Here is a 57,671-nt window from a genome sequence, read left to right as displayed (position 1 = left end):
TCGAGGGGTTGCCGGTGACGACCGAGAGCATCTCGGGCGGCAGCCCGGCCTCGTAGAGCACGTCGGCGAGCGCCAGCGCGGTCAGCGGCGTCAGCTCGGTCGGCTTCAGCACCAGCCGGTTATTGGTGGCGATCGCCGGCGCCAGCTTGTGGCTGACCATGTTGAGCGGATGGTTGAACGGCGTGATCGCCGAGATCACGCCGAGCAGGGGCTGGCGCGTCGTGAAGATCTTGCGCGCCTTGCCGTTCGGCGAGATGTCGCAGGAGAACATCTCGCCATCATCCTTGATGGTGAGCTGGGCCGCAAAGGACCATACGTCATAGGCCCGGCTCGCCTCGTAGAGCGAATCCTTCCAGCACAGCCCGGCTTCGGCCGTGATCAGCCGGGCGAACTGGTCCTTGCGGTCGCGCAGCAGCTCGGCCGTCTTCTGCAGGATCTGCTGGCGCTCATAGCGGGTCAGCGTCGGCTTGAAGGCGCGCGCCTTGGCGAAGGCCTCGCGGACATGCTCGGGCCGGGCCGCCGGGACGAGGCCGACGACGGAATTGTCATAGGGGTTGCGGACCTCGACCATGTCGTCGGTCGAGACGAGCTTGCCGGCGATCCGCATCGTCTCGCGGCGCACGGGCGGATTCACATTCGCGTTCATCTCAGCTCACCAGATTGAGGGCGACGTCGAAGACGTCGAAATTGCGGAGCGTGTGCCCCTCCGGCACGGAGATCGGCCGGTTGGCGATCATCGGCACGCGCTGCTCGGTGATGCCGCCATGCGAGCGCAGCGGCTCGGTCAGCCCCGAGAGATCGTGCCGATCCGGCGAGGTGCCGATCACCTTCGAGCGGGTCGAGACCACGACCACGTCGCCGATCCGGTCGGCGGGCAGCTCGAACCGCTCGCAGGCTTCGGCCGAGGTGACCGCGAGTGCGATGCCTTCGATGCCGGAGATGCGGGCCGCGACCTCGGTCTGATCTGCGCCCTCGGGCAGGTAGACTGTGGCGAAGGAGCCGAGCGCGCCGTGATGGACGACGTAAGGATCGGTGATCGGCAGGATCACGCGCATCGTGCCCCGGCCATACCATTCGTCCATCAGCGTTTGCAGATAGACCACGTCCGGCTTGCCATTTTGCAGGTGCTTGTCGTTCATGCCGTGGTCGGCGGTGATGACGAGCGTGCAGCCGAGCGCATCGAGCCTGCCGACATAGCCGTCGAACATGGCGTAGAACGCGTCCGCCATCTCGGAGCCCGGCGCCGCCTTGTGCTGCACATAGTCGGTCGTCGAGAGATACATCAGGTCCGGCTTGAAGCTCTCCAGCAGCTTGACGCCGGCCGCGAAGACGAACTCGGAGAGATCCGCCGAATAGACCGACGGGACCGGCATGCCGACGAAGTCGAGCACCTGATCGATGCCGTTCTCAGGGTTGTTGGCCTTGTCGGCCTTTTCCGAGGAGAAGGCGATCGCCGTGCCGCTGGTGAAATCGAGCCCCTTGCCGAGCAGGGTGCGCAGCTTGTCCTTGGCCGTCACCATCGCGACCTTGAAGCCGGCCTTCTGGAACTCGGCCAGGATGGTCGGCGCCCGCAGGAAACGGGCATCGTTCATCATCACCTCTTCCTTGGCCTCGCGGTCGTAGAAGAAGTTGCCGGCGATGCCATGGACCGCCGGCGGGCGGCCGGTGATGATCGAGAGATTGTTCGGGTTGGTGAAGCTCGGGATCACCGAATAGGCATGCGTGCTGGTGCCGGCCCGCATGATCCGGTCGAGGTTCGGGGTCAGGCCCTTGGCGCTGGCGGCCTCGATATAGGCCGGCTCCGAGCCGTCCATGCAGATCACGACCGTCGCACGCTGCGGCCGGGCATAGGCCCGCCCGTTCGCCACGACATCCGACCCGACCTTTGAATGCATGTTCATCATCTGCTCCTTCACGCCGCCGACTTCAGGCCGACGCCCATCTCGTCAAGCACGTCCGAGACCGTGGCGACGAAGGCCTTCATGTCCTGCGCCCCAAGCGCGCCGATGCAGCCGATACGGAAGCTGTCGGCGACGGTCAGCTTGCCCGGATAGATCACGTAGCCGGCGTCCTTCAGCGTGTCGTAGAAGCGCTGGAAGACGAAGTTCTTGTCCTGCGGCATGTGGAAGGTGACGATGATCGGCGCCTGTTGGTGCGCCGGCAGCAGCGTCCGGAAGCCGAGTTCCTGCATGCCCTCGATCAGGATGCGCGCATTGTCGGCATAGCGCTCGCCACGTCCGGCGACGCCGCCTTCCGTCCAGAATTCCTGCAGCGCCGCATGGAAGGCGACGATGACATGGATCGGCGGGGTGAAGCGGTACTGCCCGGTACGCTCGAAGGCGGCGTGCTGATCGTGGAGATCGAGCACCAGCGTGGTGGCATTGCCCTTCGTCTCCGCGAGCGCGCTGCGGCGGGCGATGACGAAGCCGAGGCCGGGCACGCCCTGGATGCACTTGTTCGAAGAGGCGGCGACCGCGTCGAAATAGACCTCGCGGCTGTCGAGCGGCAGCGCCCCGAAGGCGCTCATCGAGTCGATCAGCAGGCGCCTGCCATGGCGCTTGACCAGCGCGGCCACGGCCTCGATCGGGTTGCGGATGCCGCTGGTCGTTTCGCAATGGACGACGAAGACATGGCTGATCGCCGCATCGGCGACGAGCATGCGGTCGACCTCGGCGAGGTCGGGCGGCATGTCCTCGGCCGTCTCGTGGATGACGACATCGCGACCGGCGATCTCGAGGATGCGCTTGGCGCGCTGGCCATAGGCGCCGTTGATCAGGATCAGCGCCTTGCCGCCGCGCGGCACGAAGCTCGTCAGCATGGCTTCGACCGCGAAGGTGCCCGAGCCCTGCATCGGCACGGTGACGAAGCCGCCCTCGCCATGGATGACCTTCGGCAGCTCGTCCATCACGGCCTTGTTGATGCCGACGAAGGTGGCGTCCCGGGAGCCCCAATCATGCACCATGGCTTCCTTGATCGCCTTGCTGGTCGTCAGCGGTCCGGGCGTCAGGAGGAGGGGATCACCGGTCTCGGAAACGGCGGGGCGGCGGGCTTGGGCCATGTCGATCTCGCTTGTGTCGTTGCAGCCGATGGCGAAACGGTAGGGCGAGATTTGACATAGCTCCAATACATCCTATCCATGCGATCCATAGAAAGGATCTATGGCATGGCAATCAGCTATTCCGGGTTGTCGGCGTTCCACGCGGTGGCGGAGGCCGAGAGCTTCACCGGTGCGGCCAAGGCGCGCCATGTCAGCCAGCCGACGCTCTCGGCGCAGGTCCGCTCGCTCGAGGACGCCTATGGCGTGCGCCTATTCGATCGTGTCGGCCGAAAGACGAAACTCACCCCGCTGGGCCAGAGCCTCTTCGTCATCACGGCCCGGCTGTTTTCCGCCCAGGACGAAGCGCAATCGCTGCTTGCCGGCAGCCGGACGCTGCAGCGCGGCCATCTGCGCATCGCCGCCGACAGCGCCACCCATGTCATGGCCGCGCTCGCCCGGATGCGCGAAAGCTATCCCGGCCTGACATTCTCGCTGACGATCGGAAATTCCTCCGAAGTCGTCGACCAGCTCATGGATTTTGCCGCCGATGTGGCGATCACCGCGCGGCAGAGCTCGGATCCGCGCCTCCATACGGTGAAGCTGCGCGCGGACCGACTGGTTGCCTTTATCGCAAGCGAACACCGCCTGGCGCAGCATGACAGCATCCCGATCGAGGCCTTCGCGGGCCAGGACATCGTCTTGAGGGAACGCGGCTCGATCACGCGCGAGACCTTCGAGACCCGCCTGTCCGAGGCCGGAATCAAGCCGGCGAACCTGCTCGAGGTCCAGTCGCGCGAGGCGGTGCGCGAGGCCGTCGCCGCCGGCTTCGGCATCGGGGTGATCTTCGAGGCGGAGTTTCGGCCCGATCCCGCGCTGAAGCGGCTGGTGATCACCGGCGCCGATTTCGCGGTCGGCGAATATGCGGCCTGCCGGGCCGAGCGCCGGCGCATTCCGCTGGTGCGCGGCTTCTTCGAGACGGTCCAGGGCCTCGTCGAGGCCGAAGTCGCGATCGCGCGCTGAGCTCAGGCGAGCCGCATCAGCGCGAGTGCAGCGACGATGAAGCCGCAGCCGATCAGGCGCGAGGCCTGCAGCGGCTCCTTCAGCCAGACATAGGCGATCACGGCGGCAAACAGCACGGAGCTCTCGCGCACGGCCGCGACGAGCGGAATCGGCGCGACCGTCATCGCCCAGATCGCGATCCAGTAGGCGCCGAGCGACATGATGCCGCCGGCCGCGCCCTGCAGCCAGAACGGCCGCATCGCGGTCAGCGCGTCCCGTCCACCGCGCAAGGCGATATACGCGATCAGCGGCGTGCCATTGATCACGAAGAGCGCCGCCGAATAGGCATGAGGGTCCCCGGCGGCCCGTGCGCCGAGCCCGTCGACCAGGGTGTAGCCGCTGATCATGACGGCGGTCAGCGCTGCAAATCCGAGCGCACCGGGATCGAAGGCAGCGCCGCGCCGGCGTCCGAGGATCGAGATCAGCATGATGCCGGTGCCGAGCAGGCCGATGGCGGCGAGCTGTGGCAGGGCGAGGTGCTCGCCGAAGACGGTCATGGCGACCGCCGCGGTCAGGAGCGGCGCCCCGCCGCGCGCCATCGGATAGATCTGGCTCATATCGGCACGACGATAGGCTCCGGACAGGCCGACATAATAGCCGAGGTGCAGGATCAGCGAGGCGATGAGCCAGGGCCAGGCCTCGGGCCTCGGCCAGCCCGTGACGATGAGCGCGGGGAGGGCGAAAACCGCGGATGCGAGCGAAATCATCGCCATGGCGTGAAGCGGATCGAGCTTCACCTTGACGAAGGCGTTCCAGCCCGCATGCATCGCCGCTGCTGCGAGCACGGTGAGGAAGATCGCGAGGCTCACGGGCGCACGCTGCCCGTCGACAGGGCATGGGCCCAGTCGTCGCGCCCATTCCGCCGGGCCTGGGCCGAGGCTGCCTCCCAGTCATAGGCGATGGCGTGATGTTCGACCGTGATCGTGTCCGCGATCGTCACCAGCGCGAAGCGGGCATGCGGGCTTCCGCTCTCGCTGATATGGGCGGGCGGTGTCTCGTCCTCATAGGCGGGGTTCCCGACACTGCCGGGGTTGACGACGACCATCCCATTGGACAGCCGCAGGACCCGCGGCAGGTGGCTGTGTCCGCAAAGCAGGAGCGGCGCCGTTGTGCCGGCCAGCCGCGCCTCGACGGCGGCGGCCGTGTCGGGAAGGAGGCGGCCACCCGCGACGGCTTCCATCAGATAGGCTTCATCGTCGCCGGGCGAGGCATGGACGCAGTGCGCGCCGGCGGCGAAATGTTCTGCCGGCAGCGTCGACAACCAGGCGCGATCGGCGGCGTCGAGCCTCTCCCAGGCGAAGCGGTCGGAGCGACCGAGCCCGTCGGGCGAGGCTGCGCCTAGGGCACGGTCATGGTTGCCGCGGACATGAAGCATCCCGGCACCCTTGAGACGCGCGACCGTTTCCGCCGGCCATAACGGGCCGGACGCGCAGTCGCCGAGATTGACGATGATATCGGGTGCGGCGCGCTGAAGCTGGTCCAGCACCGCCTCGAGGGCCAGCAGATTGCCGTGTATGTCCGCGATGACGCCGATGCGCATGGCTCGCTCCGTGGCCGCTGAACCCCGGAGGCATCGAGGGTCGCGCCGCGCGCTTTACAGCAAGTTGGACGCTTTGCCAGCGAAATGTTTTCGCGGACGAGGGCAGGCGAGGCCCTGTTCGGGATGGTGGCCGCGTCGGCTCTGGGCGCTACCCCTCCAGCGCCTCGATCATCTCCACCCGCGTCGCGTGCCGGCCGCCTTCGAACTGGGCGGCGAGGAACGCATCGACGATATCGAGCGCCAGCCCGTCGCCGACCACGCGCGCGCCGATCGACAGCATGTTGGCATCGTTGTGCTGGCGGATCATGCGGGCTGAGAACGTATCGGCGCAGACGCCGCAACGGATGCCCTTGACCTTGTTCGCCGCCATCATGATGCCCTGGCCGGTGCCGCACAGGATGATGCCGAACCGGCAATCGCCGGAGGCGACGAGCCGCGCCGCAGCTTCGCCATGCCTGGGATAGGGCGTGCTCTCCGGCGTCGTCGGTCCGATATCGACCGCCACCCAGCCATGCGCCGCGATATGGGTGGCGATGGCCTGCCGGAGCGGAATGGCGGCGTGGTCGCTGGAGAGGACGATGCGATTGCTGGCTGTCATGGAGACGGTATAGGCGGCCTCCAACGAGCGCTTCAAGGCTCATGGCCAGGCAGGGCGCGACGCTCACTATCCGCGACAGCAAGCAGACCAGCGCGCTGATCCACGCGCAGGCCGACGCCCTCAAGGTCGTCGCCGATACCGTCGGCCTGCGCCGGAACTGATCTCGGACGGAACGATCGTAGCGGAGGCTGACGAGCCCTGCGATGCCTGCGGCCGGCCGCCGATGGCGTGAGGATCGACCGTGACCCGGCCCGCCATTGCCGCCAGCGCGAAGCGGGCAAGCGGGCTTGCGCTCTCTGAGGTGCGGCGGCATCCGGAACAACCGCTTGCGGCCGTCGTTGATGATGAGGCGTTGCCTTTGGGAACGTCGCCTGCGTCCGTTCACGGCAGCTGCCGCAGTTCGGCCGCGATTGGTTCACCCGCCATTCAAGCGGCCGGCGCGAACCTGCCCTCAGCTTCGGGAGGAGGAGAGCCCGAAAACAGGAGATACGAACATGATGTCTCTCAGGAAAACCGCCATCGTCGCCCTGGCGTCCGCAAGCGTGGTCACGGCGGGCTCGGCCATGCCGGCCTTCGCTGGGCAAGCCCGTCCGGCCGTGGACGCGTCGCGGCTGGACAAGGCAGCGGCGGAATATACGCAATACCGTTATCGCGGCGGCTATTACGGCGGATATCGTGGCTACCGTGGCGGCTGGTATGGCCCGAACCGTGGCGCGGTCGTGGCGGGCGCCGTCGGTCTCGGCCTTCTGGGAGCCGCAGCGGTGGCTGCGAACCGACGCGCCTACGCTGACCCCTATTATTACGACAATGGCTACTATGCCGCGCCGGTCTATGCGGCGCCGGTCTATGGCGGGCCCGTCTATGCCGCGCCGGTCTATGGCAGGCGCTATTACGCCCCGACCTACGACTACCGCGACGATCGCTGAACGCTCGTTTGCCTCTCCCGCGCGCTCGTCCGGGCGCGCGGGGCGTCCCGCCCCGATTCCGTTACGAGAGCCGCGCTTCTCTGCCCCTTAGGGGGCGGGACATGACGCTCGGTGGATGATTGTCTGCCGAGGCTGCTGCTGAGAGGCGGGCCTCGGCGTAGGCCGGTGCTTGCGCGGTTGCCGGGGGCTTTTCGTGCTCTTTCAGTAGCTTATCTCTGGGCCAAGGGGGACAATGCCGGTCGGATTGATCGTGCGATGGCTCTCGTAATAGTGGCCTTTGATGTGCTGCATATTCACCGTCTCGGCAACGCCGGGCAGGTGGTAGATGTCACGGGTGTAACGCCAGAGGTTCGGGTAATCGACGATGCGGCGGAGGTTGCACTTGAAGTGTCCGACATAGACCGGATCGAACCGAATGAGCGTGGTGAACAGGCGGATATCTGCCTCGGTCAGGTCGTCTCCCAGCAGATAGCGCCGTGCCTTCAGCCGATCCTCTAGCCGGTCCAGTGTTTCGAACAAGGGCCCGATCGCCTCTTCATAGGCCTCCTGGCTGGTCGCAAACCCGGCGCGATAGACACCGTTGTTGACGGTTTCATAGACCCGCGCATTGATCGCATCGATCTCCTCGTGCAGGGGCGCGGGATAGTAGGCCCCGGATATTGCGCCGAGATGGTCGAACGCCGTTCCCAGAATCCGAATGATCTCGGAAGATTCATTGTTGACGATGGTGCCGGTCTTCTTGTCCCACAGGATAGGAACCGTGACCCGGCCGGTATAGTGGGGATCGGCAGCAGTGTAGACCTGATGCAGATACTGCGCGTGATTGACCGCGTCTGGAACGACCCCGGGGCCTGCCTGGAAGGTCCAGCCGCTTTCGAGCATCAGCCAGTGCACGACCGAGATCGGAACAAGCGCTTCCAATCCCTTCAGGGCGCGCATGATCAGGGTCCGGTGTGCCCAAGGACAGGCCAGGCTTACGTAGAGGTGATAGCGATCAAGCTCCGCGGCAAAACCACCAATGCCGCTTGGGCCAGCCGAGCCGTCAGGTGTCACCCAGCTGCGAAATGCGCTGTCCTTCCGGATAAAACGGCCGCCGGTTGACGAGGTGTCGTACCATTGGTCGTGCCAGGCACCGTCTATCAGCAAACCCATCTCGGAATTCCCACAAGAATGGCGTGGCAGCGCCTGCCGGTTCAGCCATCATTGAAGGATTCTCCGGTTCGCGTCGCCCATGGAAGTGAGGTTGAGACTATATCGGCTGCGTTGGCTGTTTTATCGTGGGCGCCCCACGTCGAATGGATCCTGCATCCAGCTCCAGCCGGCGCCTGTGGGCCGAAATAGATGTCCGCGGCGCCATCCGCATTCCGTTGAAGACCGGGGCCGACAGTGAGCCGCGCCGTTCGATATCCGGCAATGTCCAGGTCTTGCTGAAGACATTCTCGGTCGGACCGTACCAGCGGAAATAGGCGAACCAGCCCCGGCCGGGGATCGTCTTGACCCAGTTGCCGCGCCCTTGTCGCGAGACCGGCCGCCAGAGCATCCGGCCAGGTTCAATGACCGGCTTGGCCGCCTTGACCAAGTGGCTTGCGAACCGGCTCCGGGCCATGAGCAAGGAGACGTGATCGGAGTTCATTCGTACACAGTAGACACCCTCGATAAATAGCTCTAGCATGAGGTGAGCTACAGTAATTATTCCCATTTTTAATTGGAATTAATAATATTGAATTACTGTTATTGATTACATTTGTGGGTTGTGTTGTCGTTTCCCTGTCATTCTCCTGTTGTTTAATTCGATATCGAAAAATTACCTTCAAGTAAGTGTCGCGATTGTCTCGTGTTGTCATTCTCTGACTCTAGAACAGAATTGCTCCAATTCTCCAAAGAGTGCCTGCCATGCGACATCTCGAAATCGCCGACGGACAGCCATCGGCCCCGCGCGATCAACCGCATGTTTCCCCCAATGCAGGAACAGCACCGCCACCGGGCATGATCTCCATCCCCGGCGGCACCTTTCGCATGGGCTCGGACCGGCACTACCCCGAGGAGGCTCCGGCGCATCGCGTCACCGTCGACGGCTTCTGGATGGACCGGACACCGGTGACCAATCGGCAGTTCAAGGAATTCGTCAGGGCAACGGGACATGTCACCTTTGCCGAACTCGTACCCGATCCGAAGGATTATCCCGGCACGCTGCCGCATATGCTCTTTGCCGGGTCGCTGGTCTTTGCGCCGCCGGCGAGGCCGGTCGACCTGCGCGACTGGAGCCAATGGTGGAGCCTGACGAAGGGCGCGAACTGGCGTCGCCCCTACGGCCCCGGGAGCAACATCAACGCCCTCGACAACCATCCGGTCGTCCATGTGACCTTCGCCGATGCGCAAGCCTATGCGCGCTGGACCGGCAAGGCCCTGCCGAGCGAGGCGGAATGGGAATTCGCAGCGCGCGGCGGGCTCGACGGCGCCGAATATGCCTGGGGGGAGGAACTCACGCCCGGCAACCAACATCTGGCGAACACCTGGCAGGGCAACTTCCCGCACGAGAACAGCGCCCAGGACGGTTTCGAGCGCACCTCACCGGTCTCCGCCTTTCCGCCGAACGGCTATGGCCTGCACGACATGATCGGCAATGTCTGGGAATGGACTGAGGATTGGTATTCGGCCCGCCATGAGGCCGACGCGGCGAAGGCCTGCTGTATCCCGGTGAACCCGCGGGGCGGGCGGGAGGGCGCAAGCTATGATCCGGCGCTGCCGGAGATCAGGATTCCACGCAAGGTGATCAAGGGCGGCTCGCACCTTTGCGCTCCCAATTATTGCCGCCGCTATCGCCCGGCCGCGCGCCATGCCGAGCCGGTCGACACCTCGACCAGCCATGTCGGTTTTCGATGTGTCTGGAGACCACCGTCCGATCCATTGCAGCCTGAGGAGTAAGGGTCATGCCTGATTGCCTGCAGCTTGATGAAAGAGACAGTTCAACGGCCAGGGCACTGGAGCGGTTCGGAGCCTGGCGCGAGCGCTACGGCGCGGCGCTTTTCGGCGCGACCGCACTGACATCGCTCGCCTTCGGCGGGATGGCGGCGGCCCAGACGCAACCAGCCCCGACACCGGCGCCGGCGGCACAGCAGCGCCCGAACATCATCATGATCGTCTCGGATGACACCGGTTATGGCGACCTTGGCCCCTATGGCGGCGGCATCGGCCGCGGCATGCCGACCCCCAATATCGACAAGCTGGCGGCGGAGGGCATGACGTTCTTCTCCTTCTACGCGCAGCCAAGCTGCACGCCCGGCCGCGCCGCCATGCAGACGGGCCGCATCCCGAACCGGAGCGGCATGACGACCGTCGCCTTCCAGGGCGAGGGCGGCGGGTTGCCGGCAGCCGAGTGGACGCTGGCCTCGGTGCTCAAGACCGGTGGCTACAAGACCTTCTTCACCGGCAAATGGCACCTGGGAGAGGCCGATTACGCGCTGCCCAATGCCCAGGGCTACGACGAGATGAAATATTGCGGCCTCTATCATCTCAACGCCTACACCTACGCGGACCCGACCTGGTTCCCGGACATGTCACCCGAGCTTCGGGCGATGTTCCAGCGGGTGACGAAGGGTGCCCTGTCGGGCAATGCCGGGCAGCCGGCGCGCGAGGAGTTCAAGATCAACGGCCAATATGTCGACACGCCCGTGATCAATGGCGCCGAGGGCGTCGTCGGCATCCCGTTCTTCGACGGCTATGTCGAGAAGGCGGCGCTCGACTATCTCGACCGCAACGCGAATTCGCCAGAGCCGATCTTCATGAGCATCAACTTCATGAAGGTGCACCAGCCCAACATGCCGCATCCCGACTACATCCATAAGTCGATGTCGAAGAGCAAATACGCGGATTCCGTCGTCGAGCTCGACGCGCGGATCGGGCGGATCATGGACAAGGTGCGCAGTTCCGGCCGCGCCAACAACACGCTGGTCTTCTACACCACCGACAATGGCGCCTGGCAGGACGTCTACCCCGATGCCGGCTATACCCCGTTCCGCGGCACCAAGGGCACGGTTCGCGAAGGCGGCAACCGCGTTCCTGCCATCGCCTGGATGCCGGGCAAGATCGCTCCCAACTCCAAGAACCATGAAATGACCGGCGGTCTCGATCTCATGGCGACCTTCGCTTCGGTCGGCGGGGTGCGGCTGCCGACGCAGGATCGCGCCAACCAGCCGATCATCTTCGACAGCTACGACCTGTCGCCCGTGCTGTTCGGAACCGGCCCTTCGCCACGCAACGAGTGGTTCTACTTCACCGAGAACGAGCTCTCTCCGGGCGCGGCACGCATCGGTAACTACAAGGCCGTCTTTAACCTGCGCGGCGACAATGGCGCACCGACGGGTGGCCTGGCGGTCGACAGCAATCTCGGCTGGAAGGGCGCGGAGAAATATGTCGCCACCGTGCCGCAGGTCTTCGACCTCTGGCAGGATCCCCAGGAGCGCTACGACATCTTCATGAACAACTATACCGAGCGCACCTGGACAATGGTGACCATCTCCGCGGCCATCAACAAGCTGATGAAGACCTATGTGCAGTACCCGCCGCGCAAGCTGCAGAGCGCAAGCTATGCCGGGCCGATGACGCTGTCCGACTATGAGAAATTCCAGAGTGTCCGCGACGTCCTGTCGAAGGAGGGGATCACCATCCCGCTGCCGTCGGGGAACTGAGCGCGGCCCCAGCACGGCTGGCCGGGCCAGACCAGGCCCGGCCGATTTCGTCGCAGCAACGCTCGATTCAGGGCCGGATTGTCCGACGCGCACGAGCTCAGATGTGCGTGAGGGGAGGGCGTCGGGGCATTGGAGGCGCGCTACCCCTCCTGCGCATCCCTGGCCCCATTTGCGGACGTTCGGAATGTCGCGGTTTTGCCGGAGGGTAGCCCGGCGTGGCTATGCCCCTCTGAGACACATCGAAACAACCATGTTATCATTCCGTTAAGGAATTCATCAAATTGCCTCGCGGGCAAGCCCAGCCGCGCGTCGGCGATCCAGTGGCGGGCTTTGACACAGGTGACGTCATGAATGCGCTCCTTGCACTCCCTGTTGTCGCTCTGGTCGGCATCGGCAGTCTTGCCTTCACCGCGAGTGATGCCGAAGCCCAGCACCGTGGTATCGGCGCAGGTGGATACCGAGGCACGGCCGTTGGCGGTGGCTATCGCGTTGGATACCGTGGCGCGTACCGTGCCGGATACCGTGGAGCGTACCGTGGGGCGGCATATCGTGGCGGTTACTACGGCAACCGTTACTACGGTGGCCGGGCGCTCGCAGCCGGTGTCGGTCTCGCAGCAGGAGCTGCCTATTACGGCCGCGGCTACGGTTCAGGCTATGGCTACGCCGCTCCCGCTGCATACGGCTATAATACAAATGGCGGCTATAGCGACGCTTCCTATGCCACCACCATATATTCCGGCAGCGGATATTGCGATCCGGGAATCGTGAGCGGCTATCCCCAAAACGTCTATTACAACACGCCGCCCTCAACTTACTATGCCGGTAGCGGCTATTATGGCGGCGGTTACTACGGTGGAAGTTACTATGGCGGCGGCTACTATGGCCGACCTGTCCTTGGTGCGGGCATTCGCCGCGCCGCATACTTCAATAACCGACCGGTTGTGGGGTACTACGGTCGGCGCTGGTAAACCTCCAACACTGTAGGGCATCAGCGCACGCGCCGCGGTCCTGGTTCGAAACAGCCGATCCGCCAATTCTGACCAAGGATCGCCGCAGCGAGGGCGCGCTGGTCCCAGTGCGTGCTCCCAACCATGTCTTGAAACGGGTTCTGACGCGAACCAGTTCGTTGATGAAGCGAGAACGGCGCGCCGGACGAAATGAAATTGGGCACACCTACACGATTGTAATCACTGTGTAATTTCTACGGTGACAGCCCGCCGTGCGCCCGAAGTCCCATGTGCATAGGACATAAACGCCAACTCGTCGATTGTCTGCCGTTGTTGGTTGGTATATATACCAAATACGGCTGCCGAACGATCCTATCCCCTGAGGAGCGCACCTATGACGATGACAATGCTGGCCTGGCTTGGCATGGCCGCCTACGCGGCCCACATCCTGGAGGAGTATACCCTTGACTGGCGCGGCTGGTCCCACGCCGTGCTCGGCCTGCCGACCGAATGGTCCGACTTCTACGTGACGAACGGTGTCGTCGTTGCCCTCGGCATCGCACAGGCCATGTTGGCCGCCACGCTCCCGCTCGCTCCGCTCGGCTGGGCCGGTCTGATGCTTATCAACGGCATCCTGATGCACATCATCCCATTCATTCGTACGCGCGGCCGGTTTTCGCCCGGTCTCGTTACCGCGGTCCTGTTCTTCCTGCCGCTCGGCGCGATCACGTTCTGGACCGCCTGGACCACCGGTATCGCGAGCGTTGGTGACATAGGTCTGGGGCTTCTCATCGGTGGGCTGACTCTCGCATTTCCGATCTGCATGCTTCTCGTCCGGTCACGGCCGTATTTTCGCCAGGACGCCCGAGTCCTGAAATGAAAAAGCCCGCCGAGGATCGTCGCAATCAAATCGTCGAGGCCGGCTTGGCGCTCCTTGCCGAGGAGGGGCTTCCCGGTCTCACCCAACCGAAGATCGCGGCGCGCACGGGCCTCCGCCAGAGCCATCTGACCTATTATTATCCGACGCGCACCAGCCTGGTCACCACCGTGGCGCGGGCTGCGTTCGACGCCCAGGCCGAGGCCGCTCGCGCCGTCATCGCCCGCATATCATCCGTGGGCGAAGCGGCGGCCGCGATTGCCGCAGTGACCGGCCGACATGAGAGAACGCGCGTGCTCGTCGCGCTGAATCAGGCTTCGGAGAGGGAGCCCGAGGTTCGGCAGCTCTTCAACGACCTGACGAAAATCCTGCATTCCGAATTTGCCGGCCTTCTGATGAAACTCGGCCTGCCGGCCACCGATACAGACGTCGAGATGTTGCACGCACTCTTCATCGGCCTGTCTGTGTTCGATCTTGCGACGTGCCGACCAGGTCAACAGGAACGGTCGAGGGCAATACTGGACCTCTTGTTCAGCCGTCCCACCTCTCAGGCATTGTTCAAGACAGCTGCGTCCCAGGGTCGGCCCGGCCGTCATCAAACGCAATCGGAGTTCTGACATGGGCTACACCTACGCCATCACGCCGGACAAGATGTTCGAAGACCGCTTAGAGCAGTTCGTGACGCTCGGAATTCCCGCGCCCGATACGATTCGAACCTGCGACATTGACCTCAAGGACAATGCCCGCAATGGCGACTGGCTAACGCCGGATTGTTCATGAACCAGGACGCCCGACAGCGGACGCTGTCAAAGTGCGGAATGGGCCATCTTTCACGGTCTGGCGCTTTGCCGCGAACGTCTCACTTGGTTCGGAAGCAGTCGCTCTTCGCCTTCCCGAAGGCTCATCGATATAACTCCATTTCGTATCGAAGTCCCGCGCGACTATCCTGCCGGCAGGGGCTGGGGTCCACGATTGCCCCGCCGCTCGACCCTTTCGGATGGGTTTTGAACTGAGGCGTCCAATGGCTGAACGTGTCGATTCCCTTGACGGGTGGCAACTGGCCCGGATCGAGCCCGGCGAGCGCCTCGTGGTCCTTGCCCGGACGATACAAGCGGATCCCGGAGCGGAGGCCGAACTCAGGGACGGCGTCGTCGACTGGGCGCGCTTTGGGGAAACCTGCCTCGGGCAGGCGCTCTATCGGCATCGCTCGGTCTTTCGGAACGCTTCGGAAGCGGCTGTCTGGAGCCATCTCGAACTGAGCTACTTCCAAGATATCGTTCCTGCCGACGCCATTGCCGAGCTCGTAGTCAAGCAGCAACCGCCGCAGATCCGGGTACTGCGCGCGGAGATTCTCCTGACCACCCCCTCGGCCTTCGTCCTGCCGCGAAACTGGCAGGGCTCAGCCGATCGGCCCGAGCGGCAGGCGTCGCTGGAATATATCGAGGTGCACGCTTCCTCTCTCGGCGAATACCGGGAGATCATGCGGACATATATCGGCCCGGCCGCCGCGAGGCTCGTCCAGGCGAACAGGATCGAGACGTTCAGGACCATGGAGACGGCGGCCGTGCTCTACCGCGATCCGGCGCTGGCGATCGACTGGAACCAGATCCATCTCTGCGAAGTGGGGGCCGACGGCTTCAACGGGTTCGGCCAGGCGTTCGATGCCGCTCTCCGCGAGGTTTCGCCGGATGGCGGCTTTGCGGCGGTCTTCGCCGGCCTCGACCGCATGCGCACGATCCCCCGCTGGACCTTCAACGATCCCGTGGTGGAGGCTGACGCCGCGCTCGGGCGGGTAGGCACGGCGGAACCATGAGCGGAGTCCGGCCCGGAACCTGCGCGTGGCCGCTCCGCCTCATCCCGCAAACCGCCGGCAAGGCAGGCGCCGTCCCCATGCCTCGAAAGGGACTTCATGCCTCGTCGCCGACATGTCCGCAACGGGGAGGTGCCGTTGGGGAAGCCGGTGCTGAGATCGCCTCTGGAGCGAAACGGATGTGACGGCGCGGTGCTGGCGCCGCGGTCAGGCGACCTGACCTGCGGCCCGTTTGGCCCGGCGCCTGGCGCGTGCCCTGAGTGTCCCGGCGGCAGTGCCGGGCTGGAACTCGCCCGTGGCGCCATTCTGTCCGCGCAATCGCAACCGGTCGAGCCGCAGGATCAAATGCAACGGCCACGACCGGGCGACCAGAGCATTCACGCGGTCGGGAAGCCCGCCGTGGCCAGGATCGTGGCGAGGCTCGCCGTCATGCCCGATATGCTCGCTGTCTTTTCGACATCGATCCACTCGCCGAGGGAATGGGCCCTGCCGCCGGTGCCGCCCGAACCGATCTTGATCGCCGGGATGCCGAGGCTCATCGGAATATTCGCGTCGGTGGAGGAGGCTTCGTGCCTGGGCGCAAAGCCTTGGGCCTGAAGCGCTGCGGTGGCGTATTGCACGATATCGGCGTCCACTGGCGTGTTGCCCGCAGGACGGTCGCCCAAGGTCCTGATTTCGACCGTGATCGCGCCCTCGCTGGTCGAGCGTGTCGCGTTCTCCTGGTCCGCCGCCGCGGCCACGATCTCGCGGCAGCGCGCGTCCAGCCTGGCAAGCTCCTCTGCCGATTCCGAGCGCAGGTCGATATCGACCCAGGCCTCCTCGGGGATGGCGTTGACCGATGAGCCGCCGCCGACGATGGAGGCACAGAATGTGGTGCGCGGCGTCGCCGGCACCTGGATGCGGCCAAGCTCCGCAATGGCCTGCGCCATGGCATACATCGGGTTGACGATGCCGAAGGCCTGGAAGCTGTGCCCGCCCGGCCCCTTGAACCTGACGGAATAGCGCTTCGAGCCGACGCCGCCGACGACGATCTTCTCCACCTGCGGACTGTCGACGGTGATGAAGGCTGCGATCTTGTCGCGATAGCGGCCCTTGCTGAAGAGATGGCGGACGCCACGCAGGTCGCCGAGCCCTTCCTCGCCGACATCCCCCACGAACAGGATATCGTTGCGGGTCCGGACCCCGGCGGCGTCCATCGCGCGCACGAAGGCCAGGAGCACGGCAAGGCTGCGGGTGTCGTCGCCGACGCCCGGGGCAAAGAGCTTCGTGCCCTCACGGCGCACGGTGACATCGGTTCCCTCCGGGAAAACCGTATCGAGATGGGCGGCGACCACGATCAATCCGCCGTTGCCGGTGCCGCGCCGGAGGCCCATCACATTCCCGATCTCGTCCTGCTCGACATCCTCCAGGCCATGCGCCTTCAGCATCTCCAGATAGGCGGCGGCGCGCTTCTCTTCCTTGAAGGGGGGCGCGGGAATCTCGGTCAGCGTGATGATGTCGGCAATGGTGCGGTCATGCTCGGCTTCGAGCACCCTGACGGCCTCCTTGAAGGCCGGATGGTGGGTGATCGCGGCAATTTCGGAGGCGTGATCGCGCTGCACTGGCATTTCCTCATCATGGGGTCTTCATGACCTTCGGCTCGGCGCCACCTGTGCCTCCGGCCCCGTCGCGGCGCAAGCGTTCTCCCCCTGGGCGGCACGCGTGGCGCCATTGCGCCGGGCTCACGGCGCGCACCAGCGTCTGGCGCCGACGCACGCCGAACAGTTCCAGCAAAATGGGCGCTGAACCAGCGAAAGTGTTGGAACGGGTCGCCTCGGTGGCCTGGGGACGCAGCACAATGCGCGTCCCGCTGCATATCAGCTATGGCGATCCGGCAAGCTGACGGCTGGACCGTTCGAAGACCGTGACCCCCGTCTGCGCGTCAACGCCTTCCAGGCTGACCTCATAGCCCCAAAGCTCATGGACATGGCGCAGCGTCGCATCGCAGCCGGCGCTTTCCAGCAGGATGCCGTCATTGACCTTGTGCTGCAGGCGCAGATGCCGCTGGCCGAGCAGGTCGACATCCACGACCTGGATGTCCGTATGGCTCGCTCCGATGTCGTATTTCTGGGCCAGGGCCGTGCGTATGGACGCGTAACCGCGCTCATTATGGATCGAAGCCACGCTGTAGAACGAGTCGTTCGCGGCGTCGGAGAGCAAGAACAGCCGCCACTTCCGGATCAGGGCCGGGCTGAGATACTGGCGAATGAAGGATTCGTCGCGGTGGTTGGCCCAGGCGTCGAGCAGGATCGTGCGCCAGTCGCCGGTTCCCGCGATCTCGGGAAACCAGTCGCGATCCTCCGCGGTCGGCTCGGTCACGATACGCTGGATGTCCTGCATCATGTCCAGCCCCAGGGCATAAGGGTTGATGCCGGAAAAGCGGGGATCGTCGAAGGCAGGCTGGAAGATGACGTTCGAGTGATTGCGCAGGATTTCCAGCATGGCGCCCTCGCTGATCCGGCCGCGGTCGAACAGCGAATTCATGATCGTGTAATGCACGAAGGTCGCGCAGCCTTCGTTCATCACCTGCGTCTGCCGCTGGGGATAGAAGTACTGCGCGATGACCCGGACGATCCTCAGGATCTCGCGCTGCCAAGGCTGGAGGATCAGGCTGTTCTTCTCCAGGAAATAGAGCAGGTTTTCCTCGGGGAGCTTGAGAGCGTTTTTCCGTTCGGCGATCGAGGCCCCGCTCTCGTCGGGCTTGGCGTCATCCACCAGGCGCGGGACGGTGCGCCATAGGTCGTTATAGGAACGCTCTTCGTATTCCAGCCGCTCGCGAAGCCCCTCGCGGTGCCTTTCGGAGGAGAGCCGGGGAGGGCGGCGATAGCGGAACACGCCCTGTTCCATCAGTGCATGGGCAGCGTCGAGAATGGCCTCGACGGCGGCAATGCCATGCCTTTCCTCGCAGCGAGCGATGAAGCCCTTGGCGAAATCGAGATAGCCGAGAATCGCGCTGGCATCGGCCCATTGCTGGAACAGGTAGTTGTTCTTGAAGAAATGGTTGTGGCCAAGAGCGGCATGCGCGGTCACCAGGGCCTGCAGGGCCATGGTGTTCTCTTCCATCAGATAGACGATGCAGGGATTGGAGTTGATCACCACTTCATAGGCGAGGCCGCGACCGGCCTTGCGATAGAGCAGTTCCTGGCGGAGGAAGTGCTTGCCGAACGACCAGTGTCGATACATCAGCGGCATGCCGATGGACGAATAGGCATCGAGCATCTGCTCCGAGGAGATGATCTCCATCTGCACCGGGTAGACATCGAGCCGGAGCTCCTCCTTCGCCACCGCCTCGATGACGTCGTAGGCATGCGACAAGGTGGCGAAGTTCCAGTCCGAGCCGGAGAACAGCAGATCGGATCGGGGCGCTTGCCTCGCCATCGTCGCTTCCTTCACTTGCGCTGCTGCGCCGGTTGGCGGGTGAAGAGATGCCGGAAGACCGGGTAGATGTCGGCGGCCCTGGCGATGCGGCTCATGCCAAAATTCGGCCATCGCTCCTTGACCGTGAGATAGGCGCGCCAGAGCGAGGTGCCGTTGTCCGTGGAGCCGAAGATCTCGCTCTCGCGTTCGTCGATGATCTCGACATAGGCAAAATACTGGCACAGGCGCATGATCTCGCCGTCCATCAGTCTGAGGCAGTGCCTGGAGTCGGTCGCGAGATTGTCGCCGTCCGACGCCTGGGCGGCGTAGATGTTCCACTCCCGGCTGGGATAGCGTTGCGCGATGATGCGCTGCATCTCCTCCAGAGCCGTGGAAACGACGGTGCCGCCGCTCTGCATGCTGAAGAAGAAGGTGTCCTCGTCCACCTCCTGCGCCATATGGGTATGGCGGATGAAGACGATGTCCGTGCGATCGTAGCGCCGCTTCAGGAACAGATGCAGCAGGACGAAGAAGCGCTTGGCCAGGTCCTTCTCGCGTTCGCCCATCGAGCCTGAGACGTCCATCAGGCAAAACATCACCGCGTTCGCGTTGGGCTGAGGCTGCGCGTCGAAACGGTTGAAGCGGATATCGACCGGGTCGACGAAGGAAATCACCCGGCGCCGGCGTTCCAGCCGGTCGAGTTCGGCGCGCAGGGCTGCGACGTCGGCCCGGGCGGCGCCTGGCTCGTCGGCCTCGATCCTGGCCAGTTCGCGCAGGATGGCCTCGATCTCCTCGCGCTTGGGCCGCTGGAGGGCGATGCGGCGGCCATAGCTGTTTCGCATGGTGCGCGCGATGTTGATGTTCGTCGGCGAGCCGCTCGCCGAGAAGCCGGCCCGCCGCGGCTTGAAGGCGACGATCTCCTTGAGATTGAGCTTGACCATGTCGGGAAGCGCGAGATCCTCGAAGAACAGATCGAGCACCTCCTCGCGCGAGAGCACGAAGCGGAAATCGTCCTCGGACGCGTCCAGGCCGGGTGACGAACCCGATCCGGATCCGCCGCCCCGGTCCGGCTTCGGCATCCGGTCCCCCGGCGCGAAATGCTTGTTTCCGGGCAGGACATGGTGCCGCCGGCCGCTGTCCCCCGCATCGCGGAAGCGTGGCTCGCTCGTTCTCTTCGCCGGGAGCGAAACGGCGTGCGCCCCGTCTGCATCGGCGATCTTGCCGGCCCGGATCTGTTCCTGGACGCTGCGCTTCAGGTCCGCGCGCACGCGGTGCAGAAAGCGCTGGCGATTGCCCAGGCTCTTGTCCTTCGGGTTCAGGCGGCGGTCGATGAAGATCGGCATGGCACGCTCCGGCCGCGTTCAACCTGCCTTGTTCACGCGCATGTACCAGTCTACCAGGCGCCGGACCTGGCGCTCGGTATAGCCACGCTCGACCATGCGCTGAACGAAACCCTGATGGCGCTTCTCGGTCACGCTGTCCTGCTTCGAGCCGAAGCTGATGACGGGCAGCAGATCCTCGACCTGCCCGAACATCCGCTTCTCGATCACCTGGCGCAGCTTCTCATAGCTGGTCCAGGACGGGTTGCGGCCATGGTTCCTGGCCCGGGCCCGCAAGGTGAACTTCACGACCTCGTTGCGGAAGTCCTTGGGATTGGCGATGCCCGCCGGCTTTTCGATCTGCGACAATTCATTGTCCAGGACCTGCCGGTTGAGGAGCTGGCCGGTATCGGGGTCCTTGTAGTCCTGATCCTCGACCCAGGCGTCGGCATAGGCGATGTAGCGGTCGAACAGGTTCTGGCCGTATTCGCCATAGGATTCCAGATAGGCCTTCTGGATCTCGTGGCCGATGAACTCGGCATAGCGCGTCGCGAGCTCCGACTTGATGAAGTCGAGATAGGCCGCTTCCGTCTCCTTGGGGAATTGCTCGCGCTTGATCGCGCCTTCCAGGATGTACATCAGGTGCACGGGGTCGGCGGCCAGTTCCCCGGTGTCGTAGTTGAAGGTCTGCGAGAGAATCTTGAAGGCAAAGCGCGTGCTGACGCCGGTCATGCCCTCGTCGACCCCGGCGGCGTCGCGATACTCCTGGATGGCCTTCGCCTTTGGCTCCACTTCCTTGAGGTTCTCGCCGTCATAGACGCGCATCTTGGTATAGAGCGGCGAGTTCTCGAACTCGGCCAGGCGGGTCGAGACCGTGAAGCGGCTGAGGATGTCGAGCACTTCCGGCGTGCAGGGGCTGCCGGCCAGTTCACTCTCGCGCAGCAGTTTCTCGTAGATCTGCCGCTCTTCGGTGACGCGCAGGCAATAGGGCACCTTGACCACCAGGATGCGGTCGAGGAACGCCTCGTTGTTCTTGTTGTTCTTGAACTGGAGCCATTCGGACTCGTTGGAGTGAGCCAGGACGATGCCCTGGTAAGGAAAGGCTCCGAAGTTCTCGGTGCCGTTGTAGCTGCCCTCCTGGGTCGCGGTCAGCAGGGGATGCAGCACCTTGATCGGCGCCTTGAACATCTCGACGAATTCGAGCAGGCCCTGCGTCGTCCGGTTCAGTCCGCCGCTGTAGGAATAGGCGTCCGGGTCCGACTGGCTGAAGTGTTCGAGCTGGCGGATATCGACCTTGCCGACGAGGGTCGAGACATCCTGATTGTTCTCGTCGCCCGGTTCGGTCTTCGCGATGCCGACCTGCCGCAAGCGCGAGGGATTCAGTTTGACGACGCTGAACCTGGAAATGTCGCCCGAGAGCTCGTCGAGCCGCTTCGCCGCCCAGGGCGAGATCAGGCCGGTCAGTCGGCGCCGCGCGATCCCGTACTTGTCCTCGAAGAGATCGCCCATCCGATCGGGACGGAACAGGCCCAGCGGGGATTCGAAGACGGGACTGATCCGGTCTCCGACCTTGAGCGTGTAGAAGGGACGCTCCTCCATCAGCTTCTTGAGCCGCTCCGCGAGGGAGGATTTTCCGCCGCCGACGGGGCCCAGCAGATAGAGGATCTGCTTGCGCTCCTCCAGGCCCTGCGATGCGTAGCGGAAATAGCCGGCGATTCGCTCGATCGTATCCTCCATGCCGAAGAAATCGGTAAAGGACGGGTAGAGCTTGACCGTCCGGTTGGAGAATATCCGGCCGAGGCGCTCGTCCTGGCTCGTATCGAAAAGCTTTGGCGCGCCGATCGCGTCGACCATCCGCTCAGGGGCGGAGGCATACATCGATTTGTCTTCGCGGCAGGCCAGGAGGTATTCCCGCAGGCTCATCTCCTCCTGTGAAAAGCTTAGGTAATCCTCTGAAAATAAACGGAATACATCGCCGTCTCTCTCGATCATGGCAACCATCCCACGTCGGCGGAGGTCGTCGACGACAGCCCCCGAACATTTAATCTATGACGGTCTCGCAAGTTCCTGCCCGTGGCACTTTGACGCCAGGCGGAGGGCCTCGAACGGCGAGCGCGCCGTGGGGCCTGGTGCGGGTCGAGACCTTGGTCCTTTCGTTCGTCCGCCTGTTCTTCGGGCATCTCCCATGACGTCGAAGCCAACAGGCTCCAGTATGCGGGCGAAGTACGTCCGGGTCAGCCCTCGCGCGCGAAATAGTGCATGAACCGGATCGCCTCCGGCGTGCCCCAGTCCGCGGCGCCGGCGAGATGGCCGGCCGTCCTGCCCCTGGCATCGACGACATAGCTCATCGGCATCCCGTAGAGCTGGAATGGCGTCTGCACCTGCGATTTCGGACCCGACGCGACGATGCCTTCGCGGTCGATGAAGCCTGCAAAGCCGCGCAGGCCCAACCGGTCGATGAGCCGTTGGGCCGCGGCCACATCGCGGTCGATCGAGACAGGGACCAAGGCGAAACCGAGATCGCGTTTCTGCTGCAGGCGATGCAGGATCGGCAGCTCGCGAAGACAGGGTGGGCACCAGCTCGCCCAGAAGGCCACGAGACAGGGACGGCCACGATAGCTCGCGAACGACCGGGGCCGGCCCTTGAAATCCGTGAGCGCGATGGCCGAGACATCCTCGCGCGGGTCGAGTTCGATGAATTGCCCGCCGGCTTCGGTCACGAAGGGGGGCGGAGCCGCCAGCGCCTGCGGCGGCAACAACGAGATCGCCCCGGCCGAGCCGCCCATGAGCAGGCTGCCCAGCAGGACCTGGCGGCGATCCAGAATCGGGCTCGCGGGCCTGCCGGCCTGCCGGATGTCGTCTTGCGTCATAACGATGCCTTGCTCTCTTGCGTGCGAAGCCCGAGAGGAAACTGAGCTTAAGCCTGGCTTAAGGCGCCTACCCGATGCCGCCGGAGCCGGCCCTCGGATCGGCTGGCCTTACAGCGCGAGAGCAGGAGCGCAACCGGATGAACGCGGTCAGCATCGGTCCTTTCGTCTTCGCCCCGGACCGCTTCGCCGCGATCCTCGCGATCGCGACCCTGCTGATGGCAGCCGCGCTCCTGTCCAGGCGCATTGACGCCCGTTTGAACGCATGGGCGTCGTCGGCGGTTCTTGCCGCGATCGCCGCTGCCCGCCTCGGCCATGTCGTCCTGCATTGGCCGGGCTTTGCCGAGGAGCCATGGCGCATGCTGGCGATCTGGCAAGGCGGATTCTCGACCCCCGCCGGGCTGCTCGGGATGGCGCTCGTCAGCGCGGCCTATGTCCGGTCGGTTCGCTTTGCCGCCGGCGCAGCCGGGGCGGTGCTGGTCGCCGGCCTCGTCGGACTGGTGACGCTGGAGCTGACGAAGGCGACCTATGGCCAGCAGGCGCCGGTCACCCGCATGGCGACCCTGGACGGCGACTTCCGCTCGATCCGCGACTTCGAGGGCAAGCCGCTCGTTCTCAATCTCTGGGCGACGTGGTGCCCACCCTGTCGCCGGGAGATGCCGATGTTGGCGCGGGAAGCGGCCGAGCGCGCGGATGTCGGCTTCATCTTCGTGAACCAGGGCGAGAGCGCCGAGAGGGTCCGGAGCTATCTCTTGGCCGACCGGCTGAAGCTCGACCATGTCCTGCTCGATGCCGCGATGGCGCTGTCGCGCCATTACGCTGCGCCTGGCCTGCCGGTGACGCTGTTCCTGCGCCGCGACGGCACGCTGGCCTCGCTCCATACCGGCGAGATCTCGCGGGAGGCCCTGGCAGCGGGTATCGACGGCATCATGGGCGAGTCGCACTGAGCAATCGCCCCCGGCCCAAGGCCGCCAACGGGAGCTCGAAACCCTGCGCCCGTCTTCACCTAACGAAGGGAATTTCCAAACATGTCGGTCTGACGAGCAGGCGAGCCAAGGCCTGGCTGCATGTAGGCCGGCCCATCCGCTCTTTTACTGGGAACGGTATCTTGTGTCATACAGCCGACTGGCCCGAGAAGAATGAACACCACGGCGACGCATCGTTTCAGCACGGCGAACTCCATCGTTATAATCTGGAACTAACCTCGGACGCCTTCTTGGGGCTGCTTCGCTTTTCGCTTGATATCCGCAGGAGTTTCAAGCTGGAAAACTGTCCCGTGGGACAGTCTGCGAACCGGTTTCCGTCGCGGGGTGCAGGCAGGTCACGAAGGTCCGCTCATTGGCGCAAGGACCGACATCTGTCAGGTCGGCTTTCGGCAGGTTGACCGGGCCGCGACGCGACGGGCGAACCTGCGCTGCCACTTGCGGTATCATAGTCCCCAACGAATCAGGCTTGCCTGCCCTGGCGATCGGCGGCTCAAGCCCTCCGGGCAAGCCGGAATTGGAATGGTCGATGACAAGCGTGCCCCCTGCCATCTCCCCTGTTGCCTCAGATGACCGGCATATGTTCGATCTCGCGCCGGTCTCGCTCTGGCTCGAGGATTACAGCGGCATCCAGGCGCTGTTCGCGGAATGGCGGGCGCAGGGCGTCAGCGATCTGCGCGGCTTCCTCGAAGCCGATATCGAGCGCGTCAAGGCCTGCTCCAGCCGCATTCGCCTGCTTAAGGTCAACCAGCAGACCCTGACCCTGTTCGGCGCCGACGACACCGCGCACCTGATGGCCAATCTCCACCAGGTCTTCCGGGCCGACATGCTGAAGAGCCATGTCGACGAATTGGTCCAGCTCTGGGAGGGCAAGCTCGATTTCAGCAGCCGCACCGTCAATTACACGCTGTCGGGCAGCCGCCTCGACGTCCAGATCAACGGGCGCATCCTGCCGGGGCATGAGACGAGCTGGGACCGGGTGCTGGTCGCCATCGACGACATCACCGAGCGCGAGCAGGCGCGGCGCGAGCTGGTGGCGAGCGAGGCCTATGCGCGCGGCCTGTTCGACCATTCGCCGGTCTCGCTCTGGGTCGAGGATTTCCGCCATGTCAAAGCCCTGCTCGACGATTTGCGCGAGCAGGGCATCGAGGATCTGCGCGTCTTCACCGAGGTGCATCCCGAATTCATCGATCGCTGCATGCACGAGATCAGGGTGATCGACGTCAACAGCCACACGCTCGAACTCTTCGCGGCGCGCGACAAGGCCCATCTGCTCGACAATCTCGACGATGTCTTCCGCGACGAGATGCGCGTCCCGTTCCGCGAGCAGCTCATCGATCTCTGGAACGGCAAGATCTTCCAGCAGCGCGAGGTGGTGAACTACAAGCTCGACGGCACCTTGCTCTACCTGCATCTGCAGTTCTCGGTGCTGCCGGGCCATGAACAGAGCTGGTCGCTGGTCCAGGTGGCGCTGACCGACATCACGGCAAGGCGCAAGGCCGAGGCCTATCTCGAATTCCTGGGCAAGCACGACGTGCTGACCAAGCTCTACAACCGCTCCTTCTATGTCGACGAGCTCAACCGCCTCGAACGCAAGCGCATGCAGCGCGTCTCGCTGATGCTGATCGATCTCAACGGCCTGAAACGCGTCAATGACGAATACGGCCACGGCGCCGGCGATGATCTGCTGCGCCGCGCCGGCGAGGTGCTGGCCAAGGCCGTGGACAAGCCGCTCTTCGCAGCGCGGATCGGTGGCGACGAATTCGCGGTGGTGCTGCCGGGCGCCGGCACGGGCGAGGCGGGCCTGGTTCTGGCCAATGTCCAGCAGCTGATCGAGCTCAACAACCAGTTTCATGGCGACACGGCGCTCAGCCTGTCGCTCGGCATGGCCACCTCCGAACCGGGGGAGACGATGGAGCAGCTGGTGAAACGGGCCGACCGGCTGATGTATGAGGACAAGCGCAGCTACTACGCCGACAACAGCCACGACCGTCGCCGGCCGGACCTGCCACCCAAGCCCTGAGGCGGGGCAGGGCCCTTGCGTTCTCGCGGACCTGATCCCCGGCAGCGCCGCTCGCGGCGGTGAGCCCGGACCGCCTCCGGGCTGCAATTGGATGGAATGGACGACGGGGGCAGGCAACATGCCGGCCCAACGGTTCAACGAAGGGTTGGGGCGGCGTGCGCTCGCCTCGCGCGCTGATCTTTGACGAGAGGGTTTTTTGCCGCGTCGCAACCGATACGACGGAGATGCCGGCAATCTGATCCTTCGACTGGAACGTGATGATCTCAGCCCAAACGGCCGGAATGACTCACATTTCGGCGCCAACCCTGGTGTTCGCGCCGATGACATGGATCACGATGATCGCCCCGAGCAGAGCTTTGGGCGGAGCCTATTCGCTCACCAGCTTGCGCGATTTCAGCAGCGCCAGCAGGCCCTCGTCCCGGCGCGCCTCCAGCTCTGCGATCGAGCGGCCGGCGCTCTCCTCTGCGACCCCCTCCACGATCCGGCGCTGTACCTCATCGCTGAGGGAGGGTTGGCCGAGCGATTCCCAGCGTCTGAGCTGGCTCGGCCCGAGATGGGCGAGATAGCCCTTGATGCCGCCATCGCCGCCGCCGAGATGATAGGTCATATGCGGGCCCATCAGGGCCCAGCGCAGACCCGGCCCATGGCAGAGCGCGGCATCGATATCGGCGACGCTGGCCACGCCCTGCTCGACCAGATGGACCGCCTCGCGATAGAGCGCAGACGCCAGCCGGTTGGCGATATGGCCCGGCATTTCCCGGTTCAGCACCACGGGCCTGCGCCCGAGCGCGCGATAGAAGGCGCTGGCGCGAGCAATGATGGCCTCATCGGCCCCGATGATCTCGACCAAGGGCACGAGATGCGGCGGGTTGAAGGGATGGGCGACGATGATGCGCTCGGGCCGGCTGCACTCGGCGACGATGGCGCTGCGCAGCAGGGCCGAGGTGCTGCTGGCGATGATCGCATCCGGCGCCGTCTGGGCGTCGATCTGGCTCAGCAACTGCCGTTTCACGGCCTCATTCTCGGGGCCGTTCTCCTGGATGAACTGTGCGCCGTCCAGCACCGCGCCGAGCCTGGTCGAAAAGCTGAGGGCACCCACGCCGGCAAGCCCCAGTTCGGCGAGCTGCGAACGCGCGCGCTCGACATAGGCGAAGAACTTCTCCTCGGCTGCAGGCGAGGGGTCGTAAGCCGCGACAGCGACGCCATGAGCCGAGGCGAGCGCCGCCCAGCTCGCGCCGATCATGCCGGCGCCGACAATGGCGATGCGCTCGATGGGGTTGGTCATGATGCTCTCGCTCTCAAGGGCAGCGTTGAGGGCCGCAAGCTCGCGCTGGCGCCACCGCTTCGGGCCTAGAGCATCGCATCGAAAAGGGGAATCCGGCTCTCCGCAAAAATCCGATGCCTGGACAAGGAGCTGGATCGCCGCCCCTCCGTCCGAACGGATAGAGGGGGATCTACAGTTCGGCGAAAGCTACAGCCAGCGAACGACTTGGATAGAGCAGTTCGAATCCCCGCGATCCGCAAAGCGCTGCCGGCAGTCGCGGTCGGCCAGCGCTTGGGTGATGCGCTTGGATGTTTGGGCTTAAGCCAGGACTGGCCGCTCAAATCGACGTGCCGAATACAAGCGGCGTAACGGCGACGATCACGACAAACTGCGTGGCGTTGAACGCCATGGCCCGCCAATGCAGTCCGCGCAGTCGATGGACCGCCTGCGCATCGCCGGCGTCGCGGGCGGACAGTTCGGCATCGATGTTCCGCAGGAACCAACTCCGTATCGCGAGCGCCAAGCTCGCTATCACCGCCAGGCCGAGAGCGAAAATCGGACGGCCGGCTATCATGAAGGCGACAATTCCAATGACCGAGCCAATGCAGATCAATCGGAAATGAACGCTGAACAGGCCCCGCAACAGCCAGGTGACAACCGGGTCGTCGAAATTTCCGAGAAGGAAGGTCGGCGACGCGATGAGAAAGTATAGGGTTGGAAGCAATACGGCCACGATACCGGCGACGGCAAAAGCATCGGCTGACATAACACAGTCCTCGCTTGCCACATGGGCCAACCTAGGCACAGGCAAATACGGCAACAATCGAACTTTGGTCGTAGCAAAACGATCATTGGCCGGCATCGCCGGGGCATCAGGACGCCCATCGTCGGTGACGATGCCGGAGGAGCCGTGACGCTAAGTCGATCACACCTGTCGCAGAACCCGATGGCGTTTTTCAGCAGTGGGCCCGCAGATGTTCAACTGCGTTTGCCTGGCCAACAGCATCGAACACAAGGTGACCAAGCCCTGCCGCCCTTGCGCCAATGGTCAGGCCGAGCAGCGAAATGGCCAATGGCGAAGCGATCCACGTGGGCGGAATGCGCATAGGTTTGCGGTCTGGGGCGTTGCAGTCACGCCCACATGAGAATTCCACAGAGTCGATCTATCCAGCGAAAGCGACAGGCAGCAAGCGACCTGGGCATGGCCGTTCGAATCCCACGCGATCCGCCACTTCAGTCCCTGAGTGGGCACTGAGTTTACGGCACCCCGGCTGCCCTTCTGCCGGAGCCGCCATGACCCCGAACGGAAGGGACGTGCGAACGGGTCGGCTAGGCCGAGCGCTGTTGGACCGCAGAAGAGACTTCGATGACAGCCTCGGCGGCTCGCTTCAGCGCGGCGCGGTCGATCTGCATCGCGCGCAATGCGCGCGCGGCGACACCGTGCTCGATCTCGGCAACGGCGACGATGACATGGGCTCCGAGCAAGGGCTTGTGCCTCGTCCTGTCGGCGGCCAGGGCCTGCATCACCTCCTGACCAGACGCGGCGGCGCTGTAGACGCCGTGACGTTCGCCGGTCGCGTTCTCCGGGGAGGGACGAGCGAGCGCTTGCGGATCAAGCCCGATACGGCCCAACGCATCTTCATATTGGCGCTGGATCGCTGCCCTGAAAGCCGAGGCGTCCGCTCCAAGCTTCGCGAAAGCCAGCTTCGCCGTGCCATCCGGCAGATCAATCGCGGCGAGCAGGAAATGCTCGGCGCCAGGCTTGGGGATGCCTTCGCGCAAGGCGTGCTTTTCCGCTTCCTCGCACAGGGTCTTGATCGTGCCCATGGTTGCGATGCGCTTCCTGATCTTATCGAGCACTGAAAACTCCTACGTGGAATCATCCGCCGCTGAGATGCTGGACAGCCGCTTGTGAGCGGCCTGTTTGGTAACGCCCAGCGCCTGGGCGATCTTCGCCCAGGACCAGCCTTGGCGCAGGGCCGACCTGACTGCCTGCCGCTCCAACTGGTCAGCCAAATGACGCAGGGCCACCACAGCGGCCAATGCCTCTTCAGGTTCATCCGGAGTCGGCAGTTTACCGAGGCCATCCATTCGTCAACTCTCGCTGACGGCAACGGTCATGTCAACCAAGGTTGACGAATAGACGGCCGCCGAGACATCGCACAGTCCCGCCAGATGCCGTTTTGGAGGGCCGTGACGTAGAGGTCACTGTTTGCGCTGTTCCGTCACGACTGCTTTGCTCAATATGTCGTCGTCGCTATTCGCGGCAGGATTTTTCGACGAACAGGTCTGATTGGTGGTTCCACCCATGGGAGTCGATCTTGCGCCCTAAGGTTTCGACGGTTCTTGCTGCCCTCGTCTTCGCGTCCGGGCTTGGCGTGACCGGCTATGCTGTCGCAAACCCCGGCGCCGCGCTCTGTGCCGCCTCCGGCATCATGCCGCTGAGCCGGCTGCATGACGGGACTTTGGTCGAGTACAGCGCGTCCGATCCAGATCACCCAGCGACGGTTCAGCGCCTACTGTCAGACGCCAAGGGCAGGATCGGAGAGATCTTTGGAGAACCTCGATCGGCCCCGATCGTCGTGTTCTTCAATGACGCGACAGGCTTTTGGCCGTTCCGGCTCAACGTCTACGGCAGCACCGAGTTCATCGGCGCAAGAACCTGTGTTCTGATCGGACCCAAAGGGCAGACCATCGACGTCGTCGCGCATGAATTGATGCATGCCGAAATCGCCGATCGGATCGGAATCTGGGCCAGATACACCGACCTCCCGACATGGTTCGACGAGGGCCTTGCGATGCAGGTTGATTTCAGGCCGGACTACGACATGCCGGGCGGGGCAAATGTCGAGACGAAATCCGTGCGGGCGCTGCGGTCGCCCCGTGAATTCTTCGTTCCGGACGACCGGCAATTGACCAGAAACTACGCGTTCGCAAAGGCTGAAACCGCGCTATGGGCCAGGCGGGTCGGATACGCGTCTGTCTATGCTGAGCTCGAGCGCGTGAGGCGCGGCGAGCCCTTTGAGATCATCGCCGGCACGAACTGACGCCCATGCCGGGGCTAAACATCCAGCGCCGCGCCGATTCTCATTCCATCATGGAGCGCCGGGCGCCGCGATGGATGTCGGGGTCGGCTGCCCCGGCGCGACGCGGGGGCAGGGCACGCGCCGCTATTCGGGCTTGAGCCCGGTCGCCTTGATCAGGTCGCTCCATTTCTGCATCTCGCTGTCGATCAGCGCGGCGGCCTCCGTCGGCGTGCCGGGCTTTGGCGTCACGCCCTGCAGCTTCATCGCTTCCAGCGCCTTGGGGCTCTTCAGCGCCTTGACGATCTCGGCGTTGAGCTTGTCGATGATCGGCTGCGGCGTGCCGGCCGGGGCGAGCACCCCGAACCAGGAGCCGATCTCGAAATCGGGCAGCCCCTGCGCGATCGCGGTCGGATAATCCGGCATGAAGGGCGAGGGCTCGCGGCCGGTGGTGGCGATCGCCTTCAGCGAGCCCGCATTCACATGCTGGAGCACGGAGGGAATCGTGTCGAACATCACCTTGACCTGGCCGCCGATCATGTCGGTCATCGCCGGGCCGCTGCCGCGATAGGGCACATGACCGAGCTTCGTCCCGGCGCGCGCATTGAACATCTCGCCGGCCAGATGCTGCGGCGAGCCATTGCCGGAGGAGGCGTAGTTGAAGTCCTCGGGCTTGGCCTTTGCGAGCGCGATCAGCTCGGGGACCGTCTTCGCCTGTACGGAGGGGTGGACGACGAGCGCGAGACCGACCGTGCCGGCGAGGGTGACCGGCGCGAAATCCTTCTTCAGGTCGAAGCCGGGCTTGGCCTGCAGCCCCATATTGATCGAGTGGCTGGTGAGCGCGCCCATCAGCAGCAGATAGCCATCGGGCTGGGAGCGGGCGACGGCAGCCGCGCCGACGCTGCCGGCTGCGCCGGCGCGGTTCTCGACGATGACGCGCTGGCCGATCGTCTGCGAGAGTTCCTCGGCGATGACGCGGCCGATGATGTCGGTCGCCCCGCCCGGCGCATAGGGCACGAGCAGCGTGACCGGCCGTTGCGGATAGGCCTGGGCGCCTGCGGGACCGGCAAGGGCAAGCGAGAGACCGGCAAGCGAGAGAGCGGCGAGCGTGCCGCCGAGAAAGGCGCGTTTCAGCATCGGGCAGTGTCCTCCGGGTTGGGCTGCGGGCCGGTTCGTCCGGCCCTGCATCGCTTGTCTTGAGCCGCGCTGCGGCCGGTCAGCAGAAGTCGAAATCGCAGCCTTCGTCGGCCTGGAGGACGCTTTTCAGATAGAGCCCGCGATAGCCGCGCGAGGGCTCGCTGAGATGGGCGGGCGCCTGCCATTCTGCCCTGCGGCGGTCGAGCTCGGCCGCCTCGACCAAGAGTTCGATCTGGCGGGCGGGCACGTTGAGCCTGATCAGGTCGCCGTCGCGGACGAGCCCGAGCGGGCCGCCCACCGCCGATTCCGGCGTGATGTGCAGCACGATCGTGCCGAAGGCGGTGCCGCTCATGCGGGCATCCGAAATCCGCACCATGTCCTTGACGCCGGCCTGGGCCAGCTTCTTCGGGATCGGCAGATAGCCGGCCTCGGGCATGCCGGGCGCGCCCTTGGGGCCGGCATTGCGCAGCACGAGCACGTCATCGGCGCTGACATCGAGCGCGGGATCATCCATGCGCGTCACCATGTCCTCGACGGAGTCGAAGACCACGGCCCGGCCGGTATGCTGGAGCAGGGCAGGAGAGGCGGCCGAATGCTTGATCACCGCGCCGCCCGGCGCCAGGTTGCCGCGCAGCACGGCCATGCCGCCGGTCTGCTTGAGCGGGTTTGCGGCGCTGCGGATGATCGTCTGGTTCGGCACCTCTTCGGCAGCCTCCGCGATCTCGCCGATGGTCTGGCCGCTGATGGTGATGGCGTCGAGCGCCAGATGCGCGCGCAGCTCCTTCATCAGCTTCGGCACGCCGCCGGCCCAGTGGAAATGCTCCATGTAATGATCGCCCGACGGCTTCAGATCGATCAGCACCGGCACGGCGCGGCCGATCGCGTCGAACTCCTCGAGATCGATGCTCAAGCCGGCGCGCCGCGCGATGGCCGCGAGATGGACGAGCCCGTTGGTCGAGCCGCCGATCGCCTGCAGCACCACCATGGCGTTGCGGAAGGCGGTCTCGGTCAGCAATTCGCTCGGCCGCAATCCACGTGAGCTCTCGCCGCCCTTGGCCAACGCGACGGCCTGCCTGCCGCTGGCTTCGGCGGCGCGGATGCGGTCGGCATGGGTCGCTGGGATCGTGCCGGTGCCGGGCAGCGCGATGCCGAGCGCCTCGACCAGGCAGCCCATGGTGCTGGCCGTGCCCATGACCATGCAGGTGCCTTGCGTCGGCGCGAGCCTGCCGCTCAGGACCTCGATCTCGGCCTCGTCGATCGTGCCGGCCCGGTGCTGGCCCCAGAGCCTGCGGCAATCCGTGCAGGCGCCGAGGATCTCGCCCTTGTGATGGCCGACCAGCATCGGGCCGGTGATGAGCTGGATCGCGGGGATATCGGCCGAGACCGCGCCCATCAGCTGCGCCGGCACGGTCTTGTCGCAGCCGCCGATCAGCACGACCGAATCCATCGGCTGGGCGCGGATCATCTCCTCGGTGTCGATCGCCATCAGGTTGCGCAGGAACATCGAGGTCGGGTTCGAGAACGACTCGTGGATCGAGACGGTCGGGAACTCCATCGGCAGGCCGCCGGCGAGCATGACGCCGCGCTTCACCGCCTCGATCAGGCGCGGAACATTGCCGTGACAGGGGTTGAAGTCGCTGAAGGTGTTGGTGATGCCGATGATCGGCCGGTCGAGCGCATCGTCGGAAAAGCCGGCCGCCTTGATGAAGGCCTTGCGCAGGAACAGCGAAAAACCCGGATCGCCATAGCTGGCGAGATTGCGGCGCATGCCGCGCGGGGCCAGTTTGGCGGGGGCCGTCTTGTCATTGGTGCTCGTCATGACATGATGAGGGGTCGTCGTTGACAGGATTGTCAACAATTATGTTGGAGTTGGAATAAGTCGCATGTCCGTCCTCGCGCTGAAGCCTGCCGCCGCCGATCGCACCCGCATGGTGGCGGATGCCCTCGAGGAGGAGATCGTGCTCGGCTGGCTGCTGCCGCGCGAGCGCCTGATCGAGGAGGACATCGCTGCTCGGCTCGAGGTGAAGCGCCATGTCGTGCGCGAGGCGCTGGCCGAGCTGGAGCGGGTCGGCCTGGTCGAGCGCGTGCCGAACAAGGGCGCAGCCGTCAGGCTGCTGGAGCCGCAAGAGGTGCGCCAGATCTATTCGGTGCGTGAGGCGCTGGAGACCTTGGCCGCGCAGCAGATTCCGCTGCCGGCCGGCTCCGAGATCGTCTCGCGGCTGAAAGCCATTCAGGGCGTCCATGCGGCCGCGGTCACCGATGCCGACGCGCGTGCGGCCTTCCGCGCCAATATGGCGTTTCACGAGGCGCTCTTTGCCGCCTGCGGCAATCCGCATCTCGTCGAGCTGATCCAGATGATGGCGCAGAAGGTTCATGGCGCCCGTTCGATCACGGCGGCAAACCCGGCGCATCTGGCGCTGGCCTGCGCCGAGCATTGGGCGATGATCGCCGCGCTCGAGGCCGGCGACCGGGCCGGGCTGGTCCAGCTCTGCCGCGACCATCTGCGCCCCTCGCGCGACGCCTATATCGCCTCAGTGGAGCAGCGGCAGGGCCGCGATCAGGCGCGATAGGGTGGCGTTGATGCGGTGAAGCATTGGGCGGCTATGCGCTGGCCCGTCCCTGACGCTGGGAACGTCTGCTTCCCGGCAAGTCGACAGAGACGGTCGCACGCGCAGGGTGGGCTCGCCTGGATGCTCACAACCTCCAGGCCGACAAATCCGGCACGGGCCGATCGTTGGCAAGGAGCGGCTCCAGGGCGGCGGCGCAGTCCAGAAGGGACGCATCGCGGCCCGCCGGCGCAATCAACTGCCCGGAGAGCGGCAGGCCTGCCTCATCGAACCCCGACGGCAAGGCGATTGCCGGTGCTCCGAGGAAATTGGCCGGGCGCAGAAGCGCCCCCAGGCCCGCGTGACGCATGTCCGCCTCGTCCATGGTCTGGGCCGCTTGATCACAGGCCGGCATAAGCAGGGCATCCCAGTGCTCCATCGCACGGGCGAATGCGGTCATGTCAGCACGGCGGCGCGCCAATGCGGCGTCGTAGGCAGAATCGGTAATCCGGCCGCCGGCAGCGATGCGAGCGCGCACCACGTCCCAAAGCGGCTGATCGGGGTCTTCGGCGAGGGCGCCGTAATGTCGATAGGCCTCGTAGGCGAGCACAAGGGAATTGTCCTCGGCCATGCGCCGGAAGGACAGGCCCGCCGGCGGCTGCCATGGCGTCGGTGTGAATCCGGCCTCCGACAGCCGCTCCATCGTTCTGTGCCAGGCGCCAAGGGGCTGGCCTGACAGCTCGGCCGGCCAGCACTGGGCATCGAGTACCGCGATCGGGCCCACATCGCGTGGCAAAGGCTCCGCCAGGCTTGTGAAGGCCGTCGCGGGAAGCGCCAGTGTAGCGGGATCGTCGACATCCGGCCGGGCGAGCAATTGGGTGAAAAGGCGAGCGTCGGCCACCGTTCGAGCGACCGGACCCAACACGTCGAGCGTTTCAGACAAGGGCAGGCAGCCTGCACGGCTGATCATGCCGGAGGAGGGCTTGTAACCGACAAGTCCGTTCAACGCGGCCGGCGCCCGTACGGAGCCGCCAGTGTCGCCGCCGAGCGCCAATGGGGCCAGACCCGCAGCCACCGCAACGCCGCAACCGCTGGAGGATCCGCCCGGCGCACGGACCTGCCGCGCATCCCATGGATTGCGCGGTGTGCCCTGGGTCGGGTTCTGTCCGGAGAGACCGAAGGCGAACTCCGTCATGCGCGTCTTGCCAAGGACGACCATTCCCTGCGCTTCGATGAGGCGCAGCACCGCGGCAGTCTCCGAACTGACTTCCCCCATTCGCGAAAGCGAACCCAGGGTGGCGCTCACGCCTTTCCACTGCACGGAATCCTTGATCGCGAGTGGCACGCCATGAAATGGTCCCGTCAATTCGCCTGCCGCGAGCGACCGATCGGCTGCCTCGGCTTGCGCCAGCGCGCGTTCTGCAGTGACCTCACTATAGGCGCCCAACCCCGACGCTCGTTCGATGCGATCGAGGAAATGCAGCGTGACCTGGCGCGAGGTCAGGTCGCGTTCGCGGATGGCCCGGGCAATGTCTCGCGCGTCCTGAAAATGCAGTTCAGTATTTTTCGACATGGCTCTTCTTGAAAGCGGCCTTTGGAGCCTGCCGTGTTTCCGACTGGCCCCGTGCCATGGATGATGCCGTGGCCCAGGATCAGGGGCCAAGGGTACGGGCGCACTTGCCGAAGCAGGTACTTGCCGAAGCAGGTACTTGCCGAAGCAGGTGCGCCCGCAGGCACTATTTCAGAGGCTGTCCCGCCGTCTCCGGCATCCGGATGAAGGTGATCAGGGTGATCACCGCGCCGGCCAGCACATAGTAGAAGAACCATTTCTCCATGCCGTTGGCCTGGAGCCAGGTCAGCAGATAGGGCGTGGTGCCGCCCAACAGGGCAACGACCAGATTGTAGGGTGCCCCGATACCGACGGCGCGAACGCTGGTCGGGAACTGCTCGGCCATGATCGCCGGTCCGATAGCGGTGTACATGGCGTAGAGCACGAGCCCGAAGAGCTCCACGGCCAGGATCGAACCGAAGGAAGGGCCCATCGACGTCATCAGCGGATAGAAGAAGATCAGGTAGCCCGCTGCGAACACGATGAGCTGAGGCTTGCGCCCGATACGGTCGGACAGCATGCCGAACAGCGGCTGGACGACCATGAAGACGATGAGGGCCACGGTGTTTGCTGCAAATGCGGTCTTCGGATCTGCATTGACGTGGCGGATCGCGTAGGTGGGGACGTAGGCAACGAAAAGATAGAACGCGAAGGTTGTCAGCACGGAGAAGCCGACGATGCGCAGCACCTCACGCGGATGCTGACGCATGAGCGTGCGCAGCGGCTGTTTCTCGACGCCGCTCTTTTTGCTCTTCGAGAACGTTTCCGTCTCAGGAGCGGAGCGCCTGATCCACATGCCTACGACACCGCCCAAAGCCCCGACCAGGAAGGGAATGCGCCAGCCCCAGGCATTCATGTCCTCAGGCGAGAGGGTGGACGTCAGGAGCCAGCCGATGGAAGAGGCGGCGAGAATGCCGGCCGCCGCGCTGAAGAACAGGAAGCTGGAATAGAACCCGCGGCGATTGTCGGGCGCCATCTCGGTAAGGTAGGTCGTGGCGGAAGCGTATTCGCCGCCCAGCGACAGGCCTTGAATCAGACGTGCGGCCGTGAGCAGCAGAGGAGCGGCGAGGCCGATGGTTGCATAGGTGGGGGTGAGGCCGATGATGAGCGAACCGCCGGCCATCATAAGAATGGTGAGTGCCAGGGCGGCCTTGCGGCCGTAGCGGTCCGAAAAAATGCCGATGAGCCAGCCGCCCACCGGGCGCATGAAGAAACCCACGGCGAAGATGCCGAAGGCAGCTAGAAGGGCTGTGGTTTCGTTGCCTTCGGGAAAGAACTGTCTGGAGAAGAAGATCGCAAAGGAGGCGTAGATGGTCCAGTCGAACCATTCCACCGCATTGCCGACGCTGCCGGCGAGAACTGTGCGCATGGGCGATGCCTGTGTCACGGTCGTCCCTCCTGCATCGCGCATGGTCTGGTTCATTAAATCCTCCAATTGTTAGTTTATCGTCATGTCGCCTATCTATTTTTCATTTTTCGGTCAACATTGGATGTGGCTATGAATTATATGGTTGCATCGATGCTTGGCTCTCATGTCTCGCCCATGGATCAGACGGATCTCGCCTGCCTGATCGCATTGCAGGCCCACCCACGCGCGTCCTGGCGCGAGCTCGAGGCGGTGTCGGGAATCGCACAGCGCACCGTCGCGCGTCGGATCAAGCGCCTGATGGACGCCGATGCCTTGCGCGTCATCGCCGAACCCGATCCCCTGGTTATCGGACGAGGCGTGGTCCTGCATGCCTGGGTTCGCTGTCGGTCAGGCTGCGTTTCCGATGTGGCGGAACACTTGTCGCGATTAGACACTTGCCAACTGGTGGTGACGCTTGCCGGCTCGGCCGACCTGATGGCTGAGCTCACGCTTGCCGACGCCGCCGATATGCCGGACGTGGTCACCCGCCTGTTGCCTTCGATCCATGGCGTCGAACATGTCGAAGCCCGGCTGGTGCTGCGGCCATTCAGGCGCGCAGGCCAATGGCGCATTCAGGCCTGCCCGAACGCGGGAGCGGATCTTGTCCCGCTCAGTCAACCTTCAGTGTTGAGCCCGCAGGAGCAGGCGATGACAGCCCATCTTATGCGCGACGGCCGGGCGAACCTGGCCGAACTGGCGACGCAAGCCGGTGTGAGCGAACCGACCGCGCATCGGATGCTGCAGAGCCTGATAGACCGTCGCGCGCTGAGTTTCCGTGTGGAGGTCGAGCCCGCGCTGGTGGGCTTTCCGGTTGAAGCGCTGATCGCAATCCAGGCACGGCCGCAAGCAGTGGAAGCCCTCGCGGGACAGCTGGCGCTCGACCCGCACACGCGCTGCCTGTTCGGGACAAGCGGTGCTTCTCAGCTTTTCTGGCACGTCCTGTGCCGCGACAGCCTTCACCTGTGGGATGTTGTGACGCGCCAGCTCGGCGCATTGGAAGGCGTTCTCAACAGCGACGTCAGCGTGGTGATGCGCGCACACAAGCGCTGCGGCATTGCTCGGCCCGCAACCAGCTAGAGCATGTCATCCCGAACGTGGGAACCGCTTTCGGGATGACATGCGCAAGAACAAGGACCCAAGGCGTATGGAGCGAATCTGAACGTTCGCGATACGCTTTAACCGACAGATATTCGCGCTGTGTCTCGCGTGCGGTCGTCTTCCAGGCCGCGTCGCATTCGCCGTTGGGGCCCGCGATGCTGCGGAATTCGGAGCCGCGCTCGCTCTCGCCCTCGGTGGAGACTGCTGGAGCCGCAAGAGGTGCGCCAGATCTATTCGGTGCGTGAGGCGCTGGAGACCTTGGCGGCTGAGCAGATTGCGCTGCCGGCCGGGCCCGAGACCCTGTCACGGCTGAAGACGATTCAGGGCGGACATGCGGCGGCGGTCGGGGAGGGCGATGCGCGCGCCGCCTTCCGCGCCAATATGGCGTTTCACGAGGCGCTCTTTGCCGCCTGCGGCAATCCGCATCTCGTCGACCTGATCCAGATGATGGCGCAGAAGGCTCCCTGACCGGCCTGCGGATTACACGGTCGGCGAGCTGCCCCGTTCGCTTGGCGTCCCTGGCCCGAATGTCCGAGGACTCCAGGCGCGACCGAACATCACTGAATGATATCCTGTCTTCGAATCAACGAAGCAGGCGCCAGGAGTCGCAATCTTGAACAGCATCCCCGGCGGACGCTTTGTCGTGCTCGACTTCGAGACAACTGGCCTAAGCCCAAGCATGGGGGCTCGGGTTATTGAAGTGTCGGCCCGCGAAGTGCTGGATGGTCGAGTAGGCCACGAGTTACTCACCTTCGTCGATCCTGGCGTTCGCGTCCCTGCGGAGATAACTCAGATCACCGGCATAACCACTGCGATGCTGAACGGCGCACCGACCTCGGCTGTAGCGATGCGTCAGCTAGCGTCCTTCATTGGATCATCGCCCATCGTTTGCCACAATGCGGGCTTCGATCGAAAATTTTACGAGCATGAGGCGAGTGAGTACCTTGAGGGGCGGCCCGTGCGTACTCTTTGCACCATGCTGTTGGCTCGGCGCATGTTTCCGGGCCGCAAAAGTTATCGATTGGGCAGCCTCATCGAAGAGATGGGCATTTCGTTCCCTGGACGGCTCCATCGAGCGAGTGCAGATACGTTCGTGACCTCGCACCTGTTCGATCGCATCTGCGCAGACGCACGCTCTCATTGTCGCGCCGAGCATTTCAATCACGACGTGCTGCACCGGCTGCAACGTGTCCGGATTGCAGAAGCGCGCGACTGGCTGGCTGCGGTAGATAGCCCTGACACAAAATCGCACTGGAAGCCTGCATCAGCCGCGCTGTCGCCGCAGCCGATGCCGTCTAAGTTCTAATGCCTCATAGTCGGCCTGGTTTGCGACGGGTGTGCGGATAGGTGGGTAAGTTTGCCCAGGTGGGGTGGGATTTTCGATCGTGAACTGGCAAATTGACCGGAGTGACGATGGGGGCTGGCAAAGCGTCGACGAAGGTTGGCTGAGCGAACAGGAGCAGCGGATGTTTGACGCGCTGGATCGCGTTATTGGTGCGATGGACCGCATGCCTCTCATGCTTTCGCCACTGCGGTTTTTCGACTGATGGGTCTGCGCATCGTCGTCACCGGTTGGACCGGCCAGGTCGTCCGCGCCATGCTGGAGCGCGTGCCGGCCGGTGTTGAAGTCGTCGCGCTCCGCCGCCCGGATCTGGATCTCGCCATCCCCAAAATGATCGCGCCAGCGCTGCGCGCAGCCAGGCCCCATGTCATCGTCAATGCGGCAGCCTATACGGCGGTGGACCAGGCTGAGAGCGAACCCGACCTCGCCATGCGCGTCAACGGCGAGGCGGCTGGTGAAGCGGCGCGCGCGGCTGCCGCACTTGGCGTCCCCGTCATCCAGATCTCGACCGACTACGTCTTCGACGGGGCGCTCGACCGGCCCTATCGCGAGGACGACGCGACCGGGCCGATCTCAGCCTATGGTGCCAGCAAGCTGGCCGGCGAGCGGGCCGTCGCGGCCGCCTCGGACAACCACGCGATCCTGCGCACGGCCTGGATCTACAGCCCCTTCGGCAAGAATTTCGTCAAGACCATGCTGCGCCTGGCCGAAACGAGCGACGAGGTCGGTGTGGTCGCGGACCAGCATGGCTGCCCGACCAGCGCGCTCGACATTGCCGACGCCGTCCTGGCGGTGGCGCGCAATCTGGTCGCCCGCCCCCAGGACGAGACGCTGCGCGGCATCTTTCACATGAGCGCTGCGGGCGAGGCGGCCTGGGCCGATGTCGCCGAGGCGATCTTCGCAGACCGGGAGCGGCTCGGCGGCAAGCCGGTCGCGGTCAAGCGCATCGCCACGACGGATTACCCGACGCCAGCGCAGAGGCCGGCCAATTCACGGCTCGACTGTGGGAAGCTCGCCGCGCGGCACGGCGTTACGCTTCCCCCATGGCGCGGCTCGCTGGCGACCTGCGTCGAGCGTCTCCTCAAGGATCAGGGATAGACCACGTCCAACTGCGGCGGATTCGCCTCACGCACCATGGCGTTCTCCGCCGTGACGCGGAAGAAGCGGGCGATCTCGCAGACATTGCCGTGCTCGGCCGGGGCGCCTTCCCCTACGGGATCGGAGGAATGCGAAGCGATTGGCGCCAAATGGCAAGACCCGGCGACCCTGCGGTCGCGACTAGCTTGGCCTGCAAGCGCCCAACACAGTTTCCGGTTTGATTTTCCGCACCAACGCCGAGCAGATAATGGCTCGACCGCGAACAGATACCCCAACGCCGGGAAGGGTTTTGGCCGTTCTGGTGATGTCGGTATCCGCGATCCTGTTCAGATGCGGGATCAGTAATCCGCTTTGGACCACGTCAAGGATCGCAGCGCTCTCCGACCAGGCGCTTGCAGGGACTTCGAACAATATCTGGGTGACAACATTTCTGCGGTCCCGCTGGATGTAGAGCCAACGCTTTTCCGAACGATCGGACACAGCGCAAAACTCAGGCCTGCAACCGCGATCACGAAGGCCCAACTCCGCGCGCCCGACGACGCCGGCGACAAACTCTTCTACCGATACTCCGAAATTGGCGGCGGCGGCCTGCCCCGCGACCAGCATCAACCCGGTGATCAACAGCCCGCGCATGTTCCCCCCTCGTTTGGATTGCGAAAGTCGGCACGAGAGTAGGGGGCGCTCCGTGATGCCGCCGCATCGGGCCCGGTCCCCCTCTACCCCATCGCTTCGCGCTCGTTCATCAGCTTGGTCAGCAGGTCCTGTTGGTCGTTGATCCTGTTCGCGATGGCCTCTTCCGCGCCAGATCCAGAGGTCGCGGTGGCACGCTCCATCAGATCGGCGATGGTCCTTCGGGCGAGCGCAATCTGGTCATCGAGCCTCTGTTTGGACGTGTTTTCAGGCATTGTGCGGCCCTCCTGGACGTGCGGCGATCCCGAAACGAGGCAGGCGTATGTCTTTGGCGTGCGGGCCGTCCGTCTCAGGCCGCGCGTCTGTGCAGTGAGCGCAGACAGTGCTCGGCCTGCTGATAATGCCGCTCGGCTTCAATGCGGTTGCCCGCGAGGGCTTCCGTGTCACCAAGCTTCATGGCGCGCGCGTATCCCTGTTGGGCATCCTCTCGCGTCACCAATTGTTCCCGCGCCGCGGGCTGGCTCCCCGGGTTGAAGGCCGGCGAATTCCGGCGCGCGTAAGATTGACCCACGGGCCTTCTCCTCATCCATCTCTGCAACCACGAGCGCCCCAGGCAGCTTCAGGCTATCGAAGCTTGGTCGAGCGCAAGCGCGCCTCGGCTTTCGTCGCGAGCAAAATTCTCAAAGCGATGGCGGCGCAGAAGAGGCCGGCGGGGATAACAGTCTTCTGCTGCAGGAACCACTCCACTGAGCCTCGCGTGCGGCCTGACCGCGTTGCCAATTCACTGACAAAGTCGACCCCATCGCAACTGGCCCGCAGTTCCTGGAAAAGAGCGACCCCCGTTGGGGGCACTCCGGGTCCAATCGGCTTGGGGATACGTGGTTCGAATGAACCTGCCATGGGGGCTTGCTCTGCGGGGCTGCCCAATAAACGCGCGCCAATGGATTTGGTTCCGCAAGGAACCGACCGTCCGCCGTGCCCCTCGGCATGATGGTGCCAACGCTATCGTGCGATCCAGGCCGGTGATCGCGCGGCGTCACCACGGGACGGCCTTTGCGAAATCGAAACAGCGTCTTTTTGCCCGGCGCGGCCGTCGCCGGGTCGTCATCGCCAACCCCGGTCCTGCTCATCCGCTGTGACAGGATCCATTGGATCGTTGCGAATGCGGCGAGTGGGACCGAACCGGCTCTCGTGAACCTCTCTGTCGGGGAGATTCCTGCCCTTCACGTCTCTGTTCGGAAAGGCCGGTCGGCGCCAACTGAGGGCAAGGCGTCGCACGCATTCGGCCGCCGGCGACCGTTGGCATTGGCTCCGCGAGGCAAGTTGCGTCGAGGTCAATGACAACGAGGTGAGGCGCGAGTGGAACAGTGCTTCTCAATGCAATGACCGGCAAGCCCCACGACTGGATGGCATACTCGATTGAACCCCGTACTGCCCTCCACGACGGCACCCACAGATCTTCGGCTTTAGGTTGTGAACGGCGCCCAATTGCGACCGCGTCAGGATTCCCGGTGTCGGACGAGGAGGGAGGCGATGTTCACTGCGGGCAAGTTGTCGGGTCTCGGAACGGGTCCGGAGGAATGCGACAACTAACAGGGACTTTAGTCGGTATCCCAGGGACTTAGGTCTTGAACAGCATCTAGACCAAACTCTGTAGCACGCGCCAGACGCTGGTCGGCGATTACCATACGACATAGTCCTCTAACGACCAGTTCGGCCGGCATGCATCATGCTGACCATGCGACATGCCTGTGACTAACCGAAGTGCCGTCCGATTGAGTTCCGGCTGCCATTGGAATTGATTGGCCTAGACAAAAGTTCAGATCCTCTGGCTGCAGGATATACCTGACGATCTCTCGCCAATAACTCCACGTCACATGGTGGGTTAATCGAATTGAATGCCGCGAAATGTCGATTTCGTGAACGATAAACTGTGTTTTTCTCCAAGGGGATGGTTATGTTCAAGCTGGTGCAGCACGATCTGGAATTCGTCCTGAAGCAGATCAAGATCGGCGAAGCCAATGCCAACGGGGCAGCGCTGACGGAAATTCGCATCGATCCGGAAACTGGCGAAGTCGTTACGGCCGCCGCCCAGTATCTCAACGGCGTCTTCCTGGGAGATCCGACCTGGGCGCGCGCCATCCCCGATCCGCAGACGCCGTTTGGCATCCGCACTGTCGACGGCACCTACAACAATTTGGTTGCCGGCCGCGAGCTCTGGGGGGCCTCCGGCCAACCCATGCCGCGGCTCTTCGAGTCAGGGGGGTACCTCAATGAGGGCGATACTGACACGGTGACTTTCGGTGGGGGGATCACCTTCAGCAACAGCAATTACACGCCCTTTACAAGCGCGAGCCCGTTTGCCGCGCCGGGTTCGGTGACGGATGCCGACCCCCGCCTCATCTCGAACCTGATCGTCGACATGAGCCTGAACAACCCGGCGGCGATCGTCGCTGCGCTCACTTTCGCCGGATCGGAGGCCATCCACGGTACAGCCGGCGACCTCGCCGCTGTTCAAGCCCTGGCCGCCCAATGGCAGCCCCATATGGATGTACTGAAGAGTCCGGCGGCGACCGCGGCCCAAAAGGCCATAGCGATGACCGCCGTCAATGACCTGATGGCTCCTTTCTCGATCGAGGTCGACGCGACGGGCTCGCTGAGCATTCCCAACGTCGCGCCCGATGAGGGGCTGTCGGCGCCATTCAATGCTTGGATGACCTTCTTCGGCCAGTTCTTCGACCATGGCCTCGACCTGATCAGCAAGGGCGACAACGGCACCATCTATGTCCCGCTGCAACCCGACGACCCGCTCTATGTCGAGGGAAGCTCGACCAATTTCATGGTGCTAACCCGCTCGACGCCGGTCGAAGGCTCGCAGCGTAACGTTACGACATCCTGGGTCGACCAGAACCAGACCTACACCTCGCATGCCTCGCACCAGGTCTTCCTGCGCGAATACAAGATCGATCCGGCGACCGGCTTCCCGGTCGCGACCGGCAAGTTGCTCGACGGCGGCCCCGCCGGCCAGCAGAACGGTCTGCCGACCTGGGCAGACGTGAAGGCTCAGGCGCTGATGCTCGGTATCCAGCTGACGGATCGCGATGCGACCAGCGTGCCGCTGATCCGCACGGACGCCTACGGAAACTTCATTCCCGATGCGCAGGGCTTCGCGCAAATCATTACCAATATCGGCGGCGACGGGATTCCGAACACCGCCGACGATACGGTTGTCTCCCGGGGTACGACCGGTATCCCGGTCAACACCTGGACAGTCAACGCGGTGCGCACGGCCAACGCGTTCCTCGACGACATTGCGCACAACGCCGTTCCAGTCGTCATCGGCGGCTTCCTGCAGCCGGATGCGGATGGGATCACCGGCAATCCCGTTCCGGCGAACGATAGGGGGCAGAATACCGAGTATGACGAAGAACTGCTGAACCGCCACTTCATTACCGGCGACGGCCGCGGCAACGAGAATATCGGCCTGACCGCTGTCCACCACGTCTTCCATTCCGAGCACAATCGCCAGGTCGAGGCGCAGAAGCTGACGATCCTGCGCAGCGGGGATCTCGCCTTCATCAACGAATGGCTGAACACCGATCTCAATCCCGGCCAGTTGCCGGCCAATTTCGCGAGCATGAACGCCCTCGCTCAGACTGCCTACGCCAGTACCCTCAATTGGGATGGCGAGCGCCTGTTCCAGGCCGGCCGCTTCGCGACAGAGATGCAGTACCAGCACCTCGTCTTTGAGGAGTTCGCCCGCAAGATCCAGCCGGCGATCGATCCGTTCGTCTTCAACTCCGTCACGGATATCGACCCGTCGATCTTCTCCGAATTCGCCAATGTCGTGTACCGCTTCGGTCATTCGATGCTGACGGACTCCATGCCGCGCATCTTCATCAATCCGGACGGCACGCTCTCGGAGAACGACCCGGGCCTCATCGCGACCTTCCTCAACCCGGTCGCCTTCAACAACAACGGGGCGCTCACCGCGGAGCAGGCTGCGGGCTCGATCGTCCGCGGCATGACCATTGAGCGCGGCAACGAAATCGACGAGTTCATCACCGGTGCGCTGCGCAACAGCCTGCTCGGTATCCCGCTCGACCTCGCAGCGATCAACATCGCGCGCGGCCGTGACACCAACATGCCGACGCTCAACGAGGCGCGCGCGCAGCTCTATGCCGCCACCGGCTCCTCCTTCCTCACGCCCTATGCAAGCTGGGTCGAGTTCGCCGCGAACCTCAAGAACCCGATGTCGGTGGTGAACTTCATCGCCGCCTACGGCACCCACGACTCCATCGAAGCCGAAGCAACCACGGCCGGGAAGAGGGCGGCCGCGACGGCATTGGTTCTCAATCAAACGATCACGATCACGATCGACAATGTGTCCCGCACCTTCTTGCCTCCAAGCGATCGCGTGGCCTACCTGAACAGCACCGGGTGGACCGACGCGACCAACAACAACAGCGCCGAAACCGGCCTCAACAACATCGATCTCTGGATCGGCGGCCTGGCCGAGAAGAAGATGCCGTTTGGTGGCTTCCTCGGATCGACCTTCAATGCCGTGTTCGAAGCGCAGATGGAAAATCTGCAGGATGCCGACCGCTTCTACTATCTGACCCGCACGCAGGGCCTGAACGCCCTCAACGAGCTGGAGCAGAATTCCTTCTCCAAGATGATCATGGCGAACACCGACATCTCGCAGCCCGGGCCTGACGGGATCCGGGGCACGTCGGACGACATCATTTCGCGCCATATCGGCGTCGATTCCTTCGCCACCTACGACTTCGTCTTCGAAGTCGATCCGACCAAGCAGCGCGACTACAATCCCGGCGACGCCTTGAGCGTCGATCCGACGGGCAACGACCCGGTGCTCGAGGCGATGGGCCTGGGCAAGGTCATCCGCAACAATCCGAACACGCCCGGCGCGGACACGAACTACTTCCGCACATTCGGCGGCGAGCATGTCGTGGTGGGCGGCACGAACGGCAACGACACCATCATCACGGATTTCGGCGATGACGGCATCTGGGGCGACGCCGGCGATGACCGCATCGAGTCCGGCGCCGGCGTCGATCTCGTCCTCGGCGGTGCCGGCGACGACATCATCACCGACTCGGGCGACACAGGGGACTTCCTCAAAGGCGAGGAAGGCAACGACGTCATCGCCAACTCCAACGGCCTCGACATCCTGATGGGCGGCGATGGCCAGGATGCGGTGTTCGTCGGCGTCGACGATACCGAGGTGTTTGGCGGTGCCGGCAACGACTTCATCCTCGGCGGCGATGGCGTCGATCTGCTCATGGGCAACGAGGGCGACGATTGGATCGAGGGCGGCGGCGGCTTCGACACCACCGCCGGCGACAATTCCGACCTGTTCTTCAACTCGACCATTCTCGGCCATGACGTGATGTTCGCCGGCTCGGAGGAGCATGATTTCGACGGTGAATCCGGCGACGACATCATGGTGCAGGGCGAAAGCGTCATGCGCAGCGAGGGCATGTGGGGGTTCGACTGGGCGATCCACAAGGGCAATGCCGAGGCAGCCGAATCCGACCTGACCAAGCCGATCTTCACCACCGACGAGGAGGACATCCTGCGTGACCGTTTCGATACGGTCGAGGCGCTCTCCGGCTGGATCCATGACGACAAGCTCTGGGGCGACAATCGCGGCGACGTCTCGGCCGCGGAAATCGACGGCAATCCTGCCCTTGCCAGCGCCGAGAACACGATGGTCGGCCATGAGCTGACACATGGCGGCGTCGCCCGAATCGCCGGTCTGGGCGCTATTCTCGGCGACTTTGCGGTGCAGTCCATCCCCACGGAGTTCGAGGGCGGCGTCGCCTTCCAGGACGGCAACATCCTTCTCGGCGGCGCCGGAAACGACACCATCCAGGGGCGAGGCGGCAACGACATCATCGACGGCGATGCCTGGCTCAACGTGCGGATCAGCATCCGCCCGGTCGGTTCGACACAAGAGATCGCGACGATCGACAGCCTCAAGCATACCTTCACGGCTGCCGCCGGCATACCGGAGGCCTGGGTCGGAAAGAGCCTGTCCGAGCTGATGATCGCGCGGGTTATCACGCCGCTGCAGCTCAATATCGTCCGTGAGGTTCTGGGCCACGGCGACGGCATCCCGAGTGGCGAACCCGGCATCGACACGGCGGTCTACTGGGACATCGTCGACAACTACACCTTCAGCCGCGGCGCCGACGGCTCCTACATCGTCGAGCACACCGGATTCGACCCCGCAAACCGCCCGGACGGAACGAACTTCGTCTCGGACGGCACTGACAAGCTCTGGAACGTCGAGAAGTTGCGCTTCTCCAACGGTAACGGCGGCACTGTCGACTTCAACCTCAGCCAGCTGTTCAACGAGCTGCCGACCGGCGCACCCGTGATCAGCGACCTGACGCCGACCGAGGGCCAGGCCCTGACCGCATCGACCGCGGCGATCGCGGACGGCAACGGTCTGGGCGCGTTCTCCTATCAGTGGCAGGTATCGGAGGACGGCGGCACGACCTGGGCCAACATCGCCAACGCCACCAACTCGACCTTCACGCCCGTCGACCTCCTGGGCGTCGGACAGGTTGGCGACCGCCTCCGCGTCGCCGTCAGCTTCACCGACGGCGCCGGCAACGCCGAGCAGGTCTTCTCCGCACCCACTGGCGTGGTCGGCGACCTCTGGAACCGTGGCGTTCTCACCGGCGCGACCTTCAACGGCACCGCCGGCGACGACATCGCCAACGGAAGCAATGGCATCGGTGGGTTCGGCGCGAACGAGACACTCAACGGCAATGCCGGCGACGACATCCTCAACGGGCTCGGTGGCAACGACACCTTGAACGGCGGTGCCGGCAACGACCGCCTCGACGGTGGCGCCGGCGCGGGTGACGTCGCGATCTTCGCCGGGCCGGCGCGCAGCTTCAGCTTCGGCCTTAACGGGACGGGGCAGCTCGTCGTCACCGACGTGGTCGGAGCGGAGGGCACCGATACCCTGACCACCATCGAGCAGCTCCGCTTCGCCGGGGTGACCTATGCCCTCGTCAACGGGACCGCTGCCGCCAACACGCTCAATGGCGGTGCCAACGCCGACATCATCCTCGGGCATGGCGGAGCCGACACCCTGAACGGCCTCGGCGGCACCGATCTGCTCGTCGGCGGACTCGGCAACGATACCGTCAACGGCGGCGCGGGCAACGACGAGGTCTTGGTCAGGGTCGGAGATGGACGCGACTTCATCGACGGTGGCGCCAATACCGACACCGTCCACATCATGGGCGACGCGTCGGCGGAAACCTACCGGATTTACGCTCGGGTTGATGCCATCGCGGCGGGCATCACCGTCCTCAACGCCAACACTGAGATCGTGATCACCCGGAACGGGACGGACAGCGCCTCTGTGATCGCTGAACTCGACAATATCGAGGAGATCGTGATCAACGGCCTGGGCGGCGGAGACACCTTCATCCCGATCGGCTCCTTCGCAGGCACCAGCCTGCTGACCAGCACGATCACGATCGAGGGCGGATCGGGCGACGATCAGGTCGACGTCTCCTCGCTGCTCTCGGCCCATCGTGTCGTCTTCAAGTCCAACGGCGGCAACGACACCATCGTCGGAACGCTGCGGTCGCAGGACGAAATCCAGGTGGCCGACGGGACAACCCTCGCCGACTACGTCTCGACGGTGAACCCGAACGGCACGACGACGCTGTCCAACGGCACGCACTCGATCACCTACGCCACCGCCGGCGCACCGACAATCGGCGAGGACGATGATGAAGACGAGGACGATGACGACGATGATGACGGCGCCGGAGATGGCGACGACGATGATGACGACACCGGCTCCGGCGACGGTGACGACGATGATGATGATGATGATGACGACGGCGCCGGGGATGGCGACGATGATGATTGCGGCTGTGATGACGACGATGATGATGACGGAGCCGGCACGGGGACGCCGCCTCCCGGCTCGGGCACCAACCCCGGGACGCATGTCGGGACGGGGCTGAGCGATGTCCTGATCGGGGCGGCGGGTGCCGACAACCTGATCGGCCAGGGTGGCGACGATGCCCTGATCGGTGCGGGCGGCGACGACACGATCTCGGCGGGAGACGGCAACGACTTCGTCGATGCCGGGGAGGGCCGCGACGTGGTCTTCGGCGGGGCTGGCGACGACGTGCTGCTCGGTGGGGCCGGCAACGACCTGATCGAGGGCGAGGCCGGTAACGACCGGATCTTCGGCGGCACGGGCGACGACCGGATCACGGCAGGCGCCGGCGACGACACCGTGGTGGCGGGGGCGGGCAATGACGTGATCGTGGGCTCGATCGGTGACGGCAACGACGTCTATTTCGGCGATGACAGCGACGGCGGCTCGGGCATCGACACGCTCGATCTCTCGGCGATCCTGGCGAACCTGACGGTCGATCTCGGCAACGGCCTGCTCGGACGCGGCAGCGCGGTCAGCACGCAAAGCGGCAGCGACACGCTCTGGAGCATCGAGAACGTCGCGACCGGCGCGGGCAACGACACGATCACGGCCAGTGCGGCGGTGAACGTGATGGAGGGCGGGGCGGGCAACGACACCTTCCGCTTCCTGAGCAAGGAAGCGGCGGATGGCGACACCATCCTCGACTTCCAGCCTGGCGATAAGCTCGACCTGTCCGGCATCGACGCCAATGGCGCGCTTGCCGGCAACCAGAGCTTCACCTTGACCAGCGGTCCGGCCTTCACCGCCACCGCCCAGCTGGTGGTCGCCTACGAGACCCGCGCCGACGGCGACTACACCGTGGTCAAGGGCAATGTCGACGGCGACGGCGATGCCGACTTCCAGATCAACCTGAAGGGCAGTCACACCCTGACCGCCGGCAACTTCACGCTCTAGAAGCCGCGTCCTCCCGGCCGGCGGGGCCCGTGCCCGCCGGCCGCCTTCCTGCCGACTGCTTCTCCATTTGACGGTTTGCGATCATGGCACCTTCCAAGGCACAGACCTCCGCCCGCCGCCGCGATGCCGCGAGGCTGACGCAGGGCTTCCGCTCGGCCTTCCTCTTCCTGTTCGTGATCTCGGGGCTGATCAATGTGCTGGCGCTGACCGGCTCATTCTACATGCTGCAGGTCTATGACCGGGCGCTGACCTCGGGCAGCGTCCAGACGCTGGCGGCGCTCTCGGCCCTGGCGATCGGGCTCTACCTGTTCCAGGGCGCCTTCGACGTGATCCGCTCGCAGGTGCTGGTCCGGGTCGGGGCCAGGCTCGATAAGGATATCGCGCCGCTGGCGCACCGGGTGGCGATCGACATGCCGCGCTTCGGCTTCTCCAGCACCGAGGCGCTGGAGCGCGGGCGCGATGTCGACACGGTGCGCGGCTTCCTCGGCAGCCAGGGGCCGGGCGCGCTGTTCGACCTGCCCTGGATCCCGCTCTATCTCGCCTTCGCCTATTTCCTGCACCCCTGGCTCGGCGCGCTGACGCTGGCAGGCGCGGTGGTGCTGACCCTGCTGACGGTGGCCAGCGAGATCCTGACCCGCCGGCTCAACGGCACGACGCGCCAGGCGGCGATCACCCGCGGCGCGATCGCCGATTCCAATGCCCGCAATGCCGAGGTGCTGAAGGCGATGGGCTTTGCCGACCGGGCGGTCGATCGCTTCAACCTCGCCAACCGCGAGCATCTGGCGCTGCAGACCCGGGCCAATGACCTCGGCGGCAGCCTGGGCGCAGTCTCGCGCGTGCTGCGCATGATCCTGCAATCGGCGATCCTCGGGATGGGCGCCTATCTGACGATCAAGGGCGAGCTCTCGGCCGGTGCGATCATCGCCTCCTCGGTCGCCTCGTCGCGGGCGCTGGCGCCGGTCGATCTCGCGATCGCCAACTGGAAGTCCTTCGTCGCGGCCCGCGCCGCCTTCCAGCGCCTGCGCGAGACGGTGGTGGCGCTGAGCCAGGCGGTGGTGCCGATGCAGCTGCCGGCGCCGGTGGGCGCGCTCAAGGTCGACAAGATCACGGTCGCCGCCCCGGTCTCGGGCCAGGTCCTGCTCAGCGAGGTCGGCTTCGACCTGAAGGCGGGCACGGCGCTCGGCCTGATCGGGCCGAGCGGCGGCGGCAAGACGACGCTGGTGCGGGCCCTGACCGGGATCTGGCCGTGCCTGCGCGGCTCGGTCCGGCTCGACGGGGCCGAGCTGGCGCAATGGCCGGAAGCCGCGCTCGGCCGCTTCATCGGCTATCTCCCGCAGGAGGTCAGCCTGCTCGATGCCAGCGTCGAGGAGAACATCTCGCGGCTCTCGGCCGAGAGCGATGCGGCCGGGGTGGTGGCGGCGGCGAAGGCGGCGGGCATCCACGAGATGATCGTGCGGCTGGCCGATGGCTACCAGACCCAGCTCGGGCCGCAGGGGGCGGCGCTCTCGGCCGGCCAGCGCCAGCGCATCGGCCTGGCGCGGGCGCTCTACGGCAACCCCTTCCTGGTCGTCATGGACGAGCCGAACTCGAATCTCGACGGCGAGGGCGAGAGCGCGCTCAAGGTGGCGATCGAGACGGTCAAGGAGCGCGGCGGCATCGCGATCATCGTGGCGCACCGGCCGAGCGCGCTCGCCGCCGTCGACTTCGTCGGCGTCATCCAGAACGGCAAGCTCGCCGCCTTCGGGCCGAGGAACGAGATCCTGACCCCGGCTTCGACGCAGGTTGCCCCCGCCAGCACGCCGGCAGCACCGCTGCGGATGCCGCCGGCCAGTCCCATCGCAGCTCCCTTCAAGCCTGCGCATGAACGGGTGTCGGCATGATCGCGATCAAGACCCTCAAGGCCCGCGCGCCGGGCGCGCCCACCGCGGAGCAGAGCTACCGCAAGATCACCGACGAGGATGCGGCGCCGTCGCGCTGGCCGGCGCTGGTCGTGCTCGCGCTGACGGCGGTCGCGATCTACGTCAAGAGCCTCTTCCCCAGCCACGCCAAGTCCGATCTCGGTCCGCCCACTGAGACCCCGGGCGAGGATGCGGCTGGGGGAGGCCCCTCGAGGCAGGCGCAGGCCGAGGCCGAGGAGGCGGACAAGGAGGCCGAGGACGAGACCGGGGCGATCAGGAAGGAGGCCGAGGACGACCAGGCGCTCGGCTCCGGCGGCCAGGCTGTGGGCACGGCCGGGCTTGCCGCCTTCCTCGGCATCGATTCCCCGCCGATCGACTATGAGCAGCTGCCGCTGCGCCGGTTCTCGCCGGCCAGGCTCGAGGATGTCTTCGGCAGCGATCCGGCCAGCAACGACAACCTGACGCTCAGCCATGGCGGCGGCCTCTCCGGCAGTGCCGGCGCCAGTGGCCACGATTTCGAGGGGATCGGCTCTGGCGGCGGCGGCGCGGGCGGCCACCATCCCGGCCCGGGCAGCCATCCCGGCCCCGGCGGCGAGAACCCCGGCGGTCCCGAGGGGCCAGGCCTCAACCGGGCCCCGCAGCTGGCCGGCGTCGTCAGCCTGCGCAGCATCGGGCGCTGCGAGACATTGCTGATCACCACAATCGGCCTGCTCGCGGGAGCACGTGACCCCGATGGCGATGCGCTCGCAATCCGCAATCTCACCACCTCCAGCGGCACGCTGACCGCGGTCGAGGGCGGCTGGGAGTTCACCCCGGCGCCCGGCTATTTTGGCCCGGTGACGCTGAGCTACGAGGTCAGCGACGCGACCGTCGCGGTCGCCCAGACCGCGCTCTTCAGCGTCGTCGAGTTCATCGAGATCAACGGCACCTCCGGCGATGACGGCCTGACCGGGACCGAATGCGCCGACCTGATCGACGGGCGCGACGGCAACGACGTGATCGATGGCCGCGGCGGCTCCGACATCCTGCATGGCGGCGCCGGCAACGACTTCATCCGCGGCGGCGCCGGTCATGACCTGATCTATGCCGGCCGCGGCAACGACATCGTCTATGGCGGCACCGGCAACGACACGATCTATGGCGGCGACGGCGACGACCGGCTCTACGGCGAGGATGGCGACGACATCATCTATGGCGAGGCCGGCAATGACACCATCGTTGGCGGCAAGGGCAATGACCAGCTCTCCGGCGGCGACGGCAACGACGTGATCCAGGGCGGCGAGGGCGACGATACGCTGGATGGCGGAGAGGGCGATGATACGCTCGAAGGCGGCGAGGGGAACGACGCGCTTGAAGGCGGCACGGGCGACGACTGGCTCGATGGCGGCGACGGCGATGACCAGCTCTCCGGCGGCGCCGGGAACGACACGATCTATGGCGGTGGCGGCGACGACATCCTCGATGGCGGGGCCGGCAACGACTGGATCGATGCCGGCGACGGCGACAACACCGTCTTCACCGGCGACGGCAACAACAGCGTCCGCACCGGCAACGGCAGCAATGTCGTCATCGGAGGCGCCCATGTCGATATCGTCCAGTTCGGCGCCGGCCAGGACACCGCCCGCCTCGGCGGCGGCGATGACGTTGCGGCCGGCGGCGGCGGCAACGACCGGCTCTTCGGCGAAGCCGGCAACGATACGCTCTCCGGCGATGACGGCGACGATGTGCTCGACGGCGGTTCCGGCGACGATCATCTCGCCGGCGGCAGTGGCAACGACCGCATCTTTGGCGGCACCGGCAACGACATCATCGACGCAGGCGAGGGGGATGACGAGGTCGAGGGCGGCGAAGGCGACGACATCGTCTTTGCCGGCGCCGGCGACGATCGGGTCAAGGGCAATGCCGGCAATGACCGGCTCTTCGGCGAGGCAGGCGACGATCGGATCGAAGGCCATGACGGCAACGACGTCATTGATGGCGGCACCGGCAATGACTGTCTGCTCGGCGGGGCCGGCAATGACGTGATCCAGGGCGGGGCCGGCAATGACCGGATCGAAGGCGGCAGCGGCGCCGATACGCTCGATGGCGGCGCGGGCGCGGACCGGGTCGAAGCCGGGTCAGGCAATGACGTGATCATCGGCACGCTCGATGCTGCGGCCGATTGCTATGATGGCGGCGAAGGCTGCGACACTCTGGATTATTCCCGGGCGACGCAGAGCATCGACATCAACCTGGTCGAGGGCAAGGCGGTCAGCGTCGAGATCGGCGAGGACGGGTTCTCCAGTATCGAGGCGGTGATCGGCGGCAGCGGCAATGACCACTTCACCATCGGGGCCGACGCGGTGACGCTGTCGGGCGGGGCGGGCGACGACACCTTCTCGTTCGACGTGCCTTATGACGAGGACGATCGCGACCTGATCCACCAGATCCTCGATCTCGAAGCCGGCGACCGCATCCGCATCAAGCAGTACCAGATCCGCAAGCACGACGATGATGATGATGATGACGACGGCGGAAGCGGTTCCGACGACGATGCCTTCGATCGCACCTATGGCGACGATGGCGACGATTCCGGCCGGCCCTTCCGCTTCCGCATCGAGAAGATCGGTGACGACGACCGCACCTATGTCGATGTCTATCTCGAGCAGAACGACGAGAAGGACTACTCGATCGAGATCCAGGGCAGTCACAGGCTTTATTACTATTGACCTCGGTGCGAGGCCGCAGGGCCTCGCATTCCGGGCCGGCCGACGGGAGAGACGACCATGACCAGGCGCACTATCGCATCGCAGGCCGGCGGGGATGCCGGGCAGGAGCGCGAGCCGAACTTCGGCCTTGGCCGGCATATGCTCGCCGGCACGGCGCTCGCCCTGCTGCTGGTCGTCGGCTGCGGCGGCTGGGCCGTGAGCGCCAACCTCAACGGCGCCGTGATCGCGCAGGGCTCGGTCAAGGTCGACCAGAACCTGAAGGAGGTGCAGCACCGCGACGGCGGCGTCGTCCAGGCGATCGGGGTGCGCCAGGGCGACCGGGTCGAGGCAGGCCAGACCCTGTTCTGGCTCGACGATGTCCAGACCAAGGCCGAACTCTCGATCATCCGCTCGCAGCTCGGCGAGAACCTCGGCCGCAAGGCCCGCCTGATCGCCGAGCGCGACAGTCTCGCCGCGATCACCTTCCCGGCCGAGTTCGCCAGATTCTCCGAAGACGCCGCCCAGATCATCCAGGGCGAGACCCGGCTGTTCGACGGCAACCGCACCAACCGCGAAAGCCGCAAGGAACAGCTCGAGATCAGCATCGTCCAGTCCGGCGAGGAGGTGAAGGGCCTCGAGGCCCGCCAGGTCGCCAAGGTCGAGGAGCTGCGCCTGGTCGAGCTCGAGCGCAACAAATATCTCGGCCTGTTCCAGAAGGGCTTCATCGACGGCACCAAGGTCTACAACATCAACCGCGAATGGGCCCGCCTGCTCGGCGAGCGCGGCGAGATCGAGGCCTCGATCGCCCGCGCCCGGCTGCGCATCAGCGAGGCCCGCATCCAGATCATCGCCGTCGACGAGACCGCCCGCACCGAGGCCCAGCGCGAGCTGCGCCAGGTCGAGGCCAAGGTCTCCGAGCTCAGCGACCGGCGCCTGGCCAGCGAGGACCGCCTCTCGCGCTCCGAGATCCGCGCCCCGATCGCCGGCCTCGTCAACGAGTTGACCGTCTTCACCGTCGGCGGCGTCATCACCCCGGCCGCGCGCCTCGCCACCATCGTGCCCGGCGAGGCCAGGCTCACCGTCGAGGTCAGGATCGCGCCGACCGATATCGACCAGGTCAGGCTCGGCCAGCCCGCCCGCCTGCGCTTCTCCGCCTTCGCCAAGAACGCGACCCCGGAGCTGCCGGGCAGCGTCAGCCATCTCTCCCCGGCGACCACCCGCGACCCCACCACCGGCGCCACTTTCTATACCGGCGAAATCCAGATCGACGGCGATCTCGCCGCCGCCCTCGGTGATCGCAAGCTCCAGCCCGGAATGCCGGTCGAGGTCTTCATCACCACCGAGGAACGCACCGCGCTCTCGTTCCTGACAAAACCCTTCGCGGACCACGCCAACAGGATCTTCAAGGAAAGATGAGGTTGCGGCCACGTTAGGTCGGGCTTGCGGAAGAGAACGACAATGGTTGGCTACGAAAAGATCTTTCTTTCAGTTCCTGGATGTTTCATTAAGTTTGATAATTACACTGACTTTCACAAATTTAGCGAGAATATATGATTGTGAAAAGATCGTATCCGCGCGATACTTAGATTCGACCTGGTGCGATTACGTATAGAGGGGAAGATCATGTGGGATCGTTCGTTGGCGATCGTCGATGATCACCCGCTGCAGCGGGACGGGGTCGCTACACTGATGAAAGCGTGGGGCGGCTTCACACTCGCGGCGACAGGCAGTGACGCGAGTGACATCGTGTCGATCGCGAGGACACATCAGCCCAATCACATGATCGTCGATCTCGGCATGCCGGGAGACGTGTTTCAGGCGGTTTCGGACGCGCTGAAGATCGCTCCTGAGATGAAGATCATCGTATTTACCGCCTCGACGAGCCCGGATGATGTGCTCCGGGCACTAGATGCCGGTGCCAAAGGCTATGTCCTGAAAGGCAGCCCCGGAGAAGAGCTCTTACTCGCCCTTCAGGCGGCGCAGCGCGGCGATGTCTTTGTGACGGCCGCCTTCGCAACCAAGGTGATCGGCACCTTGCAGGCGAAAACTCTGCAACGACAGATGGCGGCCCGCAACAAGCTGAGCGTCCGCGAGGATCAGATCGTCAAACTCCTGCTTCTCGGGAAAAAGAACAGGGAGATCGCAGATGAGCTCTCTCTCACCACCAAGACCGTCAAGGGTTACATGACCAACCTGATGGCCAAGCTCAACGCACGCAGCCGACTGGAAGTGGTGATCGCTGCGCAAAAGCTGAATCGGACGGAAAACACTGCCGGCGTTGGCCCTGGTCCCCTCTCGCCGGGCCCGACCGCACATCACTTCACCGAGGGGAGGGGTCAACACGTTCGGCGCGAAGCCAACGCTTCGCAAACCTCGCCGGCACAAGCTCCGGCTCGCCCTTGAAGGGGACGACCTTCGCGTCGTCGAGAGGTGCTCCCTTTCACACGGGATTCTGAGCAAACCAGCAGCCGAGCGCCCGCATGGCTCGGCCCATATCGATCCGTGCGACCCAATGCGTAGCCACGGAGCAGGTTGTCCTGCGGCGGTGCTTCGTCGGCTTTGCCCTGTTTGCTCGCGCGTCCCTGTTCCGGGCAGGCGTCCAAGGGCATCCACTCAGGGTTGGATGACAACGACGACCTCACAGCCCCAACCCAAACCAGGTGCGAATGGCAAGGCCGTGCCGCTGCGCTTCCTGGCCATGTCAGCGTCGGTGCCTTCCCCTACTGGATCGGAGGAATGCCGACGCGATTGGCGCCAAAAGGCAAGACCGGGCGACCGGGCAATGCGCGAAATGATCCCGACAGGTTTCGTCTGCTGATCGGACAGCGATCGATGGGATGAAGGCTTCGACCATCAGGCCGTGCCGACAGGTCAAAGCCCCGCCCGAGCTTCGCCCGGTGTCTGGTTGCCTGACGGGCCGCAGGATCGATGGAGCGCGATATGGCTGAGATCGCGATGGTCGCCG

Annotated in this window: 47 protein-coding genes (1 of these 47 running past the window's edge); 23 read left to right on the top strand and 24 right to left on the bottom strand. The window is 64.8% G+C overall.

The window, feature by feature from the left end; all coding sequences use genetic code 11:
- The 3 genes in view from phnY to BIWAKO_RS29655 are tightly spaced (at most 11 nt apart) and all read right to left on the bottom strand, a layout consistent with a single transcriptional unit that may run on beyond the window.
- Nucleotides 1–646: the beginning of a phosphonoacetaldehyde dehydrogenase gene (gene phnY / locus BIWAKO_RS29665; RefSeq protein ID WP_069881696.1), read on the bottom strand. It extends 806 nt beyond the left edge of the window; 646 of the gene's 1,452 nt are visible here — the first part of the coding sequence; its start codon is at nt 644–646; the stop codon falls past the left edge of the window.
- Nucleotide 647: 1 nt separating this feature from the next.
- The gene (gene phnA / locus BIWAKO_RS29660) at nt 648–1,901 is read right to left on the bottom strand and encodes a phosphonoacetate hydrolase (RefSeq protein WP_069882917.1); all 1,254 of its coding nucleotides are present in this window, start codon (nt 1,899–1,901) and stop codon (nt 648–650) included.
- Nucleotides 1,902–1,912: 11 nt separating this feature from the next.
- Entirely contained in the window at nt 1,913–3,058 is a 1,146-nt protein-coding gene (locus BIWAKO_RS29655; RefSeq protein WP_069882916.1) for a 2-aminoethylphosphonate--pyruvate transaminase, read from the bottom strand.
- A gap of 105 nt (nt 3,059–3,163) precedes the next feature.
- On the opposite strand from BIWAKO_RS29655, the gene BIWAKO_RS29650 reads away from it, so the two are divergent.
- Nucleotides 3,164–4,057 carry a LysR substrate-binding domain-containing protein gene (locus BIWAKO_RS29650; RefSeq protein WP_176733440.1) on the top strand — a complete coding sequence of 298 codons (894 nt, stop codon included), beginning with the start codon at nt 3,164–3,166 and terminating at the stop codon, nt 4,055–4,057.
- Nucleotides 4,058–4,059: 2 nt separating this feature from the next.
- Here BIWAKO_RS29650 and BIWAKO_RS29645 read toward each other — a convergent pair whose 3' ends face one another.
- From BIWAKO_RS29645 to rpiB, 3 genes are all read right to left on the bottom strand, one after another.
- Complete coding sequence (locus BIWAKO_RS29645; RefSeq protein ID WP_141740288.1) at nt 4,060–4,905, bottom strand: EamA family transporter; 846 nt, start codon at nt 4,903–4,905, stop codon at nt 4,060–4,062.
- Entirely contained in the window at nt 4,902–5,636 is a 735-nt protein-coding gene (locus tag BIWAKO_RS29640) for a metallophosphoesterase family protein (protein ID WP_069881695.1), read from the bottom strand. The genes BIWAKO_RS29645 and BIWAKO_RS29640 overlap by 4 nt, the downstream gene beginning before the upstream one ends.
- A 148-nt stretch (nt 5,637–5,784) precedes the next feature.
- Nucleotides 5,785–6,234, bottom strand: a complete 450-nt coding sequence (rpiB, locus tag BIWAKO_RS29635; RefSeq protein ID WP_069882913.1) for a ribose 5-phosphate isomerase B — start codon at nt 6,232–6,234, stop codon at nt 5,785–5,787.
- A gap of 494 nt (nt 6,235–6,728) precedes the next feature.
- On the opposite strand from rpiB, the gene BIWAKO_RS29630 reads away from it, so the two are divergent.
- Complete coding sequence (locus BIWAKO_RS29630; RefSeq protein WP_244523583.1) at nt 6,729–7,160, top strand: hypothetical protein; 432 nt, start codon at nt 6,729–6,731, stop codon at nt 7,158–7,160.
- Between the two features lie 201 nt (nt 7,161–7,361).
- Here BIWAKO_RS29630 and BIWAKO_RS29625 read toward each other — a convergent pair whose 3' ends face one another.
- Entirely contained in the window at nt 7,362–8,312 is a 951-nt protein-coding gene (locus tag BIWAKO_RS29625) for a glutathione S-transferase family protein (protein WP_069881694.1), read from the bottom strand.
- A gap of 834 nt (nt 8,313–9,146) precedes the next feature.
- Here BIWAKO_RS29625 and BIWAKO_RS29615 point away from each other — a divergent pair.
- From BIWAKO_RS29615 to BIWAKO_RS29590, 7 genes are all read left to right on the top strand, one after another.
- Nucleotides 9,147–10,085: a formylglycine-generating enzyme family protein gene (locus BIWAKO_RS29615; RefSeq protein ID WP_069881692.1), complete on the top strand. Its 939-nt coding sequence runs from the start codon at nt 9,147–9,149 to the stop codon at nt 10,083–10,085.
- Between the two features lie 140 nt (nt 10,086–10,225).
- Entirely contained in the window at nt 10,226–11,848 is a 1,623-nt protein-coding gene (locus BIWAKO_RS29610; protein ID WP_141740421.1) for an arylsulfatase, read from the top strand.
- Between the two features lie 347 nt (nt 11,849–12,195).
- Nucleotides 12,196–12,816, top strand: a complete 621-nt coding sequence (locus BIWAKO_RS36185; protein ID WP_176733439.1) for a hypothetical protein — start codon at nt 12,196–12,198, stop codon at nt 12,814–12,816.
- 373 nt (nt 12,817–13,189) lie between these two features.
- Entirely contained in the window at nt 13,190–13,675 is a 486-nt protein-coding gene (locus BIWAKO_RS29600) for an HXXEE domain-containing protein (protein ID WP_069881690.1), read from the top strand.
- Entirely contained in the window at nt 13,672–14,289 is a 618-nt protein-coding gene (locus BIWAKO_RS29595) for a TetR/AcrR family transcriptional regulator (RefSeq protein ID WP_069881689.1), read from the top strand. The genes BIWAKO_RS29600 and BIWAKO_RS29595 overlap by 4 nt, the downstream gene beginning before the upstream one ends.
- Nucleotide 14,290: 1 nt before the next feature.
- Entirely contained in the window at nt 14,291–14,452 is a 162-nt protein-coding gene (locus tag BIWAKO_RS36180; protein ID WP_176733438.1) for a hypothetical protein, read from the top strand.
- 241 nt (nt 14,453–14,693) lie between these two features.
- Nucleotides 14,694–15,485 carry a hypothetical protein gene (locus BIWAKO_RS29590; protein WP_069881688.1) on the top strand — a complete coding sequence of 264 codons (792 nt, stop codon included), beginning with the start codon at nt 14,694–14,696 and terminating at the stop codon, nt 15,483–15,485.
- Between the two features lie 374 nt (nt 15,486–15,859).
- Here the strand turns inward: BIWAKO_RS29590 and BIWAKO_RS29585 are convergent, their stop codons facing one another.
- The 5 genes from BIWAKO_RS29585 to BIWAKO_RS29565 form a co-directional block, all read right to left on the bottom strand.
- Nucleotides 15,860–17,083, bottom strand: a complete 1,224-nt coding sequence (locus tag BIWAKO_RS29585) for a M20/M25/M40 family metallo-hydrolase (protein ID WP_201788666.1) — start codon at nt 17,081–17,083, stop codon at nt 15,860–15,862.
- Nucleotides 17,084–17,342: 259 nt separating this feature from the next.
- Nucleotides 17,343–18,899 (bottom strand): SpoVR family protein, encoded by a 1,557-nt coding sequence (locus tag BIWAKO_RS29580; protein ID WP_069882910.1) that lies wholly within the window; start codon nt 18,897–18,899, stop codon nt 17,343–17,345.
- An 11-nt stretch (nt 18,900–18,910) separates the two neighbouring features.
- Nucleotides 18,911–20,221: a YeaH/YhbH family protein gene (locus BIWAKO_RS29575; protein WP_069881686.1), complete on the bottom strand. Its 1,311-nt coding sequence runs from the start codon at nt 20,219–20,221 to the stop codon at nt 18,911–18,913.
- Between the two features lie 18 nt (nt 20,222–20,239).
- Complete coding sequence (locus tag BIWAKO_RS29570) at nt 20,240–22,189, bottom strand: PrkA family serine protein kinase (protein WP_069882909.1); 1,950 nt, start codon at nt 22,187–22,189, stop codon at nt 20,240–20,242.
- Between the two features lie 242 nt (nt 22,190–22,431).
- Nucleotides 22,432–23,067: a TlpA family protein disulfide reductase gene (locus tag BIWAKO_RS29565; RefSeq protein WP_069881685.1), complete on the bottom strand. Its 636-nt coding sequence runs from the start codon at nt 23,065–23,067 to the stop codon at nt 22,432–22,434.
- Nucleotides 23,068–23,204: 137 nt separating this feature from the next.
- Between BIWAKO_RS29565 and BIWAKO_RS29560 the strand changes: the two genes are divergently transcribed.
- Both BIWAKO_RS29560 and BIWAKO_RS29555 read left to right on the top strand, forming a co-directional pair.
- Complete coding sequence (locus BIWAKO_RS29560) at nt 23,205–24,011, top strand: TlpA family protein disulfide reductase (RefSeq protein WP_069881684.1); 807 nt, start codon at nt 23,205–23,207, stop codon at nt 24,009–24,011.
- 565 nt (nt 24,012–24,576) lie between these two features.
- A complete protein-coding gene (locus BIWAKO_RS29555; protein WP_069882908.1) occupies nt 24,577–26,070 on the top strand; it encodes a sensor domain-containing diguanylate cyclase in 1,494 nt (497 codons plus the stop codon).
- Nucleotides 26,071–26,437: 367 nt separating this feature from the next.
- Here BIWAKO_RS29555 and BIWAKO_RS29550 read toward each other — a convergent pair whose 3' ends face one another.
- The 4 genes from BIWAKO_RS29550 to BIWAKO_RS29535 form a co-directional block, all read right to left on the bottom strand.
- Entirely contained in the window at nt 26,438–27,355 is a 918-nt protein-coding gene (locus tag BIWAKO_RS29550) for a 3-hydroxyacyl-CoA dehydrogenase NAD-binding domain-containing protein (RefSeq protein WP_069881683.1), read from the bottom strand.
- A gap of 316 nt (nt 27,356–27,671) precedes the next feature.
- On the bottom strand, nt 27,672–28,196 hold the full coding sequence (locus BIWAKO_RS29545; protein ID WP_244523582.1) for a hypothetical protein: 525 nt from the start codon (nt 28,194–28,196) through the stop codon (nt 27,672–27,674).
- A 467-nt stretch (nt 28,197–28,663) separates the two neighbouring features.
- Nucleotides 28,664–29,194 carry a Clp protease N-terminal domain-containing protein gene (locus tag BIWAKO_RS29540; RefSeq protein WP_141740286.1) on the bottom strand — a complete coding sequence of 177 codons (531 nt, stop codon included), beginning with the start codon at nt 29,192–29,194 and terminating at the stop codon, nt 28,664–28,666.
- A 9-nt stretch (nt 29,195–29,203) separates the two neighbouring features.
- Nucleotides 29,204–29,425 carry a hypothetical protein gene (locus BIWAKO_RS29535; protein WP_069881681.1) on the bottom strand — a complete coding sequence of 74 codons (222 nt, stop codon included), beginning with the start codon at nt 29,423–29,425 and terminating at the stop codon, nt 29,204–29,206.
- Between the two features lie 230 nt (nt 29,426–29,655).
- Between BIWAKO_RS29535 and BIWAKO_RS29530 the strand changes: the two genes are divergently transcribed.
- The gene (locus BIWAKO_RS29530; protein ID WP_069881680.1) at nt 29,656–30,381 is read left to right on the top strand and encodes a hypothetical protein; all 726 of its coding nucleotides are present in this window, start codon (nt 29,656–29,658) and stop codon (nt 30,379–30,381) included.
- Between the two features lie 123 nt (nt 30,382–30,504).
- Here BIWAKO_RS29530 and BIWAKO_RS29525 read toward each other — a convergent pair whose 3' ends face one another.
- Both BIWAKO_RS29525 and BIWAKO_RS29520 read right to left on the bottom strand, forming a co-directional pair.
- Complete coding sequence (locus BIWAKO_RS29525; protein ID WP_069881679.1) at nt 30,505–31,494, bottom strand: Bug family tripartite tricarboxylate transporter substrate binding protein; 990 nt, start codon at nt 31,492–31,494, stop codon at nt 30,505–30,507.
- Nucleotides 31,495–31,573: 79 nt separating this feature from the next.
- Nucleotides 31,574–33,313, bottom strand: coding sequence for an IlvD/Edd family dehydratase (locus tag BIWAKO_RS29520; RefSeq protein WP_069881678.1), 1,740 nt, complete (start codon nt 33,311–33,313; stop codon nt 31,574–31,576).
- Between the two features lie 64 nt (nt 33,314–33,377).
- On the opposite strand from BIWAKO_RS29520, the gene BIWAKO_RS29515 reads away from it, so the two are divergent.
- Nucleotides 33,378–34,064, top strand: a complete 687-nt coding sequence (locus BIWAKO_RS29515) for a GntR family transcriptional regulator (RefSeq protein ID WP_069881677.1) — start codon at nt 33,378–33,380, stop codon at nt 34,062–34,064.
- Nucleotides 34,065–34,188: 124 nt separating this feature from the next.
- Here the strand turns inward: BIWAKO_RS29515 and BIWAKO_RS29510 are convergent, their stop codons facing one another.
- A complete protein-coding gene (locus BIWAKO_RS29510) occupies nt 34,189–35,613 on the bottom strand; it encodes an amidase (protein ID WP_069881676.1) in 1,425 nt (474 codons plus the stop codon).
- A gap of 163 nt (nt 35,614–35,776) precedes the next feature.
- A complete protein-coding gene (locus BIWAKO_RS29505) occupies nt 35,777–37,018 on the bottom strand; it encodes an MFS transporter (RefSeq protein ID WP_274533619.1) in 1,242 nt (413 codons plus the stop codon).
- Nucleotides 37,019–37,192: 174 nt separating this feature from the next.
- On the opposite strand from BIWAKO_RS29505, the gene BIWAKO_RS29500 reads away from it, so the two are divergent.
- The 5 genes from BIWAKO_RS29500 to rfbD all read left to right on the top strand — a co-directional run bounded on the left by BIWAKO_RS29500 (nt 37,193) and on the right by rfbD (nt 40,595).
- The gene (locus BIWAKO_RS29500; protein WP_201788664.1) at nt 37,193–38,134 is read left to right on the top strand and encodes an Lrp/AsnC family transcriptional regulator; all 942 of its coding nucleotides are present in this window, start codon (nt 37,193–37,195) and stop codon (nt 38,132–38,134) included.
- A 240-nt stretch (nt 38,135–38,374) separates the two neighbouring features.
- On the top strand, nt 38,375–38,623 hold the full coding sequence (locus BIWAKO_RS29495; protein WP_069881673.1) for an FCD domain-containing protein: 249 nt from the start codon (nt 38,375–38,377) through the stop codon (nt 38,621–38,623).
- Between the two features lie 145 nt (nt 38,624–38,768).
- Nucleotides 38,769–39,461 (top strand): 3'-5' exonuclease, encoded by a 693-nt coding sequence (locus BIWAKO_RS29490; protein ID WP_141740285.1) that lies wholly within the window; start codon nt 38,769–38,771, stop codon nt 39,459–39,461.
- A gap of 79 nt (nt 39,462–39,540) precedes the next feature.
- Nucleotides 39,541–39,702: a hypothetical protein gene (locus BIWAKO_RS36175; protein WP_176733437.1), complete on the top strand. Its 162-nt coding sequence runs from the start codon at nt 39,541–39,543 to the stop codon at nt 39,700–39,702.
- Nucleotides 39,702–40,595: a dTDP-4-dehydrorhamnose reductase gene (rfbD, locus tag BIWAKO_RS29485; RefSeq protein ID WP_074471631.1), complete on the top strand. Its 894-nt coding sequence runs from the start codon at nt 39,702–39,704 to the stop codon at nt 40,593–40,595. Before BIWAKO_RS36175 ends, rfbD begins: the two co-directional genes overlap by 1 nt.
- Here rfbD and BIWAKO_RS36170 read toward each other — a convergent pair.
- From BIWAKO_RS36170 to BIWAKO_RS35650, 4 genes are all read right to left on the bottom strand, one after another.
- The gene (locus tag BIWAKO_RS36170; RefSeq protein WP_176733436.1) at nt 40,586–40,744 is read right to left on the bottom strand and encodes a hypothetical protein; all 159 of its coding nucleotides are present in this window, start codon (nt 40,742–40,744) and stop codon (nt 40,586–40,588) included. The genes rfbD and BIWAKO_RS36170 overlap by 10 nt on opposite strands.
- 31 nt (nt 40,745–40,775) lie before the next feature.
- Entirely contained in the window at nt 40,776–41,228 is a 453-nt protein-coding gene (locus BIWAKO_RS29480; RefSeq protein ID WP_069881671.1) for a hypothetical protein, read from the bottom strand.
- Nucleotides 41,229–41,311: 83 nt separating this feature from the next.
- Nucleotides 41,312–41,500 (bottom strand): hypothetical protein, encoded by a 189-nt coding sequence (locus BIWAKO_RS29475; protein ID WP_069881670.1) that lies wholly within the window; start codon nt 41,498–41,500, stop codon nt 41,312–41,314.
- Between the two features lie 74 nt (nt 41,501–41,574).
- A complete protein-coding gene (locus BIWAKO_RS35650) occupies nt 41,575–41,796 on the bottom strand; it encodes a hypothetical protein (protein ID WP_141740284.1) in 222 nt (73 codons plus the stop codon).
- A 1,386-nt stretch (nt 41,797–43,182) separates the two neighbouring features.
- Between BIWAKO_RS35650 and BIWAKO_RS29465 the strand changes: the two genes are divergently transcribed.
- The 5 genes from BIWAKO_RS29465 to BIWAKO_RS29445 all read left to right on the top strand — a co-directional run bounded on the left by BIWAKO_RS29465 (nt 43,183) and on the right by BIWAKO_RS29445 (nt 57,109).
- Nucleotides 43,183–50,121, top strand: coding sequence for a peroxidase family protein (locus BIWAKO_RS29465; RefSeq protein ID WP_465247420.1), 6,939 nt, complete (start codon nt 43,183–43,185; stop codon nt 50,119–50,121).
- A gap of 83 nt (nt 50,122–50,204) precedes the next feature.
- Nucleotides 50,205–52,001 (top strand): type I secretion system permease/ATPase, encoded by a 1,797-nt coding sequence (locus BIWAKO_RS29460; RefSeq protein WP_069880786.1) that lies wholly within the window; start codon nt 50,205–50,207, stop codon nt 51,999–52,001.
- Complete coding sequence (locus BIWAKO_RS37190) at nt 51,998–54,727, top strand: calcium-binding protein (RefSeq protein WP_069881667.1); 2,730 nt, start codon at nt 51,998–52,000, stop codon at nt 54,725–54,727. The genes BIWAKO_RS29460 and BIWAKO_RS37190 overlap by 4 nt, the downstream gene beginning before the upstream one ends.
- Nucleotides 54,728–54,784: 57 nt before the next feature.
- On the top strand, nt 54,785–56,122 hold the full coding sequence (locus tag BIWAKO_RS29450; protein ID WP_069881666.1) for an HlyD family type I secretion periplasmic adaptor subunit: 1,338 nt from the start codon (nt 54,785–54,787) through the stop codon (nt 56,120–56,122).
- A 222-nt stretch (nt 56,123–56,344) separates the two neighbouring features.
- The gene (locus tag BIWAKO_RS29445; RefSeq protein ID WP_244523581.1) at nt 56,345–57,109 is read left to right on the top strand and encodes a LuxR C-terminal-related transcriptional regulator; all 765 of its coding nucleotides are present in this window, start codon (nt 56,345–56,347) and stop codon (nt 57,107–57,109) included.
- Nucleotides 57,110–57,671 lie beyond the last annotated feature (562 nt).

The sequence above is a fragment of the Bosea sp. BIWAKO-01 genome, assembly GCF_001748145.1.
In the GTDB taxonomy this organism is placed as follows: domain Bacteria; phylum Pseudomonadota; class Alphaproteobacteria; order Rhizobiales; family Beijerinckiaceae; genus Allobosea.
This window is presented reverse-complemented; position numbering and strand designations above follow the sequence as displayed.

Coding starts and splice junctions, on each gene's coding strand:
- BIWAKO_RS29525 (WP_069881679.1), bottom strand. CDS start 31,494: ATGCTGAAACGCGCCTTTCTCGGCGGCACGCTCGCCGCTCTCTCGCTT.
- BIWAKO_RS29630 (WP_244523583.1), top strand. CDS start 6,729: ATGATGTCTCTCAGGAAAACCGCCATCGTCGCCCTGGCGTCCGCAAGC.
- BIWAKO_RS37190 (WP_069881667.1), top strand. CDS start 51,998: ATGATCGCGATCAAGACCCTCAAGGCCCGCGCGCCGGGCGCGCCCACC.
- BIWAKO_RS29515 (WP_069881677.1), top strand. CDS start 33,378: ATGTCCGTCCTCGCGCTGAAGCCTGCCGCCGCCGATCGCACCCGCATG.
- BIWAKO_RS29565 (WP_069881685.1), bottom strand. CDS start 23,067: ATGACGCAAGACGACATCCGGCAGGCCGGCAGGCCCGCGAGCCCGATT.
- BIWAKO_RS29510 (WP_069881676.1), bottom strand. CDS start 35,613: ATGTCGAAAAATACTGAACTGCATTTTCAGGACGCGCGAGACATTGCC.
- BIWAKO_RS29505 (WP_274533619.1), bottom strand. CDS start 37,018: ATGCGCACAGTTCTCGCCGGCAGCGTCGGCAATGCGGTGGAATGGTTC.
- rpiB (WP_069882913.1), bottom strand. CDS start 6,234: ATGACAGCCAGCAATCGCATCGTCCTCTCCAGCGACCACGCCGCCATT.
- BIWAKO_RS29615 (WP_069881692.1), top strand. CDS start 9,147: ATGATCTCCATCCCCGGCGGCACCTTTCGCATGGGCTCGGACCGGCAC.
- BIWAKO_RS29550 (WP_069881683.1), bottom strand. CDS start 27,355: ATGACCAACCCCATCGAGCGCATCGCCATTGTCGGCGCCGGCATGATC.
- BIWAKO_RS29650 (WP_176733440.1), top strand. CDS start 3,164: ATGGCAATCAGCTATTCCGGGTTGTCGGCGTTCCACGCGGTGGCGGAG.
- BIWAKO_RS29625 (WP_069881694.1), bottom strand. CDS start 8,312: ATGGGTTTGCTGATAGACGGTGCCTGGCACGACCAATGGTACGACACC.
- phnA (WP_069882917.1), bottom strand. CDS start 1,901: ATGAACATGCATTCAAAGGTCGGGTCGGATGTCGTGGCGAACGGGCGG.
- BIWAKO_RS29600 (WP_069881690.1), top strand. CDS start 13,190: ATGACGATGACAATGCTGGCCTGGCTTGGCATGGCCGCCTACGCGGCC.
- BIWAKO_RS29610 (WP_141740421.1), top strand. CDS start 10,226: ATGGCGGCGGCCCAGACGCAACCAGCCCCGACACCGGCGCCGGCGGCA.
- BIWAKO_RS29465 (WP_465247420.1), top strand. CDS start 43,183: ATGTTCAAGCTGGTGCAGCACGATCTGGAATTCGTCCTGAAGCAGATC.
- BIWAKO_RS36185 (WP_176733439.1), top strand. CDS start 12,196: ATGAATGCGCTCCTTGCACTCCCTGTTGTCGCTCTGGTCGGCATCGGC.
- BIWAKO_RS29555 (WP_069882908.1), top strand. CDS start 24,577: ATGACAAGCGTGCCCCCTGCCATCTCCCCTGTTGCCTCAGATGACCGG.
- BIWAKO_RS29545 (WP_244523582.1), bottom strand. CDS start 28,196: ATGCCGGCCAATGATCGTTTTGCTACGACCAAAGTTCGATTGTTGCCG.
- BIWAKO_RS29655 (WP_069882916.1), bottom strand. CDS start 3,058: ATGGCCCAAGCCCGCCGCCCCGCCGTTTCCGAGACCGGTGATCCCCTC.
- BIWAKO_RS29450 (WP_069881666.1), top strand. CDS start 54,785: ATGACCAGGCGCACTATCGCATCGCAGGCCGGCGGGGATGCCGGGCAG.
- BIWAKO_RS29595 (WP_069881689.1), top strand. CDS start 13,672: ATGAAAAAGCCCGCCGAGGATCGTCGCAATCAAATCGTCGAGGCCGGC.
- BIWAKO_RS29560 (WP_069881684.1), top strand. CDS start 23,205: ATGAACGCGGTCAGCATCGGTCCTTTCGTCTTCGCCCCGGACCGCTTC.
- BIWAKO_RS29535 (WP_069881681.1), bottom strand. CDS start 29,425: ATGGATGGCCTCGGTAAACTGCCGACTCCGGATGAACCTGAAGAGGCA.
- BIWAKO_RS29500 (WP_201788664.1), top strand. CDS start 37,193: ATGGATCAGACGGATCTCGCCTGCCTGATCGCATTGCAGGCCCACCCA.
- BIWAKO_RS29580 (WP_069882910.1), bottom strand. CDS start 18,899: ATGGCGAGGCAAGCGCCCCGATCCGATCTGCTGTTCTCCGGCTCGGAC.
- BIWAKO_RS29480 (WP_069881671.1), bottom strand. CDS start 41,228: ATGCGCGGGCTGTTGATCACCGGGTTGATGCTGGTCGCGGGGCAGGCC.
- BIWAKO_RS29575 (WP_069881686.1), bottom strand. CDS start 20,221: ATGCCGATCTTCATCGACCGCCGCCTGAACCCGAAGGACAAGAGCCTG.
- BIWAKO_RS29520 (WP_069881678.1), bottom strand. CDS start 33,313: ATGACGAGCACCAATGACAAGACGGCCCCCGCCAAACTGGCCCCGCGC.
- BIWAKO_RS29570 (WP_069882909.1), bottom strand. CDS start 22,189: ATGATCGAGAGAGACGGCGATGTATTCCGTTTATTTTCAGAGGATTAC.
- BIWAKO_RS29460 (WP_069880786.1), top strand. CDS start 50,205: ATGGCACCTTCCAAGGCACAGACCTCCGCCCGCCGCCGCGATGCCGCG.
- BIWAKO_RS36180 (WP_176733438.1), top strand. CDS start 14,291: ATGGGCTACACCTACGCCATCACGCCGGACAAGATGTTCGAAGACCGC.
- BIWAKO_RS29475 (WP_069881670.1), bottom strand. CDS start 41,500: ATGCCTGAAAACACGTCCAAACAGAGGCTCGATGACCAGATTGCGCTC.
- BIWAKO_RS29640 (WP_069881695.1), bottom strand. CDS start 5,636: ATGCGCATCGGCGTCATCGCGGACATACACGGCAATCTGCTGGCCCTC.
- rfbD (WP_074471631.1), top strand. CDS start 39,702: ATGGGTCTGCGCATCGTCGTCACCGGTTGGACCGGCCAGGTCGTCCGC.
- BIWAKO_RS29590 (WP_069881688.1), top strand. CDS start 14,694: ATGGCTGAACGTGTCGATTCCCTTGACGGGTGGCAACTGGCCCGGATC.